The 57671-nt window shown below is 49.6% G+C and carries 47 protein-coding genes and 1 riboswitch (2 of these 48 cut by a window edge); of the genes, 18 read left to right on the top strand and 29 right to left on the bottom strand.

Annotation, left to right across the window (positions count from 1 at the left end; translation table 11 throughout):
- The 3 genes from ABDW72_RS08925 to ABDW72_RS08915 all read right to left on the bottom strand — a co-directional run.
- Nucleotides 1-901, bottom strand: partial view of a fumarylacetoacetate hydrolase family protein gene (locus ABDW72_RS08925; protein WP_347158197.1) — the 5' portion only. It extends 314 nt beyond the left edge of the window; 901 of the gene's 1215 nt are visible here — the first part of the coding sequence; the start codon lies at nt 899-901; the stop codon falls past the left edge of the window.
- A gap of 179 nt (nt 902-1080) precedes the next feature.
- The gene (locus ABDW72_RS08920) at nt 1081-1347 is read right to left on the bottom strand and encodes a NifU family protein (protein ID WP_347158196.1); all 267 of its coding nucleotides are present in this window, start codon (nt 1345-1347) and stop codon (nt 1081-1083) included.
- A 4-nt stretch (nt 1348-1351) separates the two neighbouring features.
- Nucleotides 1352-2455, bottom strand: a complete 1104-nt coding sequence (locus ABDW72_RS08915) for an Mrp/NBP35 family ATP-binding protein (protein ID WP_347158195.1) — start codon at nt 2453-2455, stop codon at nt 1352-1354.
- 301 nt (nt 2456-2756) lie between these two features.
- Between ABDW72_RS08915 and ABDW72_RS08910 the strand changes: the two genes are divergently transcribed.
- The 4 genes from ABDW72_RS08910 (at nt 2757) to ABDW72_RS08895 (ending at nt 8606) form a co-directional block, all read left to right on the top strand.
- A complete protein-coding gene (locus ABDW72_RS08910; protein WP_347158194.1) occupies nt 2757-3674 on the top strand; it encodes a DUF6515 family protein in 918 nt (305 codons plus the stop codon).
- Between the two features lie 103 nt (nt 3675-3777).
- On the top strand, nt 3778-3930 hold the full coding sequence (locus tag ABDW72_RS08905; RefSeq protein ID WP_347158193.1) for a macro domain-containing protein: 153 nt from the start codon (nt 3778-3780) through the stop codon (nt 3928-3930).
- A gap of 180 nt (nt 3931-4110) precedes the next feature.
- Nucleotides 4111-6030: a DNA primase gene (gene dnaG / locus ABDW72_RS08900; protein ID WP_347158192.1), complete on the top strand. Its 1920-nt coding sequence runs from the start codon at nt 4111-4113 to the stop codon at nt 6028-6030.
- Between the two features lie 824 nt (nt 6031-6854).
- Complete coding sequence (locus ABDW72_RS08895; protein WP_347158191.1) at nt 6855-8606, top strand: M14 family metallopeptidase; 1752 nt, start codon at nt 6855-6857, stop codon at nt 8604-8606.
- 57 nt (nt 8607-8663) lie between these two features.
- On the opposite strand, the gene ABDW72_RS08890 is transcribed toward ABDW72_RS08895, so the two are convergent.
- Nucleotides 8664-9146, bottom strand: coding sequence for a Dps family protein (locus tag ABDW72_RS08890; protein WP_347158190.1), 483 nt, complete (start codon nt 9144-9146; stop codon nt 8664-8666).
- Between the two features lie 279 nt (nt 9147-9425).
- On the opposite strand from ABDW72_RS08890, the gene ABDW72_RS08885 reads away from it, so the two are divergent.
- Nucleotides 9426-9941, top strand: a complete 516-nt coding sequence (locus tag ABDW72_RS08885) for a cupin domain-containing protein (protein WP_347158189.1) — start codon at nt 9426-9428, stop codon at nt 9939-9941.
- 45 nt (nt 9942-9986) lie between these two features.
- Here ABDW72_RS08885 and ABDW72_RS08880 read toward each other — a convergent pair whose 3' ends face one another.
- The 9 genes from ABDW72_RS08880 to ABDW72_RS08840 form a co-directional block, all read right to left on the bottom strand.
- Nucleotides 9987-11474 carry a S10 family peptidase gene (locus ABDW72_RS08880; protein ID WP_347158188.1) on the bottom strand — a complete coding sequence of 496 codons (1488 nt, stop codon included), beginning with the start codon at nt 11472-11474 and terminating at the stop codon, nt 9987-9989.
- A 224-nt stretch (nt 11475-11698) separates the two neighbouring features.
- The gene (locus tag ABDW72_RS08875; RefSeq protein ID WP_347158187.1) at nt 11699-12496 is read right to left on the bottom strand and encodes a YdcF family protein; all 798 of its coding nucleotides are present in this window, start codon (nt 12494-12496) and stop codon (nt 11699-11701) included.
- A gap of 8 nt (nt 12497-12504) precedes the next feature.
- Entirely contained in the window at nt 12505-14316 is a 1812-nt protein-coding gene (locus ABDW72_RS08870; protein WP_347158186.1) for a cellulase family glycosylhydrolase, read from the bottom strand.
- 679 nt (nt 14317-14995) lie between these two features.
- A complete protein-coding gene (locus ABDW72_RS08865) occupies nt 14996-15625 on the bottom strand; it encodes an HAD family hydrolase (protein WP_347158185.1) in 630 nt (209 codons plus the stop codon).
- Nucleotides 15626-15789: 164 nt separating this feature from the next.
- Nucleotides 15790-16536: a DUF72 domain-containing protein gene (locus ABDW72_RS08860; protein ID WP_347158184.1), complete on the bottom strand. Its 747-nt coding sequence runs from the start codon at nt 16534-16536 to the stop codon at nt 15790-15792.
- A 167-nt stretch (nt 16537-16703) separates the two neighbouring features.
- Entirely contained in the window at nt 16704-17366 is a 663-nt protein-coding gene (locus tag ABDW72_RS08855) for a hypothetical protein (protein ID WP_347158183.1), read from the bottom strand.
- Nucleotides 17367-17578: 212 nt separating this feature from the next.
- On the bottom strand, nt 17579-18826 hold the full coding sequence (locus tag ABDW72_RS08850) for a bifunctional 3,4-dihydroxy-2-butanone-4-phosphate synthase/GTP cyclohydrolase II (protein ID WP_347158182.1): 1248 nt from the start codon (nt 18824-18826) through the stop codon (nt 17579-17581).
- 392 nt (nt 18827-19218) lie between these two features.
- Complete coding sequence (locus ABDW72_RS08845) at nt 19219-19806, bottom strand: nitroreductase family protein (RefSeq protein ID WP_347158181.1); 588 nt, start codon at nt 19804-19806, stop codon at nt 19219-19221.
- A 212-nt stretch (nt 19807-20018) separates the two neighbouring features.
- A complete protein-coding gene (locus tag ABDW72_RS08840; protein ID WP_347158180.1) occupies nt 20019-21752 on the bottom strand; it encodes a phospho-sugar mutase in 1734 nt (577 codons plus the stop codon).
- Between the two features lie 389 nt (nt 21753-22141).
- On the opposite strand from ABDW72_RS08840, the gene ABDW72_RS08835 reads away from it, so the two are divergent.
- From ABDW72_RS08835 to ABDW72_RS08805, 7 genes are all read left to right on the top strand, one after another.
- Nucleotides 22142-22537: a hypothetical protein gene (locus tag ABDW72_RS08835; protein WP_347158179.1), complete on the top strand. Its 396-nt coding sequence runs from the start codon at nt 22142-22144 to the stop codon at nt 22535-22537.
- Nucleotides 22538-22806: 269 nt separating this feature from the next.
- Complete coding sequence (locus tag ABDW72_RS08830; RefSeq protein ID WP_347158178.1) at nt 22807-23550, top strand: hypothetical protein; 744 nt, start codon at nt 22807-22809, stop codon at nt 23548-23550.
- A 99-nt stretch (nt 23551-23649) separates the two neighbouring features.
- Complete coding sequence (locus tag ABDW72_RS08825) at nt 23650-24834, top strand: FAD-dependent monooxygenase (RefSeq protein WP_347158177.1); 1185 nt, start codon at nt 23650-23652, stop codon at nt 24832-24834.
- Between the two features lie 196 nt (nt 24835-25030).
- Complete coding sequence (locus ABDW72_RS08820) at nt 25031-25600, top strand: hypothetical protein (RefSeq protein WP_347158176.1); 570 nt, start codon at nt 25031-25033, stop codon at nt 25598-25600.
- Between the two features lie 4 nt (nt 25601-25604).
- The gene (locus ABDW72_RS08815) at nt 25605-26066 is read left to right on the top strand and encodes a ribosomal maturation YjgA family protein (protein WP_347158175.1); all 462 of its coding nucleotides are present in this window, start codon (nt 25605-25607) and stop codon (nt 26064-26066) included.
- A gap of 279 nt (nt 26067-26345) precedes the next feature.
- Nucleotides 26346-26720, top strand: a complete 375-nt coding sequence (locus ABDW72_RS08810; RefSeq protein WP_347158174.1) for a methylglyoxal synthase — start codon at nt 26346-26348, stop codon at nt 26718-26720.
- Between the two features lie 285 nt (nt 26721-27005).
- Nucleotides 27006-27392, top strand: a complete 387-nt coding sequence (locus ABDW72_RS08805) for a response regulator (RefSeq protein ID WP_347158173.1) — start codon at nt 27006-27008, stop codon at nt 27390-27392.
- 80 nt (nt 27393-27472) lie between these two features.
- On the opposite strand, the gene trpS is transcribed toward ABDW72_RS08805, so the two are convergent.
- The 7 genes from trpS to ABDW72_RS08770 all read right to left on the bottom strand — a co-directional run bounded on the left by trpS (nt 27473) and on the right by ABDW72_RS08770 (nt 33599).
- Nucleotides 27473-28447: a tryptophan--tRNA ligase gene (trpS, locus tag ABDW72_RS08800; RefSeq protein ID WP_347158172.1), complete on the bottom strand. Its 975-nt coding sequence runs from the start codon at nt 28445-28447 to the stop codon at nt 27473-27475.
- 87 nt (nt 28448-28534) lie between these two features.
- On the bottom strand, nt 28535-28996 hold the full coding sequence (locus ABDW72_RS08795) for a copper resistance protein NlpE (RefSeq protein ID WP_347158171.1): 462 nt from the start codon (nt 28994-28996) through the stop codon (nt 28535-28537).
- 285 nt (nt 28997-29281) lie between these two features.
- Nucleotides 29282-30193: an EamA family transporter gene (locus tag ABDW72_RS08790; protein ID WP_347158170.1), complete on the bottom strand. Its 912-nt coding sequence runs from the start codon at nt 30191-30193 to the stop codon at nt 29282-29284.
- Nucleotides 30194-30467: 274 nt separating this feature from the next.
- Nucleotides 30468-31265, bottom strand: coding sequence for a queuosine precursor transporter (locus tag ABDW72_RS08785; RefSeq protein ID WP_347158370.1), 798 nt, complete (start codon nt 31263-31265; stop codon nt 30468-30470).
- 124 nt (nt 31266-31389) lie between these two features.
- Nucleotides 31390-31860, bottom strand: a complete 471-nt coding sequence (locus ABDW72_RS08780; protein WP_347158169.1) for a heme-binding domain-containing protein — start codon at nt 31858-31860, stop codon at nt 31390-31392.
- A 120-nt stretch (nt 31861-31980) separates the two neighbouring features.
- The gene (locus ABDW72_RS08775) at nt 31981-32517 is read right to left on the bottom strand and encodes an RBBP9/YdeN family alpha/beta hydrolase (protein ID WP_347158168.1); all 537 of its coding nucleotides are present in this window, start codon (nt 32515-32517) and stop codon (nt 31981-31983) included.
- Nucleotides 32518-32918: 401 nt separating this feature from the next.
- On the bottom strand, nt 32919-33599 hold the full coding sequence (locus ABDW72_RS08770) for an RNA polymerase sigma factor (protein ID WP_347158167.1): 681 nt from the start codon (nt 33597-33599) through the stop codon (nt 32919-32921).
- 125 nt (nt 33600-33724) lie between these two features.
- Here ABDW72_RS08770 and ABDW72_RS08765 point away from each other — a divergent pair, with 125 nt between their 5' ends.
- A complete protein-coding gene (locus tag ABDW72_RS08765; protein ID WP_347158166.1) occupies nt 33725-34165 on the top strand; it encodes a hypothetical protein in 441 nt (146 codons plus the stop codon).
- Here ABDW72_RS08765 and ABDW72_RS08760 read toward each other — a convergent pair.
- The 3 genes from ABDW72_RS08760 to ABDW72_RS08750 form a co-directional block, all read right to left on the bottom strand.
- Nucleotides 34152-35072 carry a ribonuclease Z gene (locus tag ABDW72_RS08760; protein WP_347158165.1) on the bottom strand — a complete coding sequence of 307 codons (921 nt, stop codon included), beginning with the start codon at nt 35070-35072 and terminating at the stop codon, nt 34152-34154. The two genes, ABDW72_RS08765 and ABDW72_RS08760, sit on opposite strands and share 14 nt — an antisense overlap.
- Before the next feature lie 15 nt (nt 35073-35087).
- On the bottom strand, nt 35088-35465 hold the full coding sequence (locus ABDW72_RS08755) for an STAS domain-containing protein (RefSeq protein WP_196266546.1): 378 nt from the start codon (nt 35463-35465) through the stop codon (nt 35088-35090).
- Nucleotides 35466-35532: 67 nt separating this feature from the next.
- Complete coding sequence (locus ABDW72_RS08750; RefSeq protein ID WP_347158164.1) at nt 35533-36468, bottom strand: phosphoribosylaminoimidazolesuccinocarboxamide synthase; 936 nt, start codon at nt 36466-36468, stop codon at nt 35533-35535.
- Between the two features lie 530 nt (nt 36469-36998).
- On the opposite strand from ABDW72_RS08750, the gene ABDW72_RS08745 reads away from it, so the two are divergent.
- From ABDW72_RS08745 to ABDW72_RS08725, 5 genes are all read left to right on the top strand, one after another.
- Nucleotides 36999-37904, top strand: a complete 906-nt coding sequence (locus ABDW72_RS08745; protein WP_347158163.1) for a class I SAM-dependent methyltransferase — start codon at nt 36999-37001, stop codon at nt 37902-37904.
- A 208-nt stretch (nt 37905-38112) separates the two neighbouring features.
- Nucleotides 38113-38218: riboswitch (SAM riboswitch) on the top strand.
- Nucleotides 38219-38493: 275 nt separating this feature from the next.
- Nucleotides 38494-39816 carry an O-acetylhomoserine aminocarboxypropyltransferase/cysteine synthase family protein gene (locus tag ABDW72_RS08740; RefSeq protein ID WP_347158162.1) on the top strand — a complete coding sequence of 441 codons (1323 nt, stop codon included), beginning with the start codon at nt 38494-38496 and terminating at the stop codon, nt 39814-39816.
- A 10-nt stretch (nt 39817-39826) separates the two neighbouring features.
- Entirely contained in the window at nt 39827-40879 is a 1053-nt protein-coding gene (locus ABDW72_RS08735; protein ID WP_347158161.1) for a homoserine O-acetyltransferase family protein, read from the top strand.
- Entirely contained in the window at nt 40869-42113 is a 1245-nt protein-coding gene (locus tag ABDW72_RS08730) for a homoserine dehydrogenase (RefSeq protein WP_347158160.1), read from the top strand. The genes ABDW72_RS08735 and ABDW72_RS08730 overlap by 11 nt, the downstream gene beginning before the upstream one ends.
- 205 nt (nt 42114-42318) lie before the next feature.
- On the top strand, nt 42319-43059 hold the full coding sequence (locus tag ABDW72_RS08725) for a S8 family serine peptidase (RefSeq protein WP_347158159.1): 741 nt from the start codon (nt 42319-42321) through the stop codon (nt 43057-43059).
- Nucleotides 43060-43127: 68 nt separating this feature from the next.
- Here ABDW72_RS08725 and lysA read toward each other — a convergent pair whose 3' ends face one another.
- The 6 genes from lysA to bioA form a co-directional block, all read right to left on the bottom strand.
- Nucleotides 43128-44270 carry a diaminopimelate decarboxylase gene (lysA, locus tag ABDW72_RS08720; RefSeq protein ID WP_347158158.1) on the bottom strand — a complete coding sequence of 381 codons (1143 nt, stop codon included), beginning with the start codon at nt 44268-44270 and terminating at the stop codon, nt 43128-43130.
- Nucleotides 44263-45594: an aspartate kinase gene (locus tag ABDW72_RS08715; protein ID WP_347158157.1), complete on the bottom strand. Its 1332-nt coding sequence runs from the start codon at nt 45592-45594 to the stop codon at nt 44263-44265. Before ABDW72_RS08715 ends, lysA begins: the two co-directional genes overlap by 8 nt.
- Nucleotides 45595-45737: 143 nt before the next feature.
- A complete protein-coding gene (locus tag ABDW72_RS08710) occupies nt 45738-50123 on the bottom strand; it encodes a beta strand repeat-containing protein (RefSeq protein WP_347158156.1) in 4386 nt (1461 codons plus the stop codon).
- A 366-nt stretch (nt 50124-50489) separates the two neighbouring features.
- Nucleotides 50490-54734, bottom strand: coding sequence for a T9SS type A sorting domain-containing protein (locus ABDW72_RS08705; RefSeq protein ID WP_347158155.1), 4245 nt, complete (start codon nt 54732-54734; stop codon nt 50490-50492).
- A 354-nt stretch (nt 54735-55088) separates the two neighbouring features.
- Complete coding sequence (locus ABDW72_RS08700) at nt 55089-56297, bottom strand: beta-ketoacyl synthase N-terminal-like domain-containing protein (protein WP_347158154.1); 1209 nt, start codon at nt 56295-56297, stop codon at nt 55089-55091.
- Nucleotides 56298-56424: 127 nt separating this feature from the next.
- On the bottom strand, nt 56425-57671 hold the 3' portion of the coding sequence (gene bioA, locus ABDW72_RS08695; RefSeq protein ID WP_347158153.1) for an adenosylmethionine--8-amino-7-oxononanoate transaminase. 70 nt of this gene lie beyond the right edge of the window; only the last 1247 of its 1317 coding nucleotides appear in the window; its start codon lies beyond the right edge, outside the window — the gene reads right to left on this strand; its stop codon occupies nt 56425-56427.

Below are 57671 nucleotides of genomic sequence, written 5' to 3'. Positions count from 1 at the left end.
TTTCCGACTGTAGCTGCACCTCCAGCTTCAAGTCATAGTAATAGCTTCCTACATCCTCCAATAGAGGCTTTTGGGTTTGTTCCGGAGCTTTTACTTTAAAGGGTTCCAGCGCGTCCAGGGTAACTACCCAGGGTGATACTGCCATAGCTGTTGTAGAGCCCGCGCCGGCAGACGCATCCTTTACCAGCCATTTATTAACAACTACAAAGCCGAAGACAGATGCATCTGCCTCTGCTGTAATAGCTTCCGGCGCACTTTCTGCTTTGTTGATGATTAGGCCGATGCTTACTTCAAAGTCAAGTTGCTGGCATGGGGCAGAAGGGGGCACTTGGATATGAGGGGAGCTGATTTCCATTTCTGGATGTTGCAGCTTGATGCCGTCTCCTGTGAATGTTGGTGGTGAAGGGAGAGTAGCGCTTTCAGAATTGCGCAGGTGCTGACTTATATGTTCGTTTTGCCAAAGCGTTTTCGAACCAGAGTGAAACCCTGTACTGCTCTCCAGAATGCCATCGGCTATAGGTATAGGTAGCAGGAGTTGGGCATCAGACTGCTTTATCAGGCACTCCCGGATCAAATCGCTGTTGCCGCATATTTCCTCGTTGCTGGTGCGTAGCAGTTCCGATACCCGGTTCCGTACAGCACGCCACACAGGACGGCCCAAAGAAATAAAATCATTCAGGGAGGAGCGGTGAAATACGTTCGGGTCCAGGTCGATGAGCTCAAACATATTATGCTGGGCCACTACGCACAGGTCCAGGATGCATTCTCCTATTGCGACACCCACCCGGGGATCACGGTCTTCGGTCTGAAATATGCCGAAGGGCAGGTTCTGGATCGGGAAGTGGCTGGTTGCTGCTATTTCTATCCAGGAGTGCAGGGAAGGGTCGTTCGCTTTTACCATTGCTATAGAAGTAGAGGTTCTAAACAAATATAGCATTTAAACGCACCAAAGGAAAGTGCAAGGACGGCTATATCAAGCTTGCGCCCTAAGGAGCAGTTGCCTCTGCAGCGTGAGCATAGCAAAAGAAAAGCGTGTATGATGACTCATACACGCTCTATTTACATTCTTCTTAAAGTATGTTATCCTATAGGAGCTACGTTAACAGCTTCTACCGCTCTTATTTCCGGTACTGCTTTCAATACCGACTGCTCAACGCCTGCCTTTAAGGTCATCGTGGACATGGGGCAGGAGCCACACGCACCTAGTAACTCTAGCTTCAGCACCATATCGTCGGTCACTTCCAACACCTTTACGTTGCCGCCATCAGCCTCCAGGTAAGGCCGTATCTGGTCCAGCGCACTCTCAATGCGGAGCAGGAAGTCTTGATCTATGTTTGCGGCAGTCATTGGTTTAGCTTTTAATTTCTACAGGTTTAGTTTGCGCCAGCGTGGCATTACGGAGTGATACCTGCTGTGCCACAGCCTGTGCCAACTCTCTGAAAACACCGGAAGCCGGAGAATCGTTCTGCAATACAATAGGAGTACCTGCGTCGCCACTCTCGCGGATGCTTTGCACCAATGGCACCTGGCCCAGCAACGGTACGTTATACTTATCGGCAAGTGATTTGCCTCCTCCTTCGCCAAAGATATAGTATTTGTTCTCCGGAAGTTCTGCAGGTGTAAAGTATGCCATGTTTTCTACAATGCCCAGTACCGGCACATTTACCTGCGGCTGTCGAAACATCTGCAGGCCTCTCACGGCATCAGCCAGGGCCACTTTCTGTGGCGTTGTTACAATCACAGCACCCGTTACAGGCAAAGCCTGCACCATCGTCAGGTGAATGTCGGACGTGCCCGGCGGCAGGTCGAGCAACAGGTAATCCAGTCCACCCCAATCCACATCTGAAATAAACTGACGCAGGGCAGAGCTGGCCATCGGGCCACGCCATACGACAGCGCCATCAGCCGGTGTCAGAAAACCAATGGACATCATCTTAACGCCATACTTTTCTACCGGCATGATAAAGTTCTTGCCATGGTCGCCCTGCACCATATGCGGGCGCTCCTGCTCGGTACCAAACATCGTAGGAATAGATGGCCCGGAGATATCCGCATCAATCAAGCCGACGCGGGCACCAGACTGGGCCAGCGCAATGGCCAAGTTAGTTGTAACCGTAGATTTACCGACGCCACCTTTGCCGGAAGCTACCGCAATAATGTTACGCACCCCACGGAGTACCTCAGAAGTGTCGCCGCGGCCGGAGGTCACACGCGAAGTCATGTTCACAGTCACGTCTGCTTCTTTATCCACCATCATATGAATGGCGTTAACGCAGGCATTTCGGATAAGGTCTTTTAACGGACAAGCCGGTGTGGTCAGGATAACAGTAAAACTAACTGCTTTTCCATTTACCTGCACGTCCTCTACCATGTTGAGCGTCACCAAGTCTTTGCCCAGGTCCGGTTCCTCCACATAGCTGAGGGCTTTCAATACAGCTTCTTTTGTAATCGACATAGTTGAAATTTAGCAGTAATGCCCTGCAAAGATACGAACAAAATAATCTATTCGCATGCAAAGCCTTAAGAGAGCAACAAGCCGGGCTGCTGATAAGTTTACAAGTGCTTAGGATTTGGTATATACCACATATAAACTGCTTCAAAAACATAAAAAAGCGTAGTTAACGCAGGTGTCAGCGATGTGAAAACACATTTAGAGATTGTTTTTTTAGTCTATGCTACATTTTGTGTTCTGAATTGTAAAAATTGGCAAGATTATAGCATCTATAGTATATATAGGTAATCAAAAAAGCAGTGCCATGAAAATCGCAAAAAAACATTTTACTGCCCTTGCAGGCCTGGTGCTGATGGGTAGTACGGCCTTGCCGCTTAGCGCGCAAGCACAGCGTAGACCAGAGCGGGTACACCAGCAGCCCAGCGTTTCCGAAGGCGTTTCAAGGCGCCCTTCCCGAAACAGCAGCGCCGATCAAGCCCCAGCCGCAGTAGAACGCAGCAATATGGAACAACGGCAGGAAAGGCAGCAGACAACGGCGCCAGCAGCCCGGCAGCAGCGGCAGGAGTATACCCATGAAAATGCCCCGGCAAGAGACAGCCGTAGCTACAACCAACGGAATAGCGCCGGCAGTCCGCAAAACAGCAGCTACCGCCAGCAGGCCAACCGGGACGACCGCAGCTATGCGCGTAGCCGCTATGCTGAACAGCGGGCAAATCGAACGTATCGAAACACGGAAATGGCATCAGATAATTACCGCCGTTCAGATTACGCCAGCCACCACTACGATCGTGATGACAGGTATAGAGCACCCTATCGCAGGGGCTATGAAACACGTCGCGTTCCCATGGGCTACGTGCCGGTAGTGTACCGCAACGAGTATTACCAGTACTACAATGGTGTTTTCTACAGGCCGTATGGCAACCGGTATGTGGTAGTTTCGCCGCCGTTGGGTATCAGAGTGCGTATACTGCCGTCTGCATACTACCGGGTATTTGTCGGCAGAAACGTTTACTACTACTATGATGGCGTTTATTATAACCGGTACGGGAATGAGTATGAGGTGATAGCGCCGCCTGTGGGGGCACGTGTTCCTTCTTTGCCCATTGGTAGTAGTGTTGTTTACATTAATAACAGGCGCTACTTTGAGTTTGACCATACGTATTACGAGGAGATAGTCCTGCCCAACGGGGAAGTATGGTACGAGGTAGTAGGCAAAGGCTGATAAGTTAATCTCTAAGTATAAACAGGCATCGAGGCAGCTTCGCTTTGATGCCTGTTTTGCTGTCAGGGCATCTGGTATTGCTGAACCCAACATCAGCACCGGTGTGTATGGTTACCCCAAGGATAAAGCTGCAGAAGTGGCGGTACAGGCTGTGCAGAAGTATCTGCAGGAGCATCAAACCAGCCTGCAGCGGGTAGTATTTATTTGCTTTGATGCGGAGAACTATGGCCTTTATAAATCGCTGCTGGCTAAATGAGAGCTGCCTGGAAGCATGTAGACGGTGTGTTTGGTTAGATTAAGCACTAGCTCTAGCGCAGCTTACAGGATAAAAGAACGGGAGGATATCAGTTCATACTTTAAATAATCTTGCCAGGTAGCCAAACGCCGATCAGCAATTAAATGTATCTTTGCCTTCCATCCGCCAGTACTTTTTGCCATGTCGCTGATACCCAAAGAAACCGTTGACCAGGTAATTGCCCAAGCCGATATCGTAGAGGTTGTGGGCGATTTTGTGTCGCTGAAGAAGAAGGGGCAGAACATGTGGGCCTGCTGCCCATTCCATCACGAGAAATCACCTTCATTTTCTGTTTCGCCTGCAAAAGGCATCTATAAATGCTTTGGCTGCGGCAAGGCGGGCAACTCGGTGCAGTTTATAATGGATGTGGAAGGCACCAGCTTCCCGGAAGCTATCCGCTACCTGGCCAAAAAGCTGGGTATCGAGGTGCCTGAGGAAGAGCAGACCCCGGAACTGGCACGGGAGCAGAGTGAGCGCGACAGTCTCTTCATCGTGTCTGATTACGCCAGTAAGCACTACCAGCAGAACCTGCATACGCATGAACAGGGAAGTATAGGCCAGTCTTACCTGAAGCAGCGGGGCCTGAGCAGCCAGACTATCCGCAAGTATGAACTGGGCTACAGCCTGGATGAGTGGTCTGATCTGACGGATGCTGCACTAAAAGCCGGCTATCAGCAGCAGTACCTGGAGGCAACGGGCCTCTCCATTGTTAGGGAAGAGGGCAAGCGCTACGACCGTTTCCGGGGCCGTGTGATGTTCCCGATTCACAACATCTCGGGCCGCGTGGTAGGCTTCGGTGCCCGCACCTTAAAGCCGAACGACAAAAAAAGCCCCAAGTACCTTAACTCACCTGAGTCCGACATCTACCACAAAAGTAATGTGCTGTATGGCCTTTTCCAGGCCAAGCAGGCGATCCGCATGCAGGACATGTGCTACATGGTGGAGGGATATCTGGATGTGCTGTCGCTGCACCAGGGCGGTATCGAGAACGTGGTCGCTTCGTCTGGTACGTCGCTCACCGAAGGCCAGATCAAACTTATTTCCCGCTATACGGATAACATTACGGTGTTGTATGATGGCGATGCAGCCGGCATCAAAGCGTCTCTGCGGGGCATTGACCTAATCCTGGAAAACGGGCTGAACGTGGATGTAGTCACCTTTCCTGAAGGAGAGGACCCGGATTCCTACATCCAGAAAGTTGGTGACGCTGCGTTTAAAACGTATCTGAAAGAGAAATCACAGGACTTTATCTCTTTCAAAACCAGCTTGTATGCGACAGAAGCGGCTGGCAATCCTGTAAAAAAAGCAGAGGCAATTAAAGAGGTGGTCGCCAGTATTGGCAAGATACCGGATGCCATCAAACGGACGGTTTTCTTTCGCAGTTGCAGCCTCATTTTTGATATTGATGAGCAGGTACTCATATCGGAGTACAACAAAGTGCAGCTGCAGGACCGCCAGCAACACAAAACAGGCGCTTCAGCTGAGCCCACTTATGCTACAGCGCCTGCGGTAGAAGTAGAGCCGGAGAAGCCCGCCTCCGATACAGACATTCTGAAGCGGTATGAACGCGAGATCGTGCGCATGCTGCTCAATTACCCGGACCGGATGCTGGAAGAAGGAGTGACCACCTGCCAGTACATGTCGGAGCAGCTGGAAGATGTGGAGTTCAGGACGCCGCTCTATGCGCGCCTGCTGGAGCTGGTAAAGGAAAAGCTCTGCACCGGTGTGCTACCCACTGCCGAAGACTTCATCAACTACCCCGACCAGGAGATACGTACCGAGGTCATACACCTGCTCTCAGATCCCCACGAACTGAGCCATAACTGGGAAACACACCACATCTTTGTGCCCCGCGAAACCGACCTGTTGCCCTATGGCGCGGAACGGGCCGTACTGCGGCTGAAATGGCGCAATGTGGAGCTCTTACTTAAAGGCGAAATTGAGAAACTGCGCCTGGTCACAGACCCACAGGAGCAGGACCGGCAACTTACCAATATCATGCTGCTTAAAACCCTACACAGCCAACTCGGCGACATGCTCGGCATTGTAGTAAACAAGTAAACCGGCGATTAGGCCTGCTTCATGGATACTGTTGCGCTAAGCTTGGTGCCAGATTCCAACTTGTGTAAGGATAATGCCTTAACACCTCCCTACCCTCCTCAAGGAGGAAATTCGGCTATAGAAGGTGGCGAAGTAGAAGAGCCATAGTATATGCTTCGCTTCGTGGATCTGTTTTGTCCCTTCGGTTCAGTGAAGTCAAAGACTTCACCTTTACCACAAATCACGACTCTGGAGATTCGCGCCAGCGTTCTTATCAGTATACTTATTTATACTTGAGCACAACTATAGGCTGTAGCTATTGGATAGATTCCAGTCCTTGGGTGGAGCGCCTTGGCGGGTTGCGGTGCCCGTAAGGGGGCAGCCCGCAGCGAAGCGAGGAAGCAGCTTCACGCCACCGCGCGATGCCCTTGTCGGGGCCCCTGCACCCCCAGGACGTGCCCTCGCGGGCTTAGAGCGCACCAAAGCCAAACATGCAACAGAACAAGTATAAAACTGAGGATGAACGGCAGCAAGTAAGTATAGCCTGCCTCGTAAAGTATCAAACCACAGCTACAAAGTATATCTTGCCAGCTAAAGTATAAACTACAGCTACTAAGTATAACCGGAAGTATAAACCAGAGGATGAACACAGCTGCCAGCAAGTATAAATCTCAGATTCAAGAGCCGCTACAAAACACAGCTAAATATAAAATCTAAGAGCAGCCGCAACAGGTAGGTATAACCTGAGTCGATCAGCATAACTGAAAGTATATCCGATCTGTCTTTTACCTTACTCCCCTTTTTACGTTCTTACAGCCTCATTTCCATACATCACAGACTATACCATGTTAACCACGTTACTCTTTACAGCACTCCTATCTGCCACAGGGCCTGTTAAGCCTGACCTGAAAACGCCCTATGAGAAAGGCAACGGGAACCAGACGGCTACCTACGAACAAGCCATCGACTGGTACCAGCAATTTGACGCCGCCTATGATGAAGTGAAAATGGTACCGTATGGTATGACCGATGTCGGCAAGCCGCTGCACCTGGTGATCGTTTCGACGGACAAAGACTTTGATCCTGCTTCTATTCATCAGAAGAACAAGCGTATTCTGCTCATCCAGAATGCCATACATCCTGGGGAGCCGGAAGGCGTAGATGCGACCATGATGCTGGCCCGCGACTACCTGCAGAACAAGAAACTGCGCCAGCAGCTTGACAACGTGGTGCTGATCATCATTCCGGTATATAACATTGGGGGTGCCCTGAACCGCAACAGCCACACCCGCGCTAACCAGAACGGACCGGAGAGCTACGGCTTCCGTGGCAACGCCCGCAACCTCGACCTGAACCGCGACTATATTAAAGAAGACTCGTGGAACGCCCGCACCTTTCACCAGATCTTCCGCGACTGGGATCCGGATGTGTTTATGGATAACCATACCTCTGATGGGGCCGACTACCAGCACGTGATGACGCTCATCCCGACGCAGCACAACAAAATGAACCCGGTGCTGGCGCAATACATGCAGCAGCAGATGATCCCGGCGCTTTACCAGGGCATGCAGCACGACAAGTATCCCATGGTGCCTTACATGAACACCGTGGGCGAAACGCCCGACAAAGGCATAATCGGGTTTATGGAGTCGCCGCGCTACGACACCGGCTATACGACGCTCTACAACACCATTGGCTTTGTGCCGGAAACGCACATGCTCAAGCCTTTTAACCAACGCGTAGATGCTACTTATAAGCTGATGGAGAACATGATCGGAACCATTCACCGCGATGCAGACGAGATTGGCAAAGCGCGGGGTAAAGCCATTCAGCAGACCCTGGCACAACAGAAATTTCCGCTGGACTGGAAGCTGGACACAACGCAGGTAACGCAGGTTCCTTTTCTGGGGTATGCGGCCAAGTATAAGCACAGCGATATCAGTGGCGCTGACCGCCTGTACTACGATCGCAAAGCGCCCTACAGTAAAATGATTAACTACTACAATGAGTTTACGCCAACTGTTACCATACAAAAGCCAGTAGCTTACATTATTCCGCAGGCCTGGCACGAGGTAATAGAGCGCTTGAAACTAGATAAGGTGCAGCTACAACAGCTTACCCGCGACACCACCATCACCCTCGACTCCTACTATATTACAGATTATAAAACGAGTCCGCGACCATACGAAGGCCACTACATCCATTCTGATGTGCAACTGCGTACCGAGCAGCTACCACGGCATTTCTTTAAAGGGGATTATGTGGTGTACCTGAACCAGCCAGCCAACCGCTTTGTGGTAGAGGTGCTGGAGCCACAAGCCATAGATTCTTATTTTAACTGGAATTTCTTCGATTCCATTCTGATGCAGAAAGAGTATTTCTCCAACTATGTTTTTGAAGATCTGGCCGCCGATTACCTGAAGCAGCACCCGGAGGTGCGCCAGCAGTTGGAGGAGAAGAAAAAAGCCGATGTTGAGTTTGCCAAGAGCCCCCGTGCGCAGCTCGAGTTCGTTTACCACCACTCACCATATTACGAGTATACCCACAACCTGTACCCGGTAGGCCGGCTGATGCAGGACATAAAGCTGCCGCTGTAGAAGTATAAAAGCCACCCTCTCAGGTGGCTTTTGCTTTTAAATAGAATGGATGGTGGGTTAAACGTTGCCTTTCAGGTAGGCAGAGTACATCCACACCAGCTTTTCCTGCTGGCTGATATAGTCGCTCATCAGCGAGTTGGTTCCTTCATCATTGGCATCAGCCGACATCGTCAGTATCTCCCGCTCGTTTTCCAGCAGCACCCTGAAGCCATTCAGCACCTGCTGTACGGCCGCATTGCCTTCCGATACGTTGGCCACCTCGCTGATTGAAGACTGCTTCAGGTAATCCGTGAACGAATGGAAAGGAGTATGCCCTAAGGTCAGGATACGCTCGGCAATCTCATCGATTTTAAGTACCGCGTCGTTGTACAATTCCTCAAATTTTGCATGCAGCTCAAAGAACTTGTTACCCGAAATGTTCCAGTGAAAACCGCGTGCGTTGATGTAAAATATCTGGTAGTTTGCCAGCAATGTATTCAGTTTATCTGCTAGTTGTTGTGCTTTGTCGGCGTCAATGCCGATTTGATTTTTATTCGCCATATAGATTTTAAATTTTCTGTTTAAACACGTTTGCGTCCGTTTAACCTGCTATGCCCAATCTGCAGGGCATACATGTAACCTGCCAAACTATATTTAATTTACTACTGAAGGGGTGCTAATGTTTAGGAGAATTCTACATCCTAGACCTATCTGCTTGATCTAGAAATAAAAGAATAGGCTTATGCTGGATTAACAACAAGGAGGAAGTGTATCTTGTTTTACCGCTCAACCCTGGGCTTACTTCTTTGGTATATACGTCCATATATACCTTTTCTGGCGATGAATACAAAAGCAGTAACGCCGCACTTTCTAAAGCCGCACGGCAAAATTCCTAACAACCCAACGCTGCCGTTGCTGGTGTACCAGCAGGTATTTGAAAACGAAGCGGACTTGGTGCGCCAGTTTAAAGAGGCCTTTGCCGCAAACAACTGGCGTGGCAGTTGGGTGAATGGCGTGTTTGACTACCACCATTACCACAGCAGATCGCATGAGGTGCTGGGCGTAGTGGCAGGTGCGGCCATACTTATACTAGGCGGCCCCGGAGCAGAAGAAGTTGCAGTTAAAGCGGGCGATATGCTTGTGTTGCCGGCAGGAACCGGCCACTGCCTCAAAACGGCTTCTCCCGATTTTAAGATAGTAGGCGCTTACCCGCCCGGACAGGAAAGCTATGATATCTGCACAGAACAAGACAATCCGGAGGAGAAAGAAAAGAACATTGCACAGGTGCCTGTGCCCGAAACAGACCCGGTTGCGGGAGTTGGCGGGCCGCTCCTAAAACACTGGAAGCGCCCGTAATACAGGCGCTTCCAGTGTTTTGAGTAACTATAAGCGTGTTTCTGCTTAGTATTTTGCCGGCTGACCTTTCTTTGGCAGTGAGGCCCGGATGAAGACGCGGATGTCGTTGGTGCCGGTTTTTAAGTCTTCGCGGCGCAGGTACATCATGTGGCCGCTACGGTAGCCTTTCCAGCTCAGGCGGTCTTTCAGCTTGCCGCTCGGGTCTAGTTGCCACATGCTATACTTGGCATTAAAGTAATCGCAGGCGCCATCGTAGTAGCCGGATTGAATCATGACGTGCAGGTAAGGGTTCTCTGCCATTGCCTGCCGCAGGTTTTCGCCCGCCTGGTTGTTGCTGTCGTCCCAGGGATATACCGGGCCGAACATGTTATACTTCACATCGGTTTTATAGTTCAGTTCTTCGCGCAGGTACATGTTAATGGCCGGCGTAAAGGCATGCAGCCAGGCGGTAAGCTCCGCATTAAAGTCCGGCCGCTCCCCGGCTGTTTCACGGTCAATGCCTTTGTAGCGGGAGTCGAGCCGGCCAACTGTGAAGCTCTGGTTCCGGAGTAGCTCTTTCCAGTAGAAATTAGTAGGCACCACCAGGTTGTGCTGCAAAATGCTCTGCTCCGACAGCCCGGAATAACGTGCCATTTTAGCGGCGATCGCCTGTTTCTGATTTTCCTCCAGAAAACCGCCGCGGCTGATGGCCGGAATCAACTGATTTATTGTGAAATCCTCTACTTCGGGCAGCACCTCGGTTAAATCTTTCTGCTGCAGCTCTGGGGGCAGCTGCTTGTGATACCAGGCCGTTGCGGCAAAGTAGGGTAGGCGTAGGGCCGCATCTACAGGGCCACTTCGGTCGATGCCCAGATCCGTGGGCGATACCAGGATCACGCCGTTGAGGTACATCCACTCCATGTCCTGCAGCGCCAGCGCCAGCCCCGACACGCGGGTGGTACCATAGCTTTCGCCAATAAGGTATTTAGGCGAGGTCCAGCGTTCTTTGCGGGTTACAAAGGTGTTCAACCACTCGGCCAGGTACTGGATATCGGCATTTACGCCGAAGAACTTGGCTTTCATCTTATCCTTGTCCACGCCGTCAGCCATGCGCGAATAGCCGGTATTTACCGGGTTCACATACACGATATCGGCCATGTCGAGGAGCGAATACGGGTTTTCCTGGATTCCGTAGGGTTGTGTCGGATAGCCCTCGTCGTCGATATTTAACAGGCGCGGACCAGTATAAGCAATGTGCATCCACACCGAAGCAGAGCCGGGGCCACCATTAAAGGAGATGATCAGCGGGCGGGCAGCGTGGTCTTTTACATCTGAGCGCTCATAGTACGTATAATAGAGCCCGGCAATGGGTTTCCCGTCTTCATCCCAAACGGGTTGTGTGCCTGTGGTGGCGGTATAAGGCACCCGCTTACCCAGAATGGTAACTTCGTGCTTGGTGGTGACGGTGGAGTCCATGGGGATGGAGCGCCGTTGCGCCATGCCCGGCAATACGAGTAGGGCCAAGAGTATAACCAGTGTAAAGATCTTCTTCATTCTAAAACGCATTAGGGTATGTAGAAACCACAATATAAGGAAAAAACACAAGCCAGCTTTAGGTTGTATACATACCTGCTGAGGAAAGCTCCACGCCCGTAAAACTCCTCCATAAAAACACTTACCAGCGCTGCGATAGCAAGTATAAAGTATAACGACAGATTCAAGCAGGACTCAGTTTTCAGGGAATTAACGCAGGCCAGGCAACGGCATGGCTGTTATCGCTACTGACGTACATACTCGGTAAAAACCTGCACCAGCTCCTGATAGGCTGTCTCCACATCTTCCGGGATGTCTACGGCCGTGATAAACCCTTTGCCATTCGGGCCATAGCCGTCTGCATCATTGCGAAGCCTCGGGATCTCACCCATCAGCAAAGACAACAAACGATCAATACTGCAGAACTCGTTGTGGGCTTCATCTGCATAAACAATTTTATGGTGGGCCAATGCCAGTTCAGGAACAAAAGTGGCATAGCTGATAAACTGAACACCCACTTCCTGCTGCCATACAAGCTCGAAGGAAGCTTTCGAACGGCGTTGCAGCACAGGGTCCTGCAACAGCAGTATGGTTTTGGGCGCCTTCTGCAAGCCGCTTAGAACCTGCCTGGCCTGCTTCGCATTATCGCCGCAATTGGTCGATTTATTTTCAATGATAAGCGTACTGGCCGGCACTCCTAAATAGTTCACGAGGAGGTCTGCAAGCATATCCGCCTCCGGTCTTTCCCCTACTGGTATATGCCTGTAAACTGGATGGTTCCGAATATTTTCCTCCAGAAAATGCGTGGAATGTCCTATTCCACCACAGATCATCAGCTCCCGGGCCAGTCCGCTTTTATAGGCTTTCGCAGCTGTTTCGGCTACCTGCAGGCTGCTACTGCCCAGCAAAATCAGCAAGTCGGCTTGCGTTGCTTTATACTTGGAAAGCAACGCTGAAGATGTTAGTGAGGCGATGTCTCTTTGAGCCAGGAAACGGATGACAGTATGAAGTAAAGTTACCTGGTGCTGATTTACCTGCTGCATAAAGTTGCTTAGGGGCGCTTCCCGCTATTTCCTTTTCTCTTATTCCGCTGCCCTTTTCCACCTTTTTCCAAGTGGATGGAGCTGAAGTTAAAGCCGCCCTTCGCTGCTTGCACCCGAAGTACATTTTGGCCTTGCGCTAGTGGTACCTTCGCAACCGGCAGTGTCTGCCACATTGTTGCGCCGCCGGTGTTTGGCACTGCAGCCGGCTGCCCCACAGGTTTGCCATTGAGGAGCAGGACGGCTTTACCTGTATCCTGGTCAGCAGCAACCTCAAGCAGGATATTGTATGTGCCTTTTTGCGGGGCATACACCGTGTATTGCAGCCATTCGCCGTCTTCGATGCTGTTCACATAATAATTCTGCGTCTGCGGGTTCACAGCAATGTCCACGCCGTCGTTGCGATACACGTGGCCGTTGTTGCCTGAGGTGCGGGCGCCACCGGTCGAGATGTAGTAGTTGGCGGTATCTTTGTCGTAATATGCATACCCGTTGCGGCCCAGATCGTAATCGACCGCTTTAATTGTAAGCGCAGGAGCTAACCTGTGTGGTATAAAAGGTTTTGTTGCGGCAGAACGCACCTGCCGGAACATGGCGTCGATCACATCCGGATGGTACAGGCAGTTTTCCAGTTTCGTGTTTTCGGCCTGCTGCATCAGCGCCTGGTAAGCTGCATCCGGAGCGGGCTTTGGCCCTTTGTTTTGCCAGTAGTCCAGTATTTTCTGGTAGCCCGGATCTACTTTTACCTCCAGCGGATTGTTAAAGCCCATCTTTTTAAGCGGCCACCAGCTCCAGCCGATGTCGTTTCTTTCAGCCAGCGCAATAGCTTGTGTAAACCACACGTTCGAGTTTTCTCCCGTTTCGCCAAGCCAAAGCGGCACGTTATACTTGTCGCGCAGCTCCAGCCGCTCTTTGATAGAAGCCTGGTCGTTGTAGTTCCAGTATTTATGGAAACTGAGTACCATGTTATCGTCCCAGGTGGGCAGCACGCCGTTATAGTTGTTGCCCCAGCAGTTGCCTTCTATAATAATGATATGCTTTTGATCTACCTCGCGAATAACCTTCGTAATGTCCATCAGCAGCTTTTTGAGTGGGGCGTTCTGCTTTTCATCGCAGCCATTCTTGTCATCCTTGTTAGTAAAGCCCCAGTTCGGTTCGTTGATGATGTCGTAGCCGCCGATGTAGGGCTCGTCTTTGTAGCGCTCCGCCAGCTTACGCCACAGGGCAATTGTTTTCTGCTGGTTGGCTTCGCTGTCCCATAGCGAGGGCTGCTTCGGATCACGGTCCGAAATGTTCAGGTCGTTGCCTTGTCCGCCCGGGGCAGCGTGCAGGTCCAGGATCAGGTACATGTTGTTGACCTTGCACCAGGCCAGCAGGCTGTCTGTCATTGCAAAGCCTTTCTCCAGCCAGGTATTCTGCCCCTTAACAGGCTCCTGCTCCACAGGCAGCGTGTATAGGTTATAATGCATCGGCAGGCGCACCGAGTTAAAGCCCCAGGCTGCCAATGAATCAATATCTACTTTGCGGGTGTGGTTGGCAAGCCAGGCCTTGTAGAACTCCGCCGTTTTTTCAGGACCGATCAGTTCCTGCACTTTTGCTTTGATCACGTGCTGCGGGCCGGCTACTTCCCCGGTGCGTAGCATGTAGCCTTCCTGCAGCATCCAGCCGCCCAAACCCATGCCACGCAGCAGCACTTCTTCGCCTTTTCCGTTTACTATCTTTTGGCCATCAGCTTTCAGGTAGCTTTGGCTTTGTGCCTGTTGGGTGCCAAGGCCGCTTAACAACAGCAGCAATCCGACTAGCTGGCGTAACTGTTTCTTCATAGGTTCTGCAGGTATGTGATTTGAGGTGAGCAATAGAACACTCAAGTTAACAAAACCCTGTGTTTAGCACTACCAGGTAAAAAATAAAATAAAGATTGGTGAGGAGAGGGGGAGTAGTTGTTGCATAGCAGGCAGGATCCAACCACCCCTGCCCCTCAGAGCTACGCTTGCAAGCTTCGAACTCACGTTCTCGCTTGTCTAAGGAGGGGAGGCTGCTATTGCTTTGGCTGAAGTTGTATAGTAGAGGCTTCGGTATGTGGTGCTGTTTTGTCCCTGCTGGCCAGTAAAGTCAGATACTTCCCTTCAAGGCAAGAATCTAGAGATTTGCGCCAGTATTCTTACCAGTATACTAGTTTATACCTGACCACAAGTAAAAACAGCAGCTATGAGAGAGATTCCAGTCCTTGGGTGGAGCGCCTTGGTATATTGCGGTGCCGCGGGAGCGGCAGCCCGCTAGGGCAGCTTCACGCCACAGTGCGAAACGCAAGGGCGTGCCCTCGCGGGCCAGAGCGCACCAAAGCTAAAGATGAAACAATGCAAGTATAAAACTGAGGAAGAACAGACGCTAACAGGTATAGCTTGCCTGCTGAAGTAAAAACCACAGCTACTAAGTATGGCCGGTAGTATACTTAAGAGATAGTCAACTACTAAGTATATCCAGCAAGTATAACTACCCCTCCTAAAACCGCTGCTTCAAATCACTAAACTTCTCAATCTGCGGGACCTCCTGCTCTACTTTTCCAAATCCATAAGCTGCAAAAATAAACGGCACATGGGCACCCACACTGGCTTCGTAGTCTCCTTTGGTGTCGCCGATGTAGACAGGGGCGTCAAAACCATTTCGCTGCACGACTTCTTTGATGTTATCAGCCTTGGGTAATTTTGCCGTGCCGTAGCAGGCATGATCGGTAAAGTAGTGGCCCAACTTGCTATACTCCAGGAACGACTCAATGTAATCACTCTGGCAGTTACTCACGATCGCCAGTTTATACTTATCGTGCAGATAGTCCAAGGTTTCTTCCAGCCCCTCGTACAACTTGCCACCATCCCGGTTCAGGTACTTTATCTCCTGTGCGGCACAGGCGGCCTGCAGCTCGTCTTTGTACTGCTCCGGCACGTTCGGGAAAAGCTTTTTGAAAATGGCATCGTACGGCATTCCTGCCAACGACTGCACTTCTGCTTGCGTGATGCTGCGGTCTTCAAAGTTCAACTCGCTGAGGGCTGCCTGCCAGGCGGCTGCCACTGTTCCGGTCGCATCCCATAAGGTGCCGTCTAAGTCAAATATGATACTGTCTCTGTTGTCTAACATGTATAATTGTAGTTGAAGCCGATTAAATGAAGTAACCGGCTATACGTTGGTTCATGAAAGTATGCCGGCAAAGTATAACAGGACCTTCTGCCATGCAAATCCCTGCTGTATTAATTTGATGCTGTTGTTTTGAAATTGTAGAAAAAGGCTGCACAAGGATATGCTTACATGTTTTCTACCAGTTCCCGCAGTTTTTGTGCGTCCAGCACGGCATTGCCAGTAATGGTGTTGTTAAAGTATACCCACACTTCTTTTCCGTCCAGCAGCCAGTCGTGCACCATAAAGGCGTACCGCTCCAGCTGCTCTTCAGGATAGGCGGAGGCATACATTTTTTCGTCGCCGTGCAACCGCAGGTATACGGTGTCGGTTGTGGTGGTCTCCAGCTTAGGGAAGCGCTTGCCGGCACTGGAAATCACCCAGGTAATGTCGTAATCGCGGAGCAGGTCCTGCGCCTGTGCTGTAAACCACGACTTGTGCCGCGCCTCCAGCGCAAAGATCGGTACCGGGTACAGCTCCCGCAGCATCCGGAAAAACGGTTCCACCACACCAAAATCGAAGTGAAAACTACCAGGCAGCTGTACTAGTACTGGCCCCAAGCGACTGCCCATTTCCAAAAAGCGACTCATAAATTTCTCCAGCGGCTCCTGGGCATCTACCAGCCGGCGCTTATGAGTTATTTCCTGGTGCAGCTTTGCGGCAAACCGGAAAGTGTCAGGCGTGCTGACTAGCCATTTTTCAATGGTTTTAACCATGGTAAAATGATAGAAGCTGCTGTTAAGTTCGGTGGTGTTAAAGCGGGTCGCGTAGTAAGGCAGGAAGTCCGCTGATTTCATTTCTTCCGGGTACAGGATGCCTTGCCAGCGGTAGCTCCAGCCGGAGGTGCCAATGTATAATTTTGCTGTAGATGCCATGCTAAGCCATACGTACGCGAGTTGCCGGCGGCTTAGCCATTCTCTGTCTGAATTTGATCTTTACAATCTGCTCCCTGAAGTATGCCAGATATAGCATACAAGCATACAAATTCAATATAAATTAAACAGGTAATACGCTTTTATGAAGCTGCACCATGTATAATTTACTACTGCAAGGCATTGAAGTAATTGACCACTGCCACAATGTCGTTGGGCTGGTCAAAGCTGAGGTTTTGCTGCTTCATGAAATCTTTTACTTTGGTTGATTTCTTGCCGAAAAGCTTGAAGAGACTTTTCCGCACATTATGCAAGGGTACAATGTCGCCGCCAGGCAGCAAAGCATAATAGAGCTCCACCACCTGATCGGCTGCCTGACTGGCTGCAGGCAGGTAATAGGCAGCATTGTGTTTGCCGTATGAGCTTCGGGGCACGTAGGTCTCGCGCGCCATAAGGGTAATGGGGCCTTCGTTCAGCTGCTCAAAAAAAGCAGGCTTCTTGAAATCGGTATAATCGCGGTCCTGGTCCCAGCGGAATGTGCGGAACGTGTGCGAGGTGCCACCCGTTACATCATGCGCCACAAAGTACTGCACATTTACGGGCGTGCAGGAGCTGATGGTGCCATCGGCATGCTGTACGTTTACAACATCCTGAGTCCGGTAAAAGAGCAACTCTCCCGACAGGGTATCACCGGATGCCAAGATCACTTCTCCACGCGGCCAGGCCTGAATGTCCATGGCGGTTCTGGTTTGGGCCAGCCCGCTTAAAGAAAACAACAGGAACACCACACTGGCTATTCCTGCTGCGACCGTATTGCTTATACTTGCCTTCATACTACTGGAAATAACTGAAAGTGAAAGTAAGCTGTCTGCCAACTTGTGTGTCTATGTGCTGGCATACAGGTGCTTACATTTATCTACAGCTAAACCCGGCAGAATGTTTTTGCCTGGGCAGCAGCGGGAATACTTCCTGCAAAATAACAACACCCTGCCCCAAAAGCGGGTGCTTCGGAGCAGGGCGTTGTGGTATTTAAAAATGGCGCTGGTTACTTGCTTATCGTGACGCTCTTTAGAATTTCATGGCCTAATTTATCGCGTTTCGTTGTCAAATAGCGCTGGTTATACTTGTTCGGCTTTATTTCGATCGGCACACTCTCCACCACTTCCAGGCCATAGCCCATCAGGCCCGTACGCTTCTTGGGGTTGTTGGAGATCAACTTCATTTTGGTGACGCCGAGATCGCGCAGGATTTGGGCACCCACGCCATAGTCCCGCTCATCCATTCCAAAGCCAAGTTCCAGGTTTGCTTCTACGGTATCGCGGCCCTGCTCCTGTAATTTATAAGCCTTCAGCTTATTTATGAGCCCAATGCCGCGGCCTTCCTGGTTCATGTAGACCACCACGCCTTTGCCAGCTTCCTCTACCATGCGCATGGCTTCGTGCAGTTGCGGCCCACAGTCGCAGCGGCAAGACCCAAAGATGTCGCCGGTTACACAGGAAGAGTGTACGCGCACCAGGATCGGCTCGCCTTCTTCCCAGGTGCCTTTTACCAGTGCCAGGTGCTGGGCGCCGTTGCTGCGCTGCGTAAAAGCATACAGATCAAACATGCCAAAGTCTGTTGGCAATTGCACAACAATCTCGCGGTCTATTAAGCTTTCTTTTTTCAGCCGGTATTTGATCAGGTCTTTTATAGAAATGAGCTTCAGGTCGAAGCGCTCAGCTACCTTAAACAAGTCGGGCAGTCGCGCCATGGTGCCATCCTCATTCATGATTTCTACCAGCACGCCGGCAGGAGCCAGGCCGGCGAGACGGGCCAGGTCAATGGCGGCTTCAGTATGACCGGCGCGACGCAGTACGCCTTCTTTCTTGGCCTTGAGCGGGAAAATATGCCCCGGGCGTCCTAACGCCTGCGGATCAGTGGCCGGATCAACGAGCGCCTGAATGGTTTTGGCTCTGTCGGAGGTGGAGATACCGGTGGTGCAGCCATACCCGATCAGGTCTACTGAAACAGTGAAAGGGGTGGCATGCAGTGCCGTGTTACGGCCTACCATCAGGTCCAGCCCTAGTTCTTCGCAACGTTCCTCTATAAGCGGTGCACAGATCAGGCCACGACCATGGGTAGCCATAAAGTTCACGATCTCAGGTGTTATCTTTTCTGCAGCACAGATAAAATCACCTTCATTTTCACGGTCATCATCGTCTACCACGATCACCACCTTGCCCAAGCGAATATCTTCGATAGCAGCCTCAATGGAATCTAAAGGTCTTAATGCTTCCGTTGTATTGGTTTCCATACGTTTTTTATTTGGCCTGCCAGCGCAGAACAGCGCATTTGGCGGGCTGTTGTTCTTGTATAAAGCGGCACAAAATTAAGAAGATTACGCCGCAATCCTGCTTTTATTTGAATAACACATCTGGCAGCGATTTAGTTGTTTCAGGTGCTGTTATAGCAAGTATAGTAAACAGCGCTGTTACGAGAGGCAGGCTCCTGCTGCTGTCCGGTGCAGGTAAAGGCTTGTGCTGTTTGGCTTTGGCAAGCTTTCAATGGTTATTCAAAGGCTAGAACTGCCTTAATATTATATTGTTGTGGCATTTGTGCGAGGCACTAAATAGCGTAAGCAGGCAAGCTTATAAAGGCTATACAAAGTATAACCCCCGCTACCTCAGCATCCCGCAGTTACAAGTTTCAGCCATGCCACGCTACTTTCTCTTCCAGTGGTACATGCCGCTTACCGGGGCCGGTAGGGCTTTCAGCATAACCTAAGTATAAAATGCCCAGCACGACATCCTCTTCGCGCAGCTGCAGCATCTCCTTCATACTCGGGTGGTAGGCCATGCCGCCTGAGCCCCAGTAGCTGGCCAACCCAAGCGCGGCAGCGCCCAAAAGCAGGTTCTGAATAGCACAGGCAGTGGCGGCAATTTCTTCCAGCGGCGGTATTTTGGGTAGGTCGCCACGGCGCATGTAGGCTACTAGTATGTGCGAGGCTTTATCGCCCATGTGCAGGAGCTTTTCGTAATTAACCTCCAGGAAACGCTCTGGCGCTGTTTGTTGCTTGTACAGCTCGGCATGTGAGAGGCAGAACGCCTGTGCTTTGCTGCCCGCGTATACATGAAACCGCCAGGGCTCGGTATGGCCGTGTGTCGGCGCCCAGTCGGCCAGCGCCAGCAGTTGCTTCACCTGCTCGTCCGGAATGTGCTGGCCGTTCATCAGCGGTGGCTTGGTGGTGCGGCGCGTTTCGATAACCTGCTTTATAGATTGGAATAACTCGTTCATCAGCAAAATTTAAATTGTAATAGGTGGTGCAATGGTGTAAAGGTACAACACTTGCAGCCTAGAAGTATAGCTAACGTACATCGTGCAGACAAGTAGGCGCGCGGGTATTGGATTGCAGCCGTGGCAGCTTCAATAAAAATGGCTGCGTGGTAGGAAGCCATACTTCCCGGCTACGCAGCCATTTAGGTAATTTAACTATTCGGCAGTAGCGCCTACTTCAGGTTCAGGTCTTCCAGCATCTGCTGTATCTTTTGGTTCAGCTTCTGCTCCGTTGCGTCATAGTCAGCGGCGGAGGCAAGCGGCTCGTTCACGCTCACATAAAACTTTATCTTGGGCTCCGTGCCAGATGGGCGTGCTGATATTTTGCTGCCGTCTGCTGTCAGGTACTGCAGCACGTTAGAGCTTTCCATATCCAGCTTGGTTTCCTGGCCGGTCACCAGGTTTTTACGGGTGCTGAATTTATAGTCGCTTATCGCTACGATGTCAGAACCGGCAATCTGTTGCGGCGGGTTGCTGCGCATATCGGCCATCATCTGCTGAATCTCTTCGGCCCCGCGCATGCCTTTTTTGGTGATGGAAACCAGGTCCTCTTTGTAGAAGCCATAGGTCGAGTACATCTCCACCATCATCTCAAACAGGCTCTGGCCCTTGTCTTTGGCTACAGCGGCCATTTCAGCGATGAGGGCGCAGGACGAGATCGCGTCTTTGTCGCGCACAAAATCGCCGGCCAGGTAGCCGTAGCTTTCTTCGCCGCCACCGATGTACGTTTCCTTGCCTTCCAGGTCGCGGATAATGCCGGCGATATACTTAAAGCCAGTCAGCGTTTCGTACAGCTTCACGTTGTAATGTTCTGCTATTTTCCTGATCAGGTCGGTAGTTACGATGGTCTTCACTACGTATTCTTTTCCGGTTAGCTTGCCCGCTTGCTGCCAGGCCTGCAACAGGTAGTTGATGAGCAGCGAGCCTGTTTGGTTGCCATTCAGCAGCACAAACTCACCTTTCAGGTTTTTCACGCCAATGCCTACACGGTCCGAATCCGGGTCTGTGGCCAATACCAGGTCAGCATCGAGTTCTTTGGCTTTGTTCAGAGCCAGCGTCATGGCCTCTTTCTCCTCCGGGTTCGGGTATACTACCGTCGGGAAATTACCATTTGGCTCTGCCTGTTCCTCCACAATGGTAACGTTTGTAAAGCCGAAGCGCTCCAGCACTTTAGGTACCAGGGTGATGCCGGTACCATGCAGCGGTGTGTACACGATCTTGAGGTCGTGCTGGCGCTTGATGGCCTCCTGCGAAATAGATAAACCCAGTACCCGTTCGATGTAGGCTTCATCCACCTCATCTCCGATCATTTCGATGTTGGCCGGGTTGGGGATAAATAGCACCTCGTCAATCGACTTGATTTTGTTTACCTCGTCGATGATGTTCTTATCGTGCGGCGCTGTTACCTGCGCTCCGTCGTTCCAGTAGGCTTTGTAGCCGTTGTATTCTTTGGGGTTGTGCGAGGCCGTGATCACGACACCGCTCTGGCAGCCCAGGTGGCGGATGGCAAACGACAGCTCCGGCGTGGGCCGTAGTGCCTCAAACAAGTATACTTTAATGCCGTTGGCAGAGAAAATGTCGGCAACAATGCGCGCAAACTTATCCGAGTTGTTGCGGCTGTCGTGCGCCACGGCGACACTGATGGCTTGGTTCGGAAAGCTGCGCATCAGGTAATTGCTCAGGCCTTGTGTGGCCATGCCCAGGGTATAACGGTTCATACGGTTGCTGCCCGCGCCCATAATGCCGCGCAGGCCGCCGGTGCCAAACTCCAGGTCGCGGTAAAAGGCATCCGACAGCGTCTCGTTTTCCTGGCGCTCCAGCATGCCTTTAATTTCATTTTTGGTGTCCTCGTCGTAGTTGCCGGCGAGCCATGCGTCAATTTTCTGGCGTATACTTGTTTCGATCATAGTCTGCTGCTAAAGTAAGTTGAAAAGGTAAATGCGTTGTGGCACATAAAAAATCACACCAACCCTACCTGTGCCGGAAGCACAAGCCGAAGAGCAGGTGTGATGGATAGTTCAAAATAAAGGAATTTAGCTCACTTTTACACGGGCCTATACTTTATTTTTCTGCGAAAGGTTGTCCTGTTTCGAAGCGTTGGTGTGCCGCCCAACCGTTAATTATTGCCTGGTAAAGCACCTGCCGGCAATTGTATGTACGTTGTAGCAGCGCACGTGGTGGCGCAGTAGTTTTGTGCTACGGCTACAGCTGTTTTGCCGGCTTCGGGCAAATAATCAAAGCCAATACTTGCAATTGCTAGGGCATGTTGTCAACTTTGTAAAAAAGTATACGCTACATGAACGCAAAAGACCTGAACAACTCCATCGTTGCTATCCTGGAAAAGAAGCAGCAGCTGAACGCGTTAGATTACAACGATGCCCGCTATGATGACATCGAGGAGGAACTGCACGACCTGGAAGACGACTTTAATGAGGAGTATGGCGACTACATGGAAGATGTACTGGAAGATGTGCACGGCAAGCTAAAATCCGATGCAGACATTCTGCTGCCCACCGCGTACCTGGCCAGCTCGCTGGACGGAACAGAGCGCGAGGAAGATGAGAAAGAAGGTGTTTGGGTGGAGTCTGATTCATTTCCGGGCGTAGAGATGCGCCTGGTGCTGGTAGCCAATCCGCCCCGTGTGCTGCTGATCCTCGCTGACCAGGAGCGTGTGCTCTGGACGGCTGAGTAGTCAGATAGTATAAACAAGTATAAGCCGCCGTTTGCGCGTGCTAGAAGCCGTACTTACCAGTGCCTTCGGGAGCTGGTAAGTACGGCTTTTTATGTATGTAAATATTGTCCAGTCCAGTACATTTTTTTGTTTAATTTACTATATTAAAACATTGGAATATAATGGCGGAGGATATTGCAAATAGCAGAATAGGTAAAGCCGTCTCCATTTATAGTACAGTTAGCAGGAGTAGTACTCCTGTTAGCAAGTAGTTAGCTGCAATTTAAAGAATGAAGTCAAAGTTAATATTTCTTGCTAGTCTGGTCATAGTATCGGGCTGCTTTTCAACTCCTGACAAAATTGGTGATACTTCTAAACAAGTCAGCCATGAAAAAATGATTGAAAGCTACCTTAGTAGTAATGCTATAAAACCAACCTTGATATATAAAAATGATGGAAGAAAAGAATTTACTCTCTTAATCCACCATATAGTTTGGAAGGAGTTAGACAGCGGGATTGAAATTTCTATTGACGGGCATTCAATTTCTACAAGTGATAAAGTGACAATTAACTCAGTTGAAAAATCTGGAAAGCACAGCTTGAACTTCGCCAATTTTCTCCTACAAGCAAAAATTTATGAAGAAGAATCTTTAATTGGCTTCGTCCTTGGTTCAGAACCTTGCACAGGAACTGGTTGTAGTGTTAGTTACCAAATCATCTATGATTTGAAGACAGGGCAACAAAGCTACTTCGGCAGATTCAAAACAGATTTTGAGTTTGAACTGTACGACTTCAACTTAGATGGAAGACCTGACTATTTGGCTACCGAAACTGATGGCCCTAATGCAGAAGGATTAATATCAAAAGAATACATCTTATATAGCCAGATAAAGAGCGGGGAATTTGATGAATTCTCAACAGATAGACAAGAAAGGTTTTGGTTCAGGTACACTTCAAATGAATTTGAACAGAATTCGCAAGATGAGAAATTCGAAGAAAATTGGATTGAGAAAATAAACAAAAATGGCAGGTAACACAGTACAGGCTCCATACTCGGCTGCGCCTCGTTCGCTGCCTGTACCAGCACCGTTAGCGGCGATGCCGAGCGACAGACCAAAACACGACAAAGAACTATGGACAATAAGAACATTTTAATATCAGGAGCAGGAATAGCAGGGACAGCTCTTGCTTTTTGGTTGAAAAAATTTGGTTTTAGTCCTACCATTGTAGAACACGCACCCCAATTACGTGAAGGTGGTTATGCGATTGATTTCTGGGGTGCGGGTTTTGACGTGGCAGAACGAATGGAAATTTTACCCGACTTATATAAAGCCGACCTTAAAATTTCGGAACTTTCTTTTGTTGACGAAGACGACAAACGCAAAGGCGGTTTGAGTTATGCAAAAATTACGCAACAGCTAAATGGTCGTGCTTTTGCACTACTTCGCAGTGGCTTGGCAAAGGCGATTTACGACAATCTCGACAAAAACATTGAAATTATTTTTGGTGACACCATTACAAAAATAGACCAAAACGAGAATGAAGTTGCTGTAACTTTTCAAAGTGGCAACACTCGAAAATTTGATTTGCTTGTAGGTGCTGACGGCTTGCATTCAAACGTGAGAAACCAAATTTTTGGAAGTGAAGCACAATTTGCAAGATTTTATAACTATTACACGGCTTCTTACACTATTGACGATGCTACATACAGCGACAGAGAATTTAAAATGTATAACGTTCCGGGCAAGCAAGTGGCTATCTATTCCACTAACGACAAGAAGATGACTGTATTTTACATTTTCACTTCGCCTGAAAAATTATCATACAATCACCGCGATATAGAAGCACAAAAACAAATTCTAAGAAGTGAATTTAAAAACGTAGGTTGGAAATGCGCTGACTTGCTTTCAAAAATGGACAAAGCACCCGATTTTTATTTTGACACAGTAAGCCAAATTCAAATGACTAATTGGTCAAAGGACCGGATTACCTTGGTTGGTGATGCTTGTGATTGTCCGTCTTTGCTATCGGGACAAGGTTCAACACTTGCAATGGTTGGAGCTTATATTCTTGCAGGCGAACTGAAAAACGCAAACGGGAATTACAAAGTTGCGTTTGGACAATATCAAAATATTTTCAAACCATTCATAGACGAAAAACAGCGATTGGCACAAAAGTTCGCAAAACAGTTTGTCCCTAAAAACAATTTCGGAATTTGGGTGCGAAATTTCGTAGTAGGTTTAATGGCTTTACCGTTTGTAACCAAGTTGTTTGTGAAACAATTTACCGACCATAGCTTGAACCTGAAAGACTATTAAAAAGTGAAGGCACAAGCTGCTAACATCGTATTGGCAATAGGCGGGATGAACAGCTTCGTATCAACGGAAGTGCAAAATTCAACTTTCGCTCTTCGATTGAAGTTCAGTGCTAAAAATACCGCCCATCGCCAATACGCGGAACGTTATCATTAAATTACACTGAAAACGCCTCTTCATTTACTAATCCATATCCTCTATGAAAACATGTTTACAAGTACTAGGAGCCATGCTCGTGATCTTAGCATTTGCAAGTTGCTCCGACACAGAAATAACGCCGCAGGAAGATGCGCAGCAATATTCGAGGTTCCATGGCAAGTATAAGATCGTGCGCTCTACTAGCAGTGAGGCCGTAGACATTAACCGTGACGGGAAAGCCTCCACTGATTTGCTACAGGAGATAGGCCTGTTGTCTGATGCGGAACTGGAAATCCGGATACCTCTGCCGGCGTATAACCCTGATGGAGTCCTGCCTACATTTACGCAGTTCTGGGAGCAGCAGTTCCTCTCAACTGCAAACGCAGACACGGTTATAAATTATGCGACGCAGGGTGTCGTGCGGTATTTCACCTTTAGTTCGGTCGATTCCCTTCAGATAGTACCTGACGAGCAGCAGGTAGATGCGATGCTCTTTCCGTTACCTGATGTAGTTACCATCCAAGACAGCGACCAGATAAAAGTTGTTATGCATAAGCAGTTGTTTACCAGTTCAGGGTGGAAGGCAGTTACCATCACAACGTTGTACAAGCGCTACACCATGGCCACCTGAAAAGATGTGCTACCAGGCCGTTTGCCAGCAGTTTAACCTCCTCCTCCCCAACTATACTTTGAATCCAGCCAAACGCACAATAAAGTACCTTTTGCTGCTGCTGGTGGTTATTACCGCCGGGCTGCTGTCGCGGAAAATAACCGGCGTGCCGCTGATGACAGGCGATGTGCTGTATGCCATGCTGGTGTTTGTGCTGGTAAGCTATTTCTTCCGCTCAGGCAAAACCTTTGGTATCGCCCTAAGTAGTATGCTTATTTGTTACAGCATCGAGATAAGCCAGCTGTGCCGGGCGCCCTGGCTGGTGGCTATCCGGAGGACAACGTTAGGCAAACTGGTGCTGGGGCAGGGCTTTTTGTGGAGCGACATGGGTGCTTGTACGTTGGGTGTGCTGCTCTGTCTGACAGTCTTATACCTGGTAAACAAGTATAAACAGCGGCATAAAAAGCGCAGGCATAAAGTCGTATAGCGGCTGGTTTTGCTTCTTCAGGCGGCAAGCATCTGCTGCTCCTGCAGTTTTGGAGCTGGTTTACCACTGCGATTTGGCAAACCCGTGCTACCACAGAATATAGGCGCTGGCTGGAATTTCTGACCCAAATTATATACCTTTCTGCAGAAAGCTGCTGCCGGAAATCCCGGCTATACTTTGAAACTACCAGGCCGCTCTGTTTACAGCATACCTTATACTTCTGCGAGGCACAGCCATGCAGGAGGGGTATTGCGTAGAAGCTGTCATAAATAAAACTATATGAAAACGATTGCTTTGATCGCGCACAACAACAGGAAAACCGACCTGTTGAATTGGGTAAAAGAGAACCACCTGCTACTGGAAGGGGCCAAACTCATTGGTACTTCCAACACATCCCAACTTATTAACGACCTGCTGGATCTGAATGTACAGCCTTTCGGGCACGGCCCCAGCGGGGGCGATATCCTGCTCGCCGCCCGCATTCTGCAGGGCGAAGTAGATAAAATTATCTTCTTTATTGATGCGGAAACACCGCATGGGCATGAGCACGATATTCAGACGCTTATCCGGACAGCTGTTATCAACAACATTCCGATTGCCCTAAACCGGGCCTCGGCCGACCTGATCATACAAGAACCCGGCCCAGAGGTATAGTCATTTAAAAATTAGATGCGTATTGCTTTAAGTAGGTTAATGGAATAGCCTGACTGTGTTTGCCTATCAGGTGCTCTTAGCCAGGCAGCGCGGCCAGCCACAATAGGATAGTAGAATGGCTTGTTGCAGCCATTCTACACGCGTACGAATGCCTGAACCTGGGACAAGTTCCGGCTTAAGCACAAGCGCTATGCTCTTGCGGGGTGTCTCTTTCAAAAATCTCTCAGTACTGCTTTTAGCAGCAAATGACACGGTACAATTTTTATTTTTCATTACCCAAGTAGCATGCAGCCCCAGACGATACTCCTCATAGACGACGATGAAATAGCCAACTTTCTGCACGAAAAGCTTTTAAATGATTCCGGCCTTGTCAAAAAGGTGTATGTCACCATCAACGGGTTGGACGGGATCAACTTTCTCCGGCAGTTAACCAGTATAGAAGAATATCCGCACTTTATTTTGCTTGATATAAAAATGCCTGTAATGGATGGTTTTTCTTTTCTGGAGGAGTACTTTAAAATAGAAGGCATTGAGCAGGCGCCCACCAAAGTGCACATCCTTTCTACCTCTTCAAGCCCGCTGGACCTAAAGCGTATCCGGAAGTTTGGCATCAATTCATTCCTGGAAAAACCTTTAACAGCTGCGCATGTACAGGAACTGGTGGCGCAGTAGATCTAAGCACACACCAAAGTATGTTATACTTGAACAGGAAGAAAGTACGCCTGTTCAAGTATAACATACTTTGGTGTTACTTAATAACCCAGCTTCTGGCGCGCACGCTGTAGTACAGGCATCGCTATGGCTTTGGCCTTCTCTGCTCCTTCGTGCAGTTTGCGATCTATTTCGGGCAGGTTTTGCATGTAATAAGCAAACAGTTCACGCTCTTTGGCATACTTGCTGATAACAAGTTCGTAAAGCGCCTGCTTGGCATGACCATAACCATAACCGCCAGCCATGTAATTCTGCCGCATCACCTCTACTTCGGCAGGAGTGGCAAGTAAACTATACAGCTTAAAAGTAGTATCAGAATCAGGGTCTTTCGGCTCTTCCAGCGGAGTGCTATCCGTTACGATGCTCATGATGGTCTTGCGCAGCGGCTTATCGGCCTCAAAAATATCGATGATGTTGCCGTACGATTTACTCATCTTTTCGCCGTTAATCCCTGGCACCGTCATTACGCTTTCCTCTGTTTTAGCCTCTGGCAATACAAAAGTTTCGCCGTAGATGTGGTTAAAGGTGCTGGCAATGTCGCGGGTGATCTCGAGGTGCTGCACCTGGTCTTTGCCTACGGGCACAAAATCAGCATCGTAGAGCAGGATGTCAGCAGCCATAAGCACCGGATAGGTAAACAGGCCAGCATTTACGTCTGCCAGTCCACGGCGACTGGATTTGTCTTTAAAAGAGTGCGCATTGGCCAGCATCGGAAACGGCGCAAAGCAGTTCAGGTACCAGGCTAGCTCTGTTACGAGGGGCACATCCGACTGCCGGTAAAACACATGTGTGTCCGTATCGAACCCACAGGCCAGCCATGCCGCCGCAACTGCATACGTATTCTGGCGGAGCACTTCTGCATCCCGGATCGAGGTAAGCGAGTGCAGGTCGGCAATAAAGAACAGGGCCGCTTGGTCTGCAGTTCTGGAAAACTCAATAGCCGGGATAATGGCCCCCAGCAGGTTGCCCAAGTGCGGGCGACCTGTGCTTTGTATTCCGGTAAGGTAACGTGCCATGTATAGGAGTTTGGTTAACAGACGCAAAATAAGCGAAAAAGCAGGTGAAACGAAACCTTGTTCTTTCCACATCAGGCCCAAGCCGCTTTACTGCTTCTGCAAAGTATAGTTAGCCTTCGATTTTATCTCGTTCTGATCGTGGTCCAGCATCTTCAGGCGTGTATCGCTCAAGCGCAGGAAGTATAAAGGCTCGTAAGCTTTATCCGGAATTAGTTGGTAGATAACGGCTTTTGCGTTCTGGCTGTTGCCTGTGGCAGCAAACCACTTGCCGCGGCTTTCGGTAGGGGCTGCGCCTTTTTTGCCCAGGTAGGTTTGCTTTAGCAGGTATGTTTTCTGTTTGCCATCCACTAAGGTTAGCTCTACTTTAATGCCGGCACAGTCGGCACAGGGAATGGTGCCAACATAAGTGCCGCCGCCTTTAGCTTGTGGCTGCGTTTGTTCTGTGGCAACAGGCGTTTGCTTTTCTGATAGCGTATCAGTTGCCTTGGTCTGGTTACAGCTCAGTTGCAGTGCAGCCAGCAGGAAAAGCGGGAGGATATTTTTCAGCATAGGATTACAGTTTACGTGTACGGGAGGGTATACTTGTCAGGTGCAGACTGGTTACAGCGAACCGACTTACCTCTTCCTGCGGCGGCTACCTTCCCTTTCTTTAACCCCTAAACAGCGCAATTTATTGTTTATCCTGCAGAGGAGGAGGTGCTACGGCTATTCGCTATATGTGCAATCTTTAAACCGGAGGCATTTGCTATCGGTACTAATCACCTCGGACAGGCTACAAAAACAAGCCCTTCACAGAGGCAAGTTTTATATTCTATAGCTAGAAGTTTTGAATGCTTAAACGGTTGATGGGGAGGTGCGCTGCCGTTTAAAGCGAATCGAGTGGAGATTAGAGAGAACAATAGCGGCAAGTATAAGCGCCACGCCCAACCATTGTACCAGTAACACTGTTTCGTGCAACACCACACGCGACATGAGCACGGCTACCGGCAACTCCGCCGTACTCAGAATGGCGGTGAGGCCTAGGCCGGCACGAGGTATACCATAGGCATATAAAAGCGGTGGCAGCACAGTGCCAAAAACAGCAAGTATAAGCCCCCACTTCAGCAGGCCATGCCCCAGCGCTCCGTTCACCAGAAAAACAGGCGGGAAAATGCTGAAGATCAGTATACATGCCCCGGTTAGCAGCAGGGCACTTTTAGTTGTGGGGTGCAGGTTGTTTCCGGCAGCACCGTTGATGGCGAGAAAGGCAGTATAACTAAGAGCGGCCAGCAAGCCAAATCCAACGCCCTGCCAGTCTAACGCTGGCAACCCACCGGAGAACACACGCCCGGCCAGGCAGGTACCCAGCAACACCAGTGCCACCATGCCAAGCTGCGGCAGGGTAGGGAGTTTGCGCTTCATAACAGCGTCCACAGCCAGGCTCATCCATGTAAACTGCATCAGCAGCAGGATGGCGATAGAAGCAGGCACCGTTTGCACGCACTTGTAATAAAAGAGGCTCACCAGGCCGGTGCTGGTACCCATGGCCACCAGTTGTAGCTTTTCCCTGAACGATGTGTTGTTGCTTTTGCTGCCACACAGCTTTCGCAACAACACGATCACCCAAAGAATAATCAACCCAAAAAATACCTGAGTGCCCGTTACATCACCCAAGGTAAAGCCTTCTGTATATGCTAATTTTACAAATGTAGAGAGTATTCCGAAGCTGCAAGCTCCCAGAAAAACCATGAGGATTCCCTTGAACATAATTGTTCTTTCAGCCAAATAGTATAAAATAATAGAAAAGGTAGGCCATACCCGGCCCAAGGCGAAAGCGGGGTGCTCTTACAGGTCGTGTAGTACGTAGCCTGTAATGAAGATTTGAGTATGTGCTAAATGTGCAGCCATTTATAAGAGGCTGCAAATATAGAGCAGTATTTCAGATATTACTAAAGCATGGGCTACTTTTTAACTAAGGCAGGTACCTACGAGGCAAGCAGTTTATACTTGCAGGCCCGCCTTTTTGAAGCAGGAAGCCGATCTAGTCGCCGCTTTCTATGGCCGCTTCTTCTACAAGTTCTTCGGCGGCTACATGCCCCAGGTAATTGTCTATCACATAATGCGCCACATAAAGCAGCGGTGTAAGAACAATGGCGATAAAGAATTTATAGATGTAGTTGATGGCAGCAACGGAAATAACCTGGCTCAGAGGCCAGTTGCCAAAGGCGTAAAAGGCGATGAACAGCACGACTAAGCTGTCGATGAGCTGCGACACCAGCGTAGAGCCTGTGGCACGCAGCCACATCTTATGGCTGCCCGTAAGGCGGCGCAGCCAGTGAAACACCGTCGCATCGAGGAACTGTGACACCAGGAACGCTGTGACAGAGCCAATGATGATGCCAAGGCCCTGGCGATACACGCTGTTATAGGCAAAGTTGATATCGAAAGCATTGCCTTGCGGATCTTTGCTGTTGAGCTCCTGCCAGAACTGGGCCGGGGGCAGCTTGGTCACCACACTGATCACCAGGAAAGCATACAGGATCAGCAGTACAGTAAGTATACTTACTTTTTTTACCCCATCTTTCCCGAAGTATTCATTTATAATATCGGTCGTGATAAACACCACAGGCCAGATCACGACACCGGCTGTCAGGTTAAAGTCGAGTTTGTACCCCAGTAGGTTGAACTGAGCGCCCGGCATACCGAAAATAGCCTCGCCTGAGAAGATCTTCACCCCAATGAGCTCGGCCAGCAATGCATTTGCCAGAAAGATGCCGCTAAGCACCAGAAACAGCTGCATGCGTTTTTTTTCGCGTTCGTGTAACGTAGTAGTGGCCATGGGTGTGATGCCAGATGTTAAAAGTTGTGCCACACAGCGCAGACACAACGACCGTGAATTTAGTGCCAGCAGAAGTGATCAGACGTAACGAGGCTCTTGAAGGAAGGACCTCCTGCTGCGTACCTTAAGAGTTTGTTTTCCGGTAGGCTTTAATCCAGTCGAGCAGCTTTTGCTGTTCCACTTTAGTCAGTTTGCCTTCTGGGTGCATCAGGGTATAGGAAGTCAGCGGCATTTCGCCTTCTTCTACCATCTCAATACATTCCTCCAGCTTATGATCAGCTTTTTTGGCCGTATAGCTGCCCCATTCCGAGAAGTTCAGGTGGCGGCGGCCGTCGTTGATGTGGTGCTTCAGAAACCAGGATGCGGGTGCTACATTGGAGTACCAGGGATACGTGGTCGTATTTGAATGGCAGTCGTAGCAGGACTCATGCAGGATAAGCGCTACATCCTGCGGCGGGTTGGCAATGGTTGCAAACTCCTTCGCTTCCACAATAGGCGGGTTTGTTTTATCAATCCTGAAGAACTGGATCAGCACCAGCAGCACCAAAATTCCGATGATACAATTCTTAGCAGTAAATATTCTGTTTTGAGCCATTGGTAGAATTTTAAATGGAGGAACATTAGCAGCCGTAATGTCTCCTGGTTTGACTATAAATATAGGAACTTTTCTTTTTAAGAATCAAGTGGCGCTGTTGTACTGTCGATTATACCTTGTTTATGGATGCAGGAGGCGCTGCAACAGCACTTTCCCCTGCGGCCAGTCACCTAATCCGGACACAGCATTTATATGGCCACAATCTCCGACACTAACCAGTTCGCTGCCCCAATTGTTGGCAAATTCCTGCACTCTTTTTAAAGTTATATAAGGATCGTTTGTACTGGCGACCACTATAGATGGGAAAGGCAATCTTTGCAGGGGAACCGGAGCAAAGCCGGTCGCTGTTTCAGGGAAGTCCTCTCGTTCTGTATCGGGTGGGGCTACCAGAAGTGCTGCTTTCACCGGAGCGGTGGCATGGTGTAGTGCCCAGTATACGACTGCCAGGCAGCCGAGGCTGTGCGCCACCAACACGATCTCGTTGCCCGCCTGCTGGATTTCAGCCTGCAGTTGCTGTACCCATTCCGTGCAGTTGGGTGCTTCCCAATCGGCCTGCACTACTCTTCTGATAGAAGTCTGCTGTGCTTCCCAAAGGCTTTGCCAGTGCTGGGGTCCGGAACCGCCAAGGCCGGGAACGGTTAAAATCTGTATCGTCATCTTCCTGCTTGTAGCTGCATGTAAGGTTTAGAAAAAGTAAAGCTATACATTCGAAGACTCTGAAGGAAGTGTTTTGCTTTGCTAGCTAAAGAACAACTGCGAAAAAGAATAACTGTATTGGAAAGCGCAAGTTGCTGTCAACCAGTCCTAACCCTTCCAAGGCTGAAGAGCTACTTCTAGTTATGCAAGTTTATACTTGCACAGCTTCAGTTAAGCGCAACTTAGGCTAGAGCGCTAAGTGCTGAGTGCTGGAGCAGGGCTGCTGCAACCAGAGGGATGTAAGTATGGCCCGGCAAGTATGCGTTAGGGGCATACTTGAATAGCCAGCTGATAGGTGAACTAGGCTGTGGTAAGTTGAAAGTAGTTTAGGAAAAATTTCTCTTAGTTAAATGCCGCAGCTGCTAAACAGCTTCCAGTTTGGTCATAACTTTTTCTACAATCCTGTCGCAGCGCTTCAGGCCAAACGTAAAAACATCCTGCGAGGCGGAGAGTTGGTATAAGCTTTCCTTCAGCAGCGACTTGGCCCGGTGAAGTCTCACTTTTACATTGCTTTCTGAAATGTCCAGGCAACTGATCACTTCAGCAGTACTCATTTCCTCCACTTCGCGCAGCATGTATACCATTTTGTATTTAGGTGGCAAGGCCTCAATCGCCTGCTCCAGGAGCTGCTGGGCCTCTCTGTAAATTGTCTTTGTTTCCGGATTCATACTTTTAACATCAGGTAATTCTAATAACTGCACCTCCGGCAGGTTGTCTGGTGCTGTATGCAGCGAAGCCGATTTCTTATGCTGCCGCAGCCTGCCCAGTGCCTCGTTAATACCGATCCGGATCAGCCAGGTAGAGAATTGTGCCTCGTCTTTAAACTGATACAGCTTTTCGTAGGCTTTCAGGTAGGTGTTCTGCATGGCATCCTCTACCTCGCTCTCGTCTTTGAGGTATCCCCGGATTACCCGGTAAAGCCGTTGGTTGTAGCGCCTTACCAGTATCTCGTAAAGCTGCTTTTCTCCGGCTATTACCCGCTCCACCACTTCGATGTCAGCAAGTAGCTGTTGTTGCCTGTACTGGGTCTCCCTTGCCTGCATAACTTCTTGTCTTTTCGTATTAGATGCAGTCAGGCCAAAAAAGTTACAAGATTCTGTAACCCTTTGTTTCTGAGCGCATCTAACAGGCATAATTGTTAAACAAGTATAATATAGGAGAAAAAACAATGGAAAATGCAATGCAAAACCAGGTGCTGCTTCATATCAGAACCACTCTGAAATTAACCTATGGAATTGTGCCTATTGTGGCCGGGTTAGACAAATTTATAAACTTACTTACCGACTGGGAGAAGTACCTGAGCCCTGCTGTTGCCAGCATGTTGCCTTTTACACCGCATACTTTTATGCTGCTTGTAGGCGTGATTGAGATCATTGCCGGGGTTCTGGTATTTGTGCGGCCCCGCCTGGGAGCTTATGTGGTGATGGCCTGGCTGATCGGCATTGCCCTGAACCTGATCATGAGCGGCCAGTACTTTGATATTGCCGTGCGGGACCTGACAATGGCTGTAGGTGCTTTTACGCTGGCTAAAGTAGCCGAAGCGACCACAGCAGATAGTAGTGTGAGAGAAAGAGCGCTGGCTGGCGGCAGAACATCTACTGCTCTTTAATACAGAATATGCTGCCCTCCGTCGCCAGGTCCACTTTGGTGAAAACAGATAAGGCTTCTAGCAGCAACGGGGTAAGGTCTTTATAACGGACGGAGAAGTGACCGATCAGCAGGTGGCGTACCTCGGCGGCAACGGCTAACTCAGCGGCCTGCAGGGCAGTACTATGAAAAGTATAATGGGCACGTTCCCGAAGCTCGTCAGTAAAGGTCGCTTCGTGGTAGAGCAGGTCTACGCCGCGCAAGTAGGGGAGTAGCTCCGGTTTATAGCGGCTATCGGAGCAGTAGGCGTAGCTGCGGCTCCGCTTTGGCTCCAGGGTTACTTCCTGGTTACGCACCAGCATATTGCCCTGCTCGTCTTTGATGTCTTCACCCCATTTCAGGCGTACCAGTTGTGGTGGTGTTAGGAAATCAGGCAGTTTTTCTTTGATGAGCGGGCGCGGCTTGGACTTCTCTCTGAAAATAAATCCGCAGCAGGGCACCCGGTGCTCCATTGGGATCGTGTGCACCGTGATCTGCTTATCTTCAAAGATTCTTTTATAATGGCCGGTTTCCAGCTCATGGAAAATAAGCGGATAGCACAGGTTGGTGCCGGAGTATTTAAACTGTAAACTGAGGATTTCGGAGAGACCGGGAGGTCCGAAGAGATGCAGTGGCGTGAGGCGCCCCTGCAGGTGCATGGTAGATAGTAAGCCTCCCAGCCCGAAATAGTGGTCGCCGTGGAGGTGGCTGATGTAAATATTGCAGATGCGCTGATGCTTTATCTTGTATTGCATCAGCTGCATCTGCGTTCCTTCACCGCAATCAATCAGATGGTACTGATTGCCAATCGTCAGGATTTGAGCGGTATGGTGTCTGTTTGCCGAGGGAGTGGCCGACGAACTGCCGAGTATCCTGAGTTCGAAATCCACTATCGGCAGGTGTTGTTAGTCTTCTTTGTTCGTCAGGTCCTGCTCAATCTCGTGCAGAAACACGCGATCAATCGCTTCTTCAACTGTTGGCAGAATGTTGAGTACAGACTCCAGCTTAGAGATAGAGATCAGCTTCATCACATGGTCCTGTAAGCCAGTCATGATCAGCAGGCCGTTAGAAGAGTTGCACAGGCGGTTGGCGATCAGAATAGAGCTTAGGCCTGAAGAATCTGTATATTTAACGTTACTCAGATCAAGAATCAAGTTGGTGATCCCTTCAGCATTCAATTTCACGAACTCAGACTTCAGATCCGGTGCAATAGACGTATCCAGCTTCTTCTCATCTATCGTGATAATTGTGTAGTTTTCTTTTTTATCAATCGTGTACTTCATAGATCTACCAGTAAGGATTTAAAAGCAAATGTACCAAAATCTACTTTAATTATGGTAACTTTTGGTGCTAAAAAATGTTTTCAATTATGTGCTGCTCCACCCGCTGCAGTACATTTTCATAGCTTTCTTTTGTAAACGGATGGCCTGTAAAAACTTCAAATAGTTCGATGTACCGCTCCGATATACCAGCAACTACTTCATCGGTCATTTCTGGTACTGTTTGGCCATCTTTCCCCTGAAAGTTATTCTCAATCAGCCACTGCCGCACAAACTCTTTTGATAACTGCCGCTGAGGTTCGCCCTGCGCCTGCCGCTCTGCATAGCCCTGGCTATAAAAGTAGCGCGACGAATCTGGCGTATGTATCTCATCAATCAGGTATACCTGGTCGTTGTACTTGCCAAATTCATACTTAGTATCTACAAGTAACAGGCCACGTTGTTTTGCCAGCTCAGTGCCTTTCGCGTAAAGTGCTCTGGTATAATGCTCTAAATTAAGATAATCCTGCTCAGATACAATACCGCGGGCTAAAATTTCTTCACGCGAGATGTCCTCATCGTGTCCTTCGTCGGCTTTGGTGGTGGGCGTAATGATGGGGGTAGGAAGTCTGTCGTTCTCGCGCAGCCCCTCCGGCATGCTCACGCCGCACAAGGTGCGTTTGCCGGCTTTATACTCGCGCCAGGCATGCCCAGCCAGGTAACCACGAATCACCATTTCCACCTTGAAAGGCTCACAGCGGTGCCCGATTGTTACGTTGGGATCCGGTGTGGAAAGCACCCAGTTAGGCACAATGTCAGCGGTGGCTTTCAGATTAATACTGGCAATCTGGTTCAAAACCTGCCCTTTGTACGGAATGGCACGGGGCAATACCACATCAAAAGCTGAGATACGGTCGGTGGCAACTACCGCCAGTTTGTCCTCGAAATAGTAAACGTCGCGAACTTTGCCTCTGTAAAAGCCGGTTTGCCCGGCAAACGAGAAGTTGGTTTCTTGTATGGCCTCCATTACGTGTGATAGGTTTTGGCAAGCAAAGTTAACTATATTTCAGAGGGTAAGAAATTTTATTGAATTCCTTCATACGATCATTTAGCTATAGCCAGAGTTGCAAAAGGATGTTGAATTATACTTGGGGCAAGCGTTTAAGTTTTATACTAACAAAGCTATCTGTTGCACTTTAAACAGAATATTCTAATTCTTCTATATGTGCGGAGTGCACCCCTCTGTTTGGCGCCTGTTGCCGTCACTATTGTCATCTCTTAAAGCTCATGTCAAGGCACCGGCAGGCTGCAAATAGCTGCCTTTACAGCAACTTCTTCCTGCTACGCTGCTGCATCGAAGCAGGAAGAAGTTGCTGTTCTACTTCCACTACTCAATTTCAAAGTATAGCAACATCCCTTCTTTTATCCGTTGCTGCCACAGGTATAGTATGGCTGGGTTCAAAAGTATACTTGTCTGATAATCAAGTATAAAATTGAAGCATTATTGCATGAAATTGTGTAACTTAGGTAAGATGTTTCTACTTAAACCACGCCGCTATGGCTAGCAAAAAAGACCTGGATTTTACCTATACCACTATAGACAAGCTTTTCCGGCTTAGCCTGGGGGAAGCAGCGGATTATAGCGGCGCAAAATACGATGGTAATTTTTCGATGACGCTGGAGGAAGCGCAGCGGGCCAAGCACCAGTTTATAGCCGACAGCCTGAACATTGGCAAAGGCAGTAAGGTGTTGGACCTGGGCTGCGGCTGGGGCCCATTCGTGACCTATGCTACGCAGGAAAGGCAGGCGCAATGCATTGGCTTAACCTTATCGGAGGGACAGGCAAACGCCTGTCGCAAGAACGGGTTGGAAGTTTACATCAAAGATTGCCGTGAGGTGAAGCCAACGGATTTTGGGTTGTTTGATGCTGTGGTAAGTGTGGGAGCATTTGAGCATTTCTGTTCGATAGAGGCGTGGCAGGCAGGGAAACAGGAAATGGTGTATCGCAACTTCTTTCAGAATGTATATGATTTATTGCCTGAAGGAGGCCGGTTTTACTTGCAGACAATGACCTTTAGTAAAAACATGCCCGCCTTCGAAGATATCACCGTTACCGCCAAAAGAGGATCAGCGGCGCATGTATTGGCTTTGATGATCAAGGAATTTCCCGGTTCCTGGCTGCCCTACGGCCCTGAGATGATCCTGCGGACAGCAGCACCAGGCTTTCGGTTAGTTTCGCAGAGCAGCGGCCGCCTGGATTATATAGAAACCATCGGGCAGTGGCGCAAACGCTTCCGGCAGTTTAGCTTCCGTAAATACTGGCTCTATGCTACGCTTCTGCCCAGGTACTTAGCAAATAAAGAGCTAAGAAACCAGATTGAAATATTCCGCATCAGCCCCAACAGGGTATGCTTTGAGCTGGAGGTGATGGACCATTACCGGATGGTCTTTGAGAAAGTATAAGGGCTCACTCCTGCAACACAAAGGGTAATAAGTATTTACTGCTCTGGCTAGAGAAAGCCCCGCAGGTAACGAAAGTATACAGGCTACCGTAAGAAGCGGTAACAGGCATTTGCAAGTGCTGGAAGTATAAAAAGCAAAAAAAGCTTGTATTTATTTCCGGCAGACTTTAATATTGCAACGTCAAGTCAATCATCCCTTCGCGGATATTGATTTATAAAGAAGCGTGGAGAGACAGGCTCTATGAAGCGCTAGCAACCTAACAACGCGTTAAGGTGCTAATTCCTGATTCCGAAAGGTTCGGAAGAATATAAATTGATACGGCAATGAACAAGGGAACCAAGCCAACACAGCTTTATTGTAGTTTTATTTTGCCGGCAGCTAACCTGCCGCAGCAATCCTGTTTAGTTTTAGCACACGTCATGCGTATGCCCTTGGGGGCTATGGATTGCTGTTGTTGCTAAGCTAACACATCCAATTCCGTTTGCGCTTTTGCGGCTGCTGCACGGCTGTGCCATTGCCCGATAGCACCTCTTACTTCGCTTCTGCGTCAAGATAAATCCAATATTCTCACATTATAACAAGCACCAGCATGTCTACACCACTCCATTTTGAAACATTGCAGCTGCACGCCGGCCAGGAAATCGATCCGACCACACAGTCGCGTGCCGTACCTATTTATCAAACCACTTCTTATACATTTAAAAATGCTGAGCACGGCGCCAACCTCTTTGCCTTAAAGGAGTTCGGTAACATCTATACCCGCATCATGAACCCCACTACGGATGTGTTTGAGAAGCGGGTGGCGGCCTTAGAAGGCGGAGTGGCAGCCGTAGCAACGGCTTCCGGAATGGCGGCTCAGTTCCTGGCGCTCACCAATATTCTGGTAACCGGCGACAACTTTGTGACAACTGCTAACCTGTACGGTGGCTCTTACAACCAATTTAAAGTGTCATTTAAGCGCCTGGGCATTGAGGCGAGATTTGCTGCCGATGATGCCGTGGAAAGTTATGAAAAGCTGATTGACGATAACACGAAAGCTATTTACGTGGAGAGCATCGGCAACCCACGTTTCAACATTCCGGACTTTGATGCCATCGCCGCGCTGGCCCGCAAGTATGATATTCCGTTGGTAGTAGACAACACATTCGGCGCTGGCGGTTACCTGTTCAGGCCACTGGAGCATGGGGCAAACGTGGTGGTAGAAGCTGCTACCAAGTGGATAGGCGGCCACGGCACCAGCATTGGCGGTGTGCTGGTAGATGGCGGCAACTTTAACTGGGGCAATGGCAAATTCCCGCAGTTCTCGGAGCCAAGCGAAGGATACCACGGCCTTAATTTCTGGGAAGTATTCGGCACAGACGGACCCTTCGGCAACATTGCCTTTGCTATTCGGGCGCGGGTAGAAGGCCTGCGTGACTTTGGCCCGGCACTGAGCCCCTTTAACTCGTTCCTGCTGCTGCAAGGCCTGGAAACACTTTCGCTGCGCGTAGACAGAACAGTACAGAATGCCCTGGCGTTGGCCCAGTGGCTGGAGCAGCACGAGCAGGTAGAATCGGTAAATTATCCAGGGCTGGAGAGCAGCAGCTATCACGAACTGGCCAAAAAATACCTCAAGCGCGGCTTTGGCGGGGTGCTGAGCTTTAAGCTGAAAGGCGATAAACAGCAGGCAGAAACATTTGTGAACAGCCTGGAGCTGGTGAGCCACCTGGCGAATGTTGGCGATGCCAAAACACTCATCATTCACCCGGCTTCTACCACGCACCAGCAATTGAGTGATGCCGAGCAGCAACATGCCGGTGTAGAGCCAACCCAGCTTCGCGTTTCTGCCGGCATCGAGCACATCGACGACATCAAAGCAGATTTTGAACAGGCTTTTGCCAAAGTGCAGCAGGCACAGGCAGTAGCTATTTAGAAAGAATAACATGCCAGAGCATCACGTTTTTCATTATCCACAGGAGTTTGAGCTAGAGTCGGGGGCAGTGCTTCCCGGCTTGCAGCTTGCCTATACTACCTTCGGTCAGCTTAGCCCAAAGCGCGACAATATAGTATGGGTATGCCACGCCCTAACGGGCAGCTCCGATTTTACTGACTGGTGGGCTGGCTTGTTTGGCGAAGGCAAGTTGTATGATCCCAGCCGTTGGCTTATTGTTTGTGCCAACACTTTGGGTGGCTGCTATGGCTCCACGGGGCCACTTTCCATCAACCCGCGCTCAAAGCAGCCCTACTTCCACGATTTTCCAGCTTTCACGAACCGTGATGTGGTCGGCGCTTTCGACCTGCTGCGGAAAGAGTTAGGGTTTAGCCAGGTGCATACTTTGATCGGGGGCTCGCTGGGTGGGCAGCAGGCGCTGGAGTGGGCCATACAGCAGCCAACGGTATTTCAGCGGCTGGTGCATGTGGCCTCTAACGCCCGCCATTCAGCCTGGGGTATTGCCTTTAACGAAACACAGCGTATGGCCATCCGGCAGGATCCCAGCTGGGCAGGCAACACCGAACAAGCTGGCCTTGACGGACTAAAAACGGCTCGGGCAGTTGCCATGCTCTCATATCGCCACTACAACACCTACCAGGAGACGCAGCAGGAGCCGGGCAACAGCATTACCGATGATTTTCGTGCGGCTACCTACCAGGTATACCAGGGTGAAAAACTGGCCCAGCGCTTTAACGCTTATACTTACTGGCTGCTCTCTAAGGCGATGGATTCGCACCACGTGGGCCGTAACCGGGGCGGCCTCCGGCAAGCACTGGCGCACCTGCAGGCACGTTGTCTTTTTGTGGGTGTTGATACCGATATTTTGTTCCCCGTAGAGGAGCAGCGGTACCTGCATGAGCAGGTGCGCGGATCAGCATTCGCCATACTTACGTCCAACTACGGACACGATGGTTTTCTGGTGGAGGTGGACCAACTGACAAATGCCATCAGCCAGTTTTATGAAGAAGTAGAATCAGAAGCATTAGCAAATTATGAGCGATAAGCGCGGTAAAAAGAAAATAGGGATTCTGGGATTTGGCTGTGTGGGCCAGGGATTGTACGATGTACTGCAACACAACCAGCTTTTGGAAGTAGTACAGATCTGTGTAAAAGACAAAGCAAAAGAACGCTCACTGCCTGCTACAGCTTTTACGTTTGATGCCCAGCAACTGGTGCAGGATCAAAGCCTGGACCTGCTCGCCGAGCTGATCAGTGATCCACAGGAGGCCTTGCTGTTGGTACGGCAGGCGCTGCAACAGGGCAAAACGGTAGTATCGGCTAATAAAAAAATGATTGCCGAGAACCTGCCTGAACTGGTGCAACTGCAACGCCAGTATGGCGGCACGCTGCTGTACGAGGCCGCTGTTTGTGGCAGTATTCCGATTCTGCGGACTCTGGAAGCATACTACGGCACGGAGCCGCTACAGGAAATAAGCGGTATTCTGAATGGCTCTTCCAACTACATTCTGCACAAACTGGATACCGAGCACTTGTCTTATCAGGAGGCACTGCAGGAGGCGCAGGCCCTCGGCTTTGCGGAACTGGACCCCACACTGGATGTAGGCGGCTTTGACGCACTGCACAAAATCTGCATCATTGCAGCACATGCGTTTGGGGTGGTAGTGCCGCTGCCGGAGGTGTTGCGCTTTGGCATCAACCACATCAGCACGCAGGATGTAGCCCTGGCGCAGGCAGCTGGAGCCCGCCTTAAACTGGTGGCTTCCGCCAAAACAAATGCAGCAGGCCAGCTGGAGGTGCAGGTATTGCCGGCGTTTGTGCAGCCGGATAATGAGTTATACCATGTAAAAGCAGAATTTAATGGCGTGCAGCTACAGGCAAAGTTTGCCGGCACACAGTTTCTGAAAGGGCGCGGGGCTGGTAGCCATCCAACGGGCTCTGCCGTGTGGGCTGATGTGGCGGCAGCGCTGGCCGGGTACAAGTATACGTACCCTAAGTTGCAGGCTGCAACTACAGCAGTTGCCACTGATACAACTTTGCGCATCTACCTGCGCTTTACCCCGAATGGCATACTGCCGAACCTGCCTTGGCATGAGGTAACATCTTTTGGCGTAAACAGCCAGGTGGTGCAGCTGCTGGGTACCATACAGCGCAGCGACCTGTTGCGGCACCAGCCGGAACTCGAAGCGTTAGATGCATTTGTAGCCCAGGTACCCGATGAATTAACTGAAGAGCAGTTGTTGCAGGCTGCCATTGCAACAGAGGTAGTTTTGGTCTGATTATCCTCTATGGCTGAAGCTGGTAAAGGAGGGCGACATTGCCTTGTTTTCAGGCCTCTCCGAAGGCTTGCACTTAGCATTTTACCAGCCGGAAAAATATTTTCACATATAAGGAGAAAAGTGCACAAAATGGGGGTGAAAGTTGTAGCTCTTACTATTAAACCCACGTACAATAGTATCTGTTGGAGATATAAACTGTATGGTGATGAAAATAGTCTTACACGTCCTGGGTAGCATCTTTTTTATAGCTGTATTTGCTTCCTGTAAAGAGAATAATGCCGGTCCAATCCGCAATGTACGTTTTGATCCTGACCTGCTAAATAAAATGCAGGTTGCTGGCAGTAGCTGCACTACTTACAGCTACAATGATAGAGGCAATACTGTAAATCTCGGTGCCGTGTATACCGGGCAGGTGCTCGTTGCTTTTAAACCCAATTTGCCTGCCGCCGTGCAGGAGCGGGTACTGGCCAAGTATGGCTTTGTAAAAGGTGTCAGCGCCCCGGTTGCGACAAGCTCATTGCAGCTACACGCAGTACAGCTGCAGGAGGGGCTGAATTGTAAGCAAGTGGAACAGGCATTAAAAGAACTGGCCGCCGATGTGCAGTTCGCGTATGTGGCTCCTTATTTTATAACAGGCAGCCAGGGAGGGGAGCAACTGCAGGGCCTGAGCAATGAGGTGCTGGTAACAACAACAGAAGGTGGCTTAGCTACTTTAAACAAGCTGGCCAAAAACTATAAAGCCGAAGTGCTGCAGCAACTGAGAAATAACACTTACCTGGTGAAGGTAGACAAGCAATCGAACGGAAATGCGCTGGATATGGCAAATTTCCTGCAGGGGCAGCCAGGTATAGCACAAGCTGAACCAGATTTCATCATTTCGCTTGTAGCTGAAACAGTTTTCCGCCCACTACAGGCTGGCAGCGGCGAAAGGATTACAGGAAGATAGAAAATAAATTAAAGCATAAAAATGGCCGGCTTATACTATAAGCCGGCCATTTTAATATAATAACATACTTACACGTATAGCGCTTTGGCTTTTTCGCGTAGGTTATAGTTCGAGGCCATTACCTCTCCATAAGCACCTGCCGTGCGAATAGCGATCAGGTCGCCGCGGTTTGTTTCTGGTAGCACAACCGCTTTGCCGAAACAGTCAGAAGATTCACAGATAGGACCTACTACATCGTAGCGTTCTTCCGGCTTTTGACTGGTCAGGTTTTCGATTTTATGGTGCGACTGGTATAAAGCGGGCCGGATCAGTTCCGTCATGCCGGCATCCAGTATGGCAAAGTTAGTGGAAGCCCCTTTTTTAATGTATAGCACTTTCGAGATCAGAGTACCACATTGTGCCACCAAGGCACGGCCTAATTCAAAGTGCACCTCCTGGTTTGGCTGCAACGCTAAAAACTGGTGAAAAAGGCTGAAGTAAGCCGTAAAGTCTGGCACCGGCTGCTGCTCGGGCTGGTAATAGTCTACCCCCAGGCCTCCGCCTACATTGATGTGCTGCAGCGCCACCCCATGCGCCCGAAACCACTCCTGAAATTCATTTACGCGGGTGCACAGGTTCTTAAACACTGTCAGGTCCGTGATTTGGGAGCCGATGTGGAAGTGAATGCCAATCAGTTCTATATTAGCAAGCTGGCGCAGTAACTCCAATACGCTCTCCAGTTCCCAGGCATTGATTCCGAATTTGTTTTCCTCCAGCCCTGTAGTGATATACTTGTGGGTGTTGGCGTTTACATTCGGGTTAATGCGCAGTGCAATACGGGCTGTTTTATCTTTGGCTGCTGCCAGTTCGTTCAGTACCTCCAGCTCATGCTTTGATTCACAATTAAAGCAGAAGATATCCTGGTCCAGCGCGTAGTTTATCTCGGCATCGGATTTCCCGACACCGGCAAAAACAACATCGGCAGGCGCAAAGCCATTCTCAATCGCTGCTTTAACCTCATTGCCGCTAACGCAGTCAGCGCCGAAGCCAACGTGGCGCATCTCCTCTAGCACCGGGGCATTGGCGTTTGCTTTCAGCGCGTAATGTACATGGTAATTATACTTGGCGGCTTCGGCCTGAGCTGCTTCCAGCGTCTGGCGCAGCAGGTTCAGGTCGTATACATACAGGGGGGTTGCATGCCGGCGCAACTCCTCCACATTTAAATTAAGCATGGGTTGTGTTCCGGTCAAAGATCCCTTCATTCAGTTTTTGCAGTGCAGTTACTTTGTCAGATGTGTTAACCAGCAGGCTGATGTTGTTTTTGCTGCCTCCATAAGAGATCATACGGAGCGGAATATCCTGCATCGACTGGAACACTTTTAAAGCTAAACCACTTCGCTCTTCTATAAAGTCACCTACTACACAAACAATCGTCTGCTCCTGGTCTACTTCTACCTGGCCGAACTCATTCAGTTCTTTGATGATCTCAGGCAAAGACTTGTCGTTATCAATGGTCAGCGAAACAGCCACTTCAGAGGTGGTGATCATGTCAATGGGTGTTTTATAACGCTCGAACACCTCAAACACACTGCGCAGAAAACCATACGCCAGCAACATGCGCCCCGACTTTATTTTGATAGCCGTGATGCCGTCTTTTGCAGCAACAGCTTTGATCTTTCCGCCCTCGGTGGTAGCGCTGATAAGTGTGCCTTTCGCCTCTGGCTGCATGGTGTTGAGCAGGCGCACCGGAATATTTTTCTGCTTCGCAGGTAACACACTGCTCGGGTGCAGGATCTTAGCTCCGAAATAAGCCAGCTCTGCTGCCTCATCAAACGAAAGCTCGGCAATGGGGTAGGTATTCTTTACAATGCGCGGATCATTGTTGTGCATGCCATCAATGTCAGTCCATATCTGGATCTCATCAGCATCAGCGGCAGCACCAATTAACGAAGCAGAGTAATCAGAACCGCCGCGCTTGAGGTTGTCAATCTCACCAAAAGCATTGCGGCAGATGTAGCCTTGCGTAATAAAGAGCTTTGTACCGGGGTATTTCGCCAATTCAGTTTTCAGGTGTTTGGCAATGTAGGCGGCATCCGGCTCTTCATTCTCATCGATCTTCATGAAATTAAGGGCAGGCAGCAGCACAGATGGAATGCCGTTCTCTTCCAGAAAAAACTGGAACAGCGCTGTAGAGAGCAATTCGCCCTGCGCCAGCACTGCCCGCTCTTCGTGTACCGTAAACAGGTCCTGCGTAAAAGCACGGAGGTAATCGAAGTGCTGGTGCAGCAATTCGTTTGCTTTGTTTTTCGTGTTGTCGGAGGTGTAGAGCGAGGCTACCACCTGTTTATACTTATCGTGGAGCGCATCTATCTGCGCATTCGCGTCATTGGATTTTTTCTGGTACAGCGTATCAGCTATTTGTACCAGCGCATTGGTAGTGCCCGACATCGCAGACAGCACTACAATCTTAGCTTCATCGCTTTGGATGAGAGAGGCAACCGCCTTCATTCTCTCAGCAGATCCTACGGAGGTGCCGCCGAATTTCAGTATTCTCATTTAACAGATGGAAATAGGATGAATCGTTACATTGCAAAAGTAGCGCAGTTTGTTCTGTTTTCCACAGGATTACTGCACTTTAACAAATTAAAAAGCCGGCACTTAGGCCGGCTTTTTAATTTGTAGCAAAATACGGGTGCCGCTTACTGGACTTTCATCACTTTGCGGGCAGCATTAAAACCGTTGCCTTGTAGTTTCAGAATGTATACTCCTCTGCGAATAAGGTTCATAGGGAGCTTAAGTTCGTTTATACCTGGCTGGAGCTGTACCTTGCCTGTATGAACTACTCGGCCCTGCAGGTCGAAGAGGCGGACAGTAGCTTCTCCGCTGGCTTTTGCTGTCACTGTAATGTTAAGCTCGGTCGTAAACGGATTCGGATATACCTGTAATTCCTGTTCCCGTGCTATACCTGTCGGGCTGACTGATACGACTTTGCTCAAGGCATAGTGGCCATCAAAATCCACCTGTTTCAGCTGGTAATATGTGGTCTCCAGAACCGGCGTATTATCTGTGAAGCTATACAACTGCTCAATGGTAGTGGTGCCGCTGCCCTTAACCGTGCCAATCGTTACAAACGTCTTCCCTTCTGTGCTGCGCTGTACTTCAAACTCCTTGTTGTTCTCCTCAGAAGCCGTTTTCCATTGCAATTGCACCTGGTTGTTCTGCACAACTGCAGTAAAGTATACTAGTTCTACCGGCAGTGGCGTAACGGCTGGGGAGTTTTCATAGATGCGAATTACGAGCGGTGTCTCGGTCTTTACTCCATAAATATCTGTTGTTGTTACAGTAAACTTGTAAGTGCCTGGTACCAAGGGGTTATAGAGGGCTCTTGTAATCGAACCATCTAAAGTGTTAAACTTAGTACCAGGAGGAATACCTCCAGCTATTACAGCGTCAGTAATAGCCCCATCAGGATCTACGACACTAGCAAGGACATCTCCTGCTTTGTATTCATCCATATACTTTGGTGGAGCTACGGTATAAACAGCTGGGCAGTTGATGAATATAGCTACTGTATCCTCTGCCGTAGTGTTATCAGTCGCAGCGGCACAGGAGGCAGTAACCTTCCAGATAAATTTATAGTTGCCGGATTTAAGTCCGGTTACGGAGGTTATTGGTTTGTCAGGGTTAACAATTTGTGCTCCGACAGGATTTCCGCTCAGTTGACGCCACATACCTGTACCCGGCGACGGATCCTGCGCCTGTAATGTTGCTGAAGTGGCTCCGCATATTACCTGGTCAGTACCTGCATTAGCGCTAGCAGCCTGATTGCCTACTACTACCGTGGCCTCATTTACGAGTCTCTGTGTACCACAGGAAGCGCTGCTAACTGTAACATAAAAAGTAGTAGTACCAGCAGTGCCCAAAGGCCCGGTAGTAACAGATCTTACGGTACCATCTCCGGTAAAAGAACCTATGGCTACACCCGTATTGGGGCTAGTGCTCCTGTATACCGTATATGTATAGTTTGAATTATTTTCGGTAGATACTTTGATGTTGGTAGCTCCGTTCAGGCAAACAGCACCGCTTTCGGCAGTTACAGCCCGCGTGGTCGATGGCCCCGTTGTAGTTACTGAGAATTGCGATGGCAGGGTATAGCTACAGGTATTAGCATTTGTGTTTATAATAACCAGGCCAAAAGTAGTATTCGCACTAACGGCTCCTGTTGATAATGGAACAAGGCCTGTAGGGGTATTAGCGCCTGGCATTGGAGAGCCAACTAAGTTGCCAGTTGCTTGATTTAATAACTGGTAAGTATAGCCCAGGCGGGTATTAGTGATAGTAGCGCTAAAGGTTGAGTTAGCGCAGCCAGAGGTCGATGTTGAACTAAAAACGACATCGGATAATGGTTGTGGCTTTACTGTAACTGTAGCTGACGAAGTAGAAATGGCATCGCAGGTGGTGCCACTTACTTTGCGTGCTCTGTAAGTTACAGTAACAGTTTTGTTAGCGGTAGTGAGGTTTTCTACCGTACCAGATGTTAGCGTAATTGTTCCATCATTACCTAATACAGAGCTACCAGACTCTACGCCATTTACCAGTAATTTATAAGTAATGCCATACTTGGCTCCCTGTAAATCTGCGGTAATAGTACTTCCACCACAAATGGTAGTTGTGGGTAAAATAAGCTTGGCAATAAGATCAGGCGGACTGCAACCTACCACTACAGGTGTAGCTTTGGCACTCTCACAGGCATCAGTAGCAGACGTTTTATAGGTTGCCGTAACTGATGCGCCGGCAAACACTTCATTTCCATCGAGCCCTACTACAGACCAGTTACCTGAGGCGTCTACCGGAACTGGTGTAAAAGGCGTGCCCTCTATATAAAGCGTAAGCTGTGTGCCTGCCGGTGCCTTACCGCTAATGGTAGTGGCTCCCTGTGTAATAGGACTAATTATAGTGATAGCACCTGTTGGAGCGGCAGCTGATTGAACACTATTTGATACGGCACTTGTAGCCTTGCCCGCTATCTTGGCGCGCGCTGTAATAGGCACACCGGCGGCAATGCCGGCGCCGCTGTTGAGCGACGATACATCCACCACCCAGTTACCACCCGAGGAAACGGTAGCGCTAAGTCCTGTGCTGGTGCCGCTCGTGTAAATGGTTACCACGCTGCCCGGCTCACCAGATGTACCGGAAATTGATTTAATAGCGCCGCAACTTGTAATGGAGTTGATGGTAGGCGTGGCTGTGGTACCTTTGATATAAACCAGGTTTGATGATGAAGAAAGAGCTAACCCGCAACTAAGCGTAACTTCTGATCGGGCATAAATAATATCACCAGGACTAAGAGTCAGGCCAGTTACATCCATTGTCCAAGTATATGGAGCTGTAGTACTTGGAGTTGCCCGATATGTTTGCTGTGTTCCGTTCTTTAGCAAGACTACTGTAATACCAGTTGTATAGGTGGCAAGAGTACCTGTAATAGTGGTGATTTGTTGTGGAGCCTCTGTCAATGTGTTGTATACACTGCCATTTGTACCAGTAACATTCGAAATAGTAGGTACATAGCTATTGACCGGTCCGTTACCGCCATTTTGATAACATAGTTGATTCGACCTTAAAGATTCACAACTCGTTGCTGCGCCGGTTGAGCTCACGGGTGTGGTTGTTATTACATAATTTCCAGCTTTTGAAAGAGTAACGATGTCTGTAACAGAACTCATGCCAGTAGTAGAGGTCGGGAGCGCTGCATTAGCAGTAGTTGTGGTAAAAATGTAAGATCCTTCTAAAGTATACGTATAACCAGTAGTTGACCCGGTTGCAGTATAGATTGAGATTTTTTGGGTTCCGACGTAGGGAGTAGTACCGGTTAGATATTTTGTTTTACTTGTTGTTTGCCCCGTTATAGTGGGAGCAGGTGTAGCCATGCAAATTGCAGGCACCGTAACCGTTATGGAGTTGGAAACGAGGGAAACGCTCTTGTTTGTTGGTGTAACAGTTGCTGTGATGTTGTCGCCAGCGCTGAGAAGTGTGCTGGAGATGGTAATTGACCAACTGCCATTCGCCTGTACTGTAGTTGTTCCAATTGGTGTCGTGCTTCCGTTGCGGTACACATTAATAGTAGACCCTGCCGCTTCCACGGAAGTGCCCGTTATAGTAGTGCTGCCTGTAGTAATTGGTCCGGTTACCACAGGTGCTGCGGCCACAAGCTGCGCAAAACCGGTAGATTTAATTTGGTTCAGGCTAGTCTTCGGGAAGACGCCCATTAGAGCTTTCCATGCGTTCTGCTTGTTATAATCATAAGCCTGGAAGTTCACACCGCCTATATCGGAAACGGAACCTGTAATCCCGCTCTGTGCACTTGTAATTGTAATGCCTGACATACGCAACTGTGTATCTGCTGTAATGCCAGGCAAAACTGAAAGGGGCACGTAGAAATCATAAAAGTAATCTGTATTGCCACCATTGGTAGTGGCAGCAACCGCTCGTTGTGAGAATTGGTCCACGGACCGGCTCCATATCTTTGATCCACCACTAGGTTGGTTTCGGTGGTCGTATACCGCCACATCAAAGTTAGACTCTAGGATAACCTCAAATTCAAAGCCTGGGTTAGGTGTTGTGGTTGGATTGCCGCCTGCTACCAGGTCACCAAATTTCCCGTCGGTATCAATGAGCACACTATACCCTTTAGAAGCTGTGGACGAGCCGCCGAGCCTTAGCCGAAACATAACGTTTGTCCCATCGAAGTAGGTCTGTATAGGAGAGGGAGGAGCCAGATCGGTATGTCCGCCGGTATTGCCAGTATTTAAATCGCCTAAGGGTTCTGTTTCCAGCACCGGCAGTGGGCGGTACGGAATTTCACTCACACTTGCGCCAATATCGTTTGTGCTTGTAAAACCCGTTTTAGAAGTAGATACATACCCGTCTCCGTTCGGGTCCAGCACTTTTTCCCCACCACCTGTAGCGGCTTTATAAATAAAGCCTGGTGTCTGCGCATCAGCTTGGCGGAAAGCTCCTAGGATCAGAAAAACAGTTAAGGAAAGATAAAGTAGGGTGAAATATAAACGGTAAAGTTTTTTTTCCATATTGATTATGTTTGAAGCAATAGAAAGTATATGTATTATTTTACATAAAGTCACCGCATCTGCTTATGCAAGTGAGATGTTGGTTTATGTTTAACCTTTACATGCTAGTTGTTGTTTAATTTAATAATTAATATAAAAATTGTACTAAAGTGTATGTAGGATTTGCCACTATGCTGTTACAAGGGGGCTATATAGTATGTTGATGGTACTGTTTTAAGAGCAGATAGGTTTCTGGATTCAGGCAATTTATACTTGCATCTATCATCGCAACAAAGTAATAATAGGCGGGGTATTGGCATAGTATTAAAACAGAAAAGCCCAGCTGAACGGGTCAGCCGGGCTTTTCTGTTTTAAGCGGTGGGGGTGCTAATTTGCTTTTACAACCTTTATGGCAATCTGTGTTTTTACTCCAATCATTTTCAAAATATACATGCCGCTGCTTACACCAGATAGCGGCAGCTCGCACTCATTAACACCTTTTTGCAGGTTGAGTTTTTGTTTCAGAACAACCGCACCATGCAGATCGAGCAGGAGCAACTGCGCTGCCTCGCTCGTTTCAGCCGATATGATCACACTTAGATTCGTGTGGAACGGATTAGGATAGGCTTTTAAGGCAGTTGCTGTTACCTGTGCTGCTGTTACCGAAATAACTTTGCTTGGCGTTACAGTTCCGTCAAAGTCTACTTGTTTTAAGCGGTAGTAAACGGTTTGTGGCAGTATCTCTTTATCCTCAAATTTATACTTGATCACCTGGTTGCTGTTACCGCTGCCTGCTACCTCGCCGATGGCTTTGAAATCTGTACCATTCAGGCTGCGCTCTACTACAAACTTCAGGTTGTCTTTTTCAGAAGCTGTGATCCACTGCAGCACTACAAAGCCGTTTTCCCGGAGGGCATTGAAATAAGCCAGTTCAACTGGGAGCGGCACAACAAGCGCATCAGTTGGGCTGTTGATCCGGATGGTAAGAGGAGAATCAGTTGTTTTCCCTTTCGCATCTGTTGTGCGGATAGTGAAAGTATAAACACCAGCAGTTAAAGCTGAGGCACTACTTACCGTTATGGCACCCGTGGTTGTATTCAGCGTTGTTCCGGGCGGCAGGCTGCCCGATACTTTCTGAGCACCTATAACGCCTCCGTCAGCATCCGAAACTGTGGCCAGTACGTCATCGTTGCGATATGCGTCATAGTTTTTAGGGCCGGCTACATTGTAGAGCGCCGGGCAGTTTACAGTAATGTTAACGGTGGCTGCAGTTACAGTAGTAGTGCTACTGCAGTTGCTCGTTACGGTCCAGGTAAACTGGTAGGTTCCGGAAACCAATCCTGATACCGCTGTTGTGGCGCTGTTCACGTTTGTTATGGTGGGAGTGTTAGGGCCAGTCACCATCCATTTGCCTGTACCGGGCGCCGGGTCACTGCCCGACAGCGTAGTGCTGGTACCGCAGACGGTTTTATCCGTGCCGGCACTCACCGTTGTGGCTACTCCGTTGGTTGCCTGTACGGTTGCCTCTTGCGTCAGATTGGTCGTACAGGTCGTTGTAGTAGTTCCACTGCTCACCTGCACGGTATACGTATAAGTGCCGGCTGCCAGGTTTCCGGTAGATACAGACTTCACAGTGCCATCGCCAGCTATGCTTGCGCCCACCTGGGTAGTAGTGCCTTTCAGAAACACTTTATAAGTATAACCGCTTTGCGTGGCCACACTGATGGAAGTACTGGTGCCTACACAAATGGAAGCACTGGCGGCTGTCACAACTTTGGTTACGTCGGGCCCGGTAATAGTGATCTTGATCGTCGTAGTAGTAGGGTCCACGTTCTGGGCTTCGCAAGGTTCACCAACCCTTTTGATGATCACGCTATACTCTGTGGTAACTGGTACGGTAACAGCCGGAAAACTCAGGTTGCCATCAGCGGTAGGTTGCAGCAGCGTACCCACTGCTACACCGGAGGTGCTGTTGTATAATTGGTAAGTATAGCCTGCCAGTGCCGATTGCATTGTGATGACAGTAGACAAATTAGGACATCCGCTAGTTACCGAAGCCGCTAGCGCATAGTTCTTTGGTATGCTCGGATATAAGCGGGCTTGCTGCGTTGCTCCAATCTGCGACGTACACTCTGCCCCTACCTTTATCGCTTTTACTATCAAGCTGGTAGGGTCTACGGTAAGTATAGCAGAGGTGAGGCTAATGGCGCCGCCGGTGCCAAGTACCGAAGTGCCGGAAGTTGTTGTTCCGGTGCCATCATACAGGTTATAAACAATGCCCACCTCTGAGGTAGAAAGCTTTACAGTAGCAGAAGTGTTGGGGCAATACCGAACCGCAGAAAGCGAAGCGGTCATTGCTGTGTTAAAAGCCTTGCATTGCACCTTAACTGCAGCAGAGGCAGCACTCTCGCAACTGGTGCCGGAAATAGCTGTTAGGTATACCGTGGCACCTGCAAAGATCTCATAAGGCGATATGCCAGAAGCAGTCCAGGCGCCGGAAGCTGTGGCGGTGGTACTGGTGAGGTAAGAACCGGCTACATAAATCTTAACGGTAGCGTTTGCCGGTGCTGTGCCGCTTAAGCTTGTTGCCCCCTCTGTGATAGTTCCAGTTATAGCTAAGTTAGAGTTTGAGGTTTGGCTGCTAACGGATACCGAGGAAGAAGCAGCACTTTGCATCTTGTTTGGCGCCGATGCTTTTGCCGTAACCACACTATTCGCTGGTATAGCTAATCCGGTAGCTGTCCAGTTGCCATAAGCTGTAACATAAGCATGCGGACCAGTAGGGGAGGCTATTTGGGTGCCACCTACAAAGAGGTAAATTGCCGTTCCAGCCGCCTCCGTCGAAGTTCCTGTTACTGTGCTGGTGGTCCCGCAGTAAGATCCTGTGATGGTAGGAGCGGTGGATTGAGCCATAAACGTAGCAGCATTGGAGCGGGATGACTTTATTGTGGTGTTACATGTATTGGATGTATTTGTAGTATAGGCATAAAAGACATCGTTTACAGCTAGAGTGACACCATTTGTGGCAAAGATGAAGCTCCATGCATAGCTAGTTGTTCCAGTAGTTGCCGTAGCTGCAGCAGTGGCAGTGCCAACCTGAACGCCGTTTTTGTTAATGATGATTGAAGCGCTTGCAGTTGTGGCTGTTCCAGTTAATTGTGTGGAAGTGGTTAATAAGGTAGTGCTGGTTATAGTAGGCGAGACAGGGGTAGTAACGGTTCCATTTCCACCCGTCTGATAACAAATCTGATTTGAACTTCTGGACTCGCATCCTCCATCAGCAGGTAGCACAGTGGCATAGTAAGTGCCGGCTGGTAATGAATGACCTTGCTTGCCAAAATCATACGTCCATATAACGCCTGCTGTTACTGCTGTACTGATCTTTAAAGTATTAGTTTGGGTGTCATAGATGTTAAGTGTCCCTGTTACTGTAGTCGTTCCTGTTAATCCTTTGCTACCACTTGTTGATCCTGTAATAACAGGTGGTTCTGTATTACAAAGTCCAGTTGCAACAACTACTCCCGTAGATGCTAAAGAAACAGACTTTCCTGTTGGCAACACGGTGGCTGTTATGGTCTGTCCCACGGTCAGTACAGCTGAGCCAACTGTTAGCGACCAAGTGCCATTGGCTGCCACAGTTGTTGTGCCTATGCTGGTAGTGCCTTGGTACACAGTAATTGTAGAACCCGCTGCCTCTACCGAGGAGCCGGTAACGGTAGAACTTCCGGAAAGTATAGGGCTGTTAACAACAGGGGCAAGCGCCTTTACAGCTGTAATGCTGCCACTCTGGATGCCAGTGGGACTCGTTGAGGGGAAAGTAGCGATGACGTCTTTCCAGATGCTGATCTTGTTGTTGCCATACGCATCGTCTTTCACACCGCCCACATCTGATACGGTGCCAGTAATACCGCTTTGTGCGCTGGTAATGGTAATACCCGACATGCGAAGTGCAGTAGTAGACGTAATGCCTCCCTTGAAAGCTGTGAGCGGTACATAAAAGTCATAAAAATAGTCCGCATCCCCTCCGCCTTTTGTGGCTGCGATAGACTTCTGGAAATATTGGTCTACCGATCCGCTGAACAAGGTTGTCTGGTTATCTGTCGTGCTGGTGGTAGTGGTTTTGGTATGTTTGATCACCCGCACATCAAAGTTAGTAGCCAGCAGGACCTCATACTCAAAGCCAGGGTTAGGAGAAATGCCGGTAAAGTCGTTGTCACTGTCGATCAGGATACTATAACCCTTGGAGGCAGTAGATTGCCCGCCCAATCTTACCCGAAACAGAAAGTTTGTCCCATCGAAGTATGCGGCAATAGGTGAGCCGCTGGTGCCGGTGTAACTAGAGGTAGCCAGGTCAGTATGGCCGCCACTTGCACCGGTATTCAGGTCGCTCAGAGGCTCGTTTATCATGGCTGGGAACGCACGATAAGGGATTTCACTGTAAGCCGCCCCTTCATCGTTCGTACCGCTAAAGCCGGCAGTAGTTTTCGACACATAACCATCTTTGTTAGGGTCGAGCACCAGATTGCCACCATTGGCAGCGGGCTTATAAATAAGTCCGGGCGTTTGGGCCTGTACCTCCGCATGGAGCAACAGCAGACAGGCAAAAAAGAACAAGGCGAAGATTTGCTTCAATGCGGGTAAAAGGTGCTTTGCTGACACGGTTTAGTTCTGGCTGATGGTAGAAGTTTGTGATACCTAAGATTAAGGGAATGACTACGAGTTTGGTAACTATGAAATATGTCATGCACTTTCACAACATTCATGCGCAGATTTCGTAGCAGCTCTGCCATGCCAAATTCTTATCCAAGTATAAAAGTAATTTGATATTAATTGTACTAAAAAAAAGAAAAGCAGGGCTGCAATGTATTAACCGGGTTCGTATCAACAGAAAAGTGTACAGGAATGGGAATGGTTATTCCAAATAATGGAAAAACCATTTATTATATATCTGAACAGGATTTAGAAGGAGTGTTGCAGTAGTAGAAACTACACGATGCGCAGGAGAATACTGGCCGCATTTCCGCCGAAGCCAGCGGCATTAATCAAAACCCGTTTTATAGATAGGGCCGAATGGGCTGGCAATATACTGGCGTAGCGAACAGCCGGATAGGTCTGTGTTCTTAATATATGAAGGGCATACTGCAGGCTCAGCGCTCCGGAGGCACCAAGCGTATGGCCTATCAGCCATTTATTAGTGGTGATCGCGGGTGTGTCTTTGCCAAAGACAGCAGCAATAGCGGCGAGCTCAGCTTTGTCGCCTGCGCGGGTGCCGGGCGTGTGGGTGATGACCAGGTCTACGTGCTGGTCTGGCTCTGGCAATTGGCTTAGCGCATGCCGCATCGATTTCTGAAAATTAATGCCTTCGGCCGAGATACCCGTCTTGCTGACAATTTTCTCAAAGCCGAGTCCGATAGCTTCCACAATTACATCGCCGCTTTGTAGCGCTGCTGCCGGTACCTGCTCCATGGCAAGCACAGCAGCTCCTTCCCCCAAGGTGAACGTGTTCTGCTTCTCCAGTGCATAAGGCTGGCAGGGGTAAGGGTGATCGGCCAGTTTAGAATAAATGCCAACAGCTTTCATCTGGGCGATAGTAAAGGGCGTAAGCGGGGCTTCGGTACCGCCAGCCAGAAAACGCTGGGCCATGCCAGCTTTGAGCCAGGCCACGCCGTTAGCCACTGCCATTAATGCCGTGCTGCAGGTTATCGAATGACTGATCTGGGCGCCACCTGCATTTACAGCATGCGCCACCCAACTCGAAAGGTTGCCCAGGGTGGTGGTAGGAGAAGCGCTGGGTGTAAGGCTTCCGTCGGGGCCTTGCTGGTAGTTGCTGAAGTGGTGCTCGAACAAACCTGTAGCGCCGCGCGAAGAGCCGATGTTTACGGCCAGATCATCCGAAGCCGCCTCTTTGTCCTGGAGCCATTCTGCTTGCGCGGCAGCCTGTTGCGCAGCATAAATAGCCAGGTGCACAGAGCGGTCGAGCTGCTTATAATTGGGGTTTGAGGCGATTAGCTCCTGCAGGGCTGCTTCGGCGGAAGCAGGAAGCGCGGCAACAGGCGTAGGCTGCCCGTTGTGCCGGATTGCAGTGAAAGCAGGCTTTCCCAAAGTATAAGCTGCCGCGGTGGTGACTTCATCATGCCCCAGTGGAGAGATAGCCCCGCAGCCCCTGATCACGATATGTGCTTTCGCATCTTCCAAATTGCTGGCAAAGGTAAGGGATAAATGGCGAACTTTATGCCTGTTTCCAGCCCTTTGGTGGAGCTATCAACCTGAAGTGTCAATGAGGAGCGCTGTCAACGCAAATTACCTCCACATGTATAGACGCTTAATCGTGCAGCATTGTCAGGTCCGGGCGCGGGTACTGGTTCTTGCCCGACACAACTTCCTGCATCCCAAGTATAACCTGGTATACCTGGTCTAATTGGGTATCAGTTATGCAGTAGGGCGGAATAATATAGATGATATTGCCCAGCGGCCGGAGCAGCACGCCCTGATCTAAGCCAAAACTGTACAGGGTATCCCGCAGATCGCTGAAATAGGAGGTGCCGCCATCCTCGAACTCCACCGCCAGAATGGTGCCCTGCTGGCGCACTTCTTTTACAAAATTCAGTTGCCGTATCTCCTGGGCAAATGCCTGGTGCCGCTGCTGAATGCGGGTTATACTTTGCTGCGTTTCTTGCTGCAACAGCAGATCTAAACTAGCCAGACCGGCGGCGCAGGCTACAGGGTTGGCAGTATAGCTGTGCCCGTGAAAGAGGGTCTTGCTCTTGTCATCGTGCAGGAAAGCTTCGTAGATCTTCTCCGAAGCAGAGGTAGCGCCTAAGGCCATGGTGCCGCCCGTTAAACCTTTGGACAGGCATACCATGTCGGGCTGGCGCTGCAGGTACTCAGAGGCGAAAGTGCGGCCGGTGCGGCCAAAGCCTGTCATCACTTCATCGGCAATAGTCAGGATGTCGTGCTGCTGGCAGATATCGAGCAGGCGGTCCAGCACTTTAGGTGTATACATCACCATACCCGCAGTGCCCAGCACCAGCGGCTCATAGATAAAGGCTGCAATGTTATCGGCTTTGGCGGCCTCGGTGAGTTGCTGTACCGTTTCTGCCTCTTTGCCCGGTACCGGCACATCAATGAATGCCACATCAAACAAATAAGACCAGAAGGGAGCAGTAAACGCGCTGCGGGCACTCACAGCCATGGCGCCAAAGGTGTCACCGTGGTAGCTGTCACGAAAGGCTACGATCTTCTTTCTGGGCGTACCGAGATTGTTCCAGTACTGGATCGCCATTTTCAGGGCCACTTCTACGGCAGTAGAGCCGTTATCAGAATAAAAGATACGTGTCTGGCCTTGCGGCAGAATCTGTAGCAGGCGCTCGGCAAAAGTAACGGCGGCGGGATGCGTGAAGCCGGCAAAAATAACGTGCTCCAGCACCTGCAACTGCTCCGCTACTTTTTGGGCAATGTATGGGTGCGCGTGGCCGTGCAGGTTTACCCACCACGAAGCAACGGCATCTACATACGTTTTCCCATCCTCGGCGATAAGCAGCGCGCCCTCGCCCCGCACAATGGGAACGG

Origin of the sequence: Pontibacter chitinilyticus, assembly GCF_039748935.1 — a bacterium.
GTDB lineage: Bacteria > Bacteroidota > Bacteroidia > Cytophagales > Hymenobacteraceae > Pontibacter > Pontibacter chitinilyticus.
Note: the sequence above shows the minus strand (reverse complement) of the source record. Positions and strands in the feature narration are given on the sequence as shown.

Excerpts from the sequence above, each read along its gene's own strand:
- ABDW72_RS08725 (WP_347158159.1), top strand. The coding sequence starts at position 42,319 with ATGAAAATAGTCTTACACGTCCTGGGTAGCATCTTTTTTATAGCTGTA.
- ABDW72_RS08875 (WP_347158187.1), bottom strand. The coding sequence starts at position 12,496 with ATGCAGCAGGTAAATCAGCACCAGGTAACTTTACTTCATACTGTCATC.
- ABDW72_RS08920 (WP_347158196.1), bottom strand. The coding sequence starts at position 1,347 with ATGACTGCCGCAAACATAGATCAAGACTTCCTGCTCCGCATTGAGAGT.
- ABDW72_RS08885 (WP_347158189.1), top strand. The coding sequence starts at position 9,426 with ATGAATACAAAAGCAGTAACGCCGCACTTTCTAAAGCCGCACGGCAAA.
- ABDW72_RS08735 (WP_347158161.1), top strand. The coding sequence starts at position 39,827 with ATGCCAGAGCATCACGTTTTTCATTATCCACAGGAGTTTGAGCTAGAG.
- ABDW72_RS08820 (WP_347158176.1), top strand. The coding sequence starts at position 25,031 with ATGAAAACATGTTTACAAGTACTAGGAGCCATGCTCGTGATCTTAGCA.
- ABDW72_RS08740 (WP_347158162.1), top strand. The coding sequence starts at position 38,494 with ATGTCTACACCACTCCATTTTGAAACATTGCAGCTGCACGCCGGCCAG.
- ABDW72_RS08880 (WP_347158188.1), bottom strand. The coding sequence starts at position 11,474 with ATGAAGAAGATCTTTACACTGGTTATACTCTTGGCCCTACTCGTATTG.
- ABDW72_RS08895 (WP_347158191.1), top strand. The coding sequence starts at position 6,855 with ATGTTAACCACGTTACTCTTTACAGCACTCCTATCTGCCACAGGGCCT.
- ABDW72_RS08890 (WP_347158190.1), bottom strand. The coding sequence starts at position 9,146 with ATGGCGAATAAAAATCAAATCGGCATTGACGCCGACAAAGCACAACAA.
- ABDW72_RS08855 (WP_347158183.1), bottom strand. The coding sequence starts at position 17,366 with ATGAAGGCAAGTATAAGCAATACGGTCGCAGCAGGAATAGCCAGTGTG.
- ABDW72_RS08830 (WP_347158178.1), top strand. The coding sequence starts at position 22,807 with ATGAAGTCAAAGTTAATATTTCTTGCTAGTCTGGTCATAGTATCGGGC.
- ABDW72_RS08915 (WP_347158195.1), bottom strand. The coding sequence starts at position 2,455 with ATGTCGATTACAAAAGAAGCTGTATTGAAAGCCCTCAGCTATGTGGAG.
- ABDW72_RS08785 (WP_347158370.1), bottom strand. The coding sequence starts at position 31,265 with ATGGCCACTACTACGTTACACGAACGCGAAAAAAAACGCATGCAGCTG.
- ABDW72_RS08795 (WP_347158171.1), bottom strand. The coding sequence starts at position 28,996 with ATGCTGAAAAATATCCTCCCGCTTTTCCTGCTGGCTGCACTGCAACTG.
- ABDW72_RS08845 (WP_347158181.1), bottom strand. The coding sequence starts at position 19,806 with ATGAACGAGTTATTCCAATCTATAAAGCAGGTTATCGAAACGCGCCGC.
- lysA (WP_347158158.1), bottom strand. The coding sequence starts at position 44,270 with ATGCTTAATTTAAATGTGGAGGAGTTGCGCCGGCATGCAACCCCCCTG.
- ABDW72_RS08710 (WP_347158156.1), bottom strand. The coding sequence starts at position 50,123 with ATGGAAAAAAAACTTTACCGTTTATATTTCACCCTACTTTATCTTTCC.
- ABDW72_RS08775 (WP_347158168.1), bottom strand. The coding sequence starts at position 32,517 with ATGACGATACAGATTTTAACCGTTCCCGGCCTTGGCGGTTCCGGACCC.
- ABDW72_RS08805 (WP_347158173.1), top strand. The coding sequence starts at position 27,006 with ATGCAGCCCCAGACGATACTCCTCATAGACGACGATGAAATAGCCAAC.
- ABDW72_RS08850 (WP_347158182.1), bottom strand. The coding sequence starts at position 18,826 with ATGGAAACCAATACAACGGAAGCATTAAGACCTTTAGATTCCATTGAG.
- ABDW72_RS08865 (WP_347158185.1), bottom strand. The coding sequence starts at position 15,625 with ATGTTAGACAACAGAGACAGTATCATATTTGACTTAGACGGCACCTTA.
- ABDW72_RS08870 (WP_347158186.1), bottom strand. The coding sequence starts at position 14,316 with ATGAAGAAACAGTTACGCCAGCTAGTCGGATTGCTGCTGTTGTTAAGC.
- ABDW72_RS08755 (WP_196266546.1), bottom strand. The coding sequence starts at position 35,465 with ATGAAGTACACGATTGATAAAAAAGAAAACTACACAATTATCACGATA.
- ABDW72_RS08825 (WP_347158177.1), top strand. The coding sequence starts at position 23,650 with ATGGACAATAAGAACATTTTAATATCAGGAGCAGGAATAGCAGGGACA.
- ABDW72_RS08780 (WP_347158169.1), bottom strand. The coding sequence starts at position 31,860 with ATGGCTCAAAACAGAATATTTACTGCTAAGAATTGTATCATCGGAATT.
- trpS (WP_347158172.1), bottom strand. The coding sequence starts at position 28,447 with ATGGCACGTTACCTTACCGGAATACAAAGCACAGGTCGCCCGCACTTG.
- ABDW72_RS08860 (WP_347158184.1), bottom strand. The coding sequence starts at position 16,536 with ATGGCATCTACAGCAAAATTATACATTGGCACCTCCGGCTGGAGCTAC.
- ABDW72_RS08730 (WP_347158160.1), top strand. The coding sequence starts at position 40,869 with ATGAGCGATAAGCGCGGTAAAAAGAAAATAGGGATTCTGGGATTTGGC.
- ABDW72_RS08810 (WP_347158174.1), top strand. The coding sequence starts at position 26,346 with ATGAAAACGATTGCTTTGATCGCGCACAACAACAGGAAAACCGACCTG.
- ABDW72_RS08840 (WP_347158180.1), bottom strand. The coding sequence starts at position 21,752 with ATGATCGAAACAAGTATACGCCAGAAAATTGACGCATGGCTCGCCGGC.
- ABDW72_RS08770 (WP_347158167.1), bottom strand. The coding sequence starts at position 33,599 with ATGCAGGCAAGGGAGACCCAGTACAGGCAACAACAGCTACTTGCTGAC.
- dnaG (WP_347158192.1), top strand. The coding sequence starts at position 4,111 with ATGTCGCTGATACCCAAAGAAACCGTTGACCAGGTAATTGCCCAAGCC.
- ABDW72_RS08745 (WP_347158163.1), top strand. The coding sequence starts at position 36,999 with ATGGCTAGCAAAAAAGACCTGGATTTTACCTATACCACTATAGACAAG.
- ABDW72_RS08910 (WP_347158194.1), top strand. The coding sequence starts at position 2,757 with ATGAAAATCGCAAAAAAACATTTTACTGCCCTTGCAGGCCTGGTGCTG.
- ABDW72_RS08750 (WP_347158164.1), bottom strand. The coding sequence starts at position 36,468 with ATGGAGGCCATACAAGAAACCAACTTCTCGTTTGCCGGGCAAACCGGC.
- ABDW72_RS08715 (WP_347158157.1), bottom strand. The coding sequence starts at position 45,594 with ATGAGAATACTGAAATTCGGCGGCACCTCCGTAGGATCTGCTGAGAGA.
- ABDW72_RS08765 (WP_347158166.1), top strand. The coding sequence starts at position 33,725 with ATGGAAAATGCAATGCAAAACCAGGTGCTGCTTCATATCAGAACCACT.
- ABDW72_RS08815 (WP_347158175.1), top strand. The coding sequence starts at position 25,605 with ATGTGCTACCAGGCCGTTTGCCAGCAGTTTAACCTCCTCCTCCCCAAC.
- ABDW72_RS08835 (WP_347158179.1), top strand. The coding sequence starts at position 22,142 with ATGAACGCAAAAGACCTGAACAACTCCATCGTTGCTATCCTGGAAAAG.
- ABDW72_RS08790 (WP_347158170.1), bottom strand. The coding sequence starts at position 30,193 with ATGTTCAAGGGAATCCTCATGGTTTTTCTGGGAGCTTGCAGCTTCGGA.